This is a genomic window from Lysinibacillus capsici (assembly GCF_020217405.1).
Classification (GTDB): domain Bacteria; phylum Bacillota; class Bacilli; order Bacillales_A; family Planococcaceae; genus Lysinibacillus; species Lysinibacillus capsici.
Map to the genome: position 1 here is coordinate 4,613,720 of NZ_CP084108.1, position 57,671 is coordinate 4,671,390.

57 protein-coding genes (2 of these 57 running past the window's edge) are annotated in these 57,671 nt (G+C 36.0%); 22 read left to right on the top strand and 35 right to left on the bottom strand.

All coding sequences use genetic code 11. The annotated features are described in order from the left end of the window. Nucleotides 1-406, top strand: partial view of a DUF6904 family protein gene (locus tag LCP48_RS22910; protein ID WP_202342476.1) — the 3' portion only. The gene continues 314 nt to the left of window position 1, outside the view; 406 of the gene's 720 nt are visible here — the last part of the coding sequence; its start codon lies off the left edge, out of view; it ends in the stop codon at nucleotides 404-406. 41 nt (nucleotides 407-447) lie between these two features. Here the strand turns inward: LCP48_RS22910 and LCP48_RS22915 are convergent, their stop codons facing one another. The 12 genes from LCP48_RS22915 to LCP48_RS22970 all read right to left on the bottom strand — a co-directional run bounded on the left by LCP48_RS22915 (nucleotide 448) and on the right by LCP48_RS22970 (nucleotide 12,337). After that, nucleotides 448-945: a cupin domain-containing protein gene (locus tag LCP48_RS22915; RefSeq protein ID WP_202342475.1), complete on the bottom strand. Its 498-nt coding sequence runs from the start codon at nucleotides 943-945 to the stop codon at nucleotides 448-450. Between the two features lie 115 nt (nucleotides 946-1,060). Then, nucleotides 1,061-1,768 (bottom strand): ABC transporter ATP-binding protein, encoded by a 708-nt coding sequence (locus LCP48_RS22920; RefSeq protein ID WP_048395515.1) that lies wholly within the window; start codon nucleotides 1,766-1,768, stop codon nucleotides 1,061-1,063. Further along, a complete protein-coding gene (locus LCP48_RS22925) occupies nucleotides 1,768-2,547 on the bottom strand; it encodes an ABC transporter ATP-binding protein (protein ID WP_004233553.1) in 780 nt (259 codons plus the stop codon). Before LCP48_RS22925 ends, LCP48_RS22920 begins: the two co-directional genes overlap by 1 nt. Further along, complete coding sequence (locus LCP48_RS22930) at nucleotides 2,547-3,482, bottom strand: branched-chain amino acid ABC transporter permease (protein WP_004233545.1); 936 nt, start codon at nucleotides 3,480-3,482, stop codon at nucleotides 2,547-2,549. The genes LCP48_RS22925 and LCP48_RS22930 overlap by 1 nt, the downstream gene beginning before the upstream one ends. A 12-nt stretch (nucleotides 3,483-3,494) precedes the next feature. Then, on the bottom strand, nucleotides 3,495-4,370 hold the full coding sequence (locus LCP48_RS22935; protein WP_004233544.1) for a branched-chain amino acid ABC transporter permease: 876 nt from the start codon (nucleotides 4,368-4,370) through the stop codon (nucleotides 3,495-3,497). 146 nt (nucleotides 4,371-4,516) lie between these two features. Next, nucleotides 4,517-5,737 carry an ABC transporter substrate-binding protein gene (locus tag LCP48_RS22940; RefSeq protein ID WP_004233542.1) on the bottom strand — a complete coding sequence of 407 codons (1,221 nt, stop codon included), beginning with the start codon at nucleotides 5,735-5,737 and terminating at the stop codon, nucleotides 4,517-4,519. Between the two features lie 402 nt (nucleotides 5,738-6,139). After that, on the bottom strand, nucleotides 6,140-6,742 hold the full coding sequence (locus LCP48_RS22945) for a hypothetical protein (protein ID WP_004233541.1): 603 nt from the start codon (nucleotides 6,740-6,742) through the stop codon (nucleotides 6,140-6,142). 87 nt (nucleotides 6,743-6,829) lie between these two features. Then, entirely contained in the window at nucleotides 6,830-8,608 is a 1,779-nt protein-coding gene (locus LCP48_RS22950) for a CotH kinase family protein (RefSeq protein ID WP_225340535.1), read from the bottom strand. A 42-nt stretch (nucleotides 8,609-8,650) separates the two neighbouring features. Continuing rightward, nucleotides 8,651-9,334, bottom strand: a complete 684-nt coding sequence (locus tag LCP48_RS22955) for a DUF4956 domain-containing protein (RefSeq protein ID WP_216485454.1) — start codon at nucleotides 9,332-9,334, stop codon at nucleotides 8,651-8,653. 19 nt (nucleotides 9,335-9,353) lie between these two features. Beyond that, nucleotides 9,354-10,055, bottom strand: coding sequence for a polyphosphate polymerase domain-containing protein (locus tag LCP48_RS22960; protein ID WP_004233531.1), 702 nt, complete (start codon nucleotides 10,053-10,055; stop codon nucleotides 9,354-9,356). Nucleotides 10,056-10,263: 208 nt separating this feature from the next. Further along, complete coding sequence (locus tag LCP48_RS22965; protein WP_004233530.1) at nucleotides 10,264-11,667, bottom strand: sensor histidine kinase; 1,404 nt, start codon at nucleotides 11,665-11,667, stop codon at nucleotides 10,264-10,266. Next, nucleotides 11,651-12,337 (bottom strand): response regulator transcription factor, encoded by a 687-nt coding sequence (locus LCP48_RS22970; RefSeq protein WP_004233529.1) that lies wholly within the window; start codon nucleotides 12,335-12,337, stop codon nucleotides 11,651-11,653. Before LCP48_RS22970 ends, LCP48_RS22965 begins: the two co-directional genes overlap by 17 nt. Nucleotides 12,338-12,556: 219 nt before the next feature. On the opposite strand from LCP48_RS22970, the gene LCP48_RS22975 reads away from it, so the two are divergent. Next, a complete protein-coding gene (locus LCP48_RS22975) occupies nucleotides 12,557-12,889 on the top strand; it encodes a heme oxygenase (RefSeq protein ID WP_004233528.1) in 333 nt (110 codons plus the stop codon). A gap of 111 nt (nucleotides 12,890-13,000) precedes the next feature. Here the strand turns inward: LCP48_RS22975 and LCP48_RS22980 are convergent, their stop codons facing one another. Then, complete coding sequence (locus LCP48_RS22980) at nucleotides 13,001-14,020, bottom strand: YeiH family protein (RefSeq protein ID WP_004233527.1); 1,020 nt, start codon at nucleotides 14,018-14,020, stop codon at nucleotides 13,001-13,003. Between the two features lie 113 nt (nucleotides 14,021-14,133). Between LCP48_RS22980 and LCP48_RS22985 the strand changes: the two genes are divergently transcribed. Further along, entirely contained in the window at nucleotides 14,134-15,015 is an 882-nt protein-coding gene (locus tag LCP48_RS22985) for a LysR family transcriptional regulator (protein WP_225340536.1), read from the top strand. A gap of 16 nt (nucleotides 15,016-15,031) precedes the next feature. Here LCP48_RS22985 and LCP48_RS22990 read toward each other — a convergent pair whose 3' ends face one another. Continuing rightward, complete coding sequence (locus LCP48_RS22990; RefSeq protein ID WP_004233525.1) at nucleotides 15,032-15,949, bottom strand: LysR family transcriptional regulator; 918 nt, start codon at nucleotides 15,947-15,949, stop codon at nucleotides 15,032-15,034. 122 nt (nucleotides 15,950-16,071) lie between these two features. Between LCP48_RS22990 and LCP48_RS22995 the strand changes: the two genes are divergently transcribed. Then, entirely contained in the window at nucleotides 16,072-17,262 is a 1,191-nt protein-coding gene (locus LCP48_RS22995) for a coenzyme F420-0:L-glutamate ligase (RefSeq protein WP_004233524.1), read from the top strand. Between the two features lie 185 nt (nucleotides 17,263-17,447). Here LCP48_RS22995 and LCP48_RS23000 read toward each other — a convergent pair whose 3' ends face one another. Together LCP48_RS23000 and LCP48_RS23005 are read right to left on the bottom strand one after the other, a co-directional pair. Continuing rightward, complete coding sequence (locus tag LCP48_RS23000; RefSeq protein ID WP_004233523.1) at nucleotides 17,448-18,086, bottom strand: RNA ligase family protein; 639 nt, start codon at nucleotides 18,084-18,086, stop codon at nucleotides 17,448-17,450. 24 nt (nucleotides 18,087-18,110) lie between these two features. Then, complete coding sequence (locus tag LCP48_RS23005) at nucleotides 18,111-19,067, bottom strand: AAA family ATPase (protein ID WP_009373960.1); 957 nt, start codon at nucleotides 19,065-19,067, stop codon at nucleotides 18,111-18,113. Nucleotides 19,068-19,505: 438 nt separating this feature from the next. Here LCP48_RS23005 and helD point away from each other — a divergent pair, with 438 nt between their 5' ends. Then, nucleotides 19,506-21,809 carry an RNA polymerase recycling motor HelD gene (gene helD, locus LCP48_RS23010; protein WP_004233519.1) on the top strand — a complete coding sequence of 768 codons (2,304 nt, stop codon included), beginning with the start codon at nucleotides 19,506-19,508 and terminating at the stop codon, nucleotides 21,807-21,809. A 51-nt stretch (nucleotides 21,810-21,860) separates the two neighbouring features. Here the strand turns inward: helD and LCP48_RS23015 are convergent, their stop codons facing one another. From LCP48_RS23015 to LCP48_RS23035, 5 genes are all read right to left on the bottom strand, one after another. Further along, on the bottom strand, nucleotides 21,861-22,616 hold the full coding sequence (locus tag LCP48_RS23015; RefSeq protein WP_009373959.1) for an amino acid ABC transporter ATP-binding protein: 756 nt from the start codon (nucleotides 22,614-22,616) through the stop codon (nucleotides 21,861-21,863). Nucleotides 22,617-22,629: 13 nt separating this feature from the next. Next, nucleotides 22,630-23,331, bottom strand: a complete 702-nt coding sequence (locus LCP48_RS23020; RefSeq protein ID WP_004233514.1) for an amino acid ABC transporter permease — start codon at nucleotides 23,329-23,331, stop codon at nucleotides 22,630-22,632. A 12-nt stretch (nucleotides 23,332-23,343) separates the two neighbouring features. Further along, nucleotides 23,344-24,051: an amino acid ABC transporter permease gene (locus LCP48_RS23025; RefSeq protein ID WP_004233513.1), complete on the bottom strand. Its 708-nt coding sequence runs from the start codon at nucleotides 24,049-24,051 to the stop codon at nucleotides 23,344-23,346. Between the two features lie 82 nt (nucleotides 24,052-24,133). Beyond that, a complete protein-coding gene (locus LCP48_RS23030) occupies nucleotides 24,134-24,997 on the bottom strand; it encodes a transporter substrate-binding domain-containing protein (RefSeq protein WP_004233511.1) in 864 nt (287 codons plus the stop codon). A gap of 3 nt (nucleotides 24,998-25,000) precedes the next feature. Beyond that, nucleotides 25,001-26,200 (bottom strand): acyl-CoA dehydrogenase family protein, encoded by a 1,200-nt coding sequence (locus tag LCP48_RS23035; protein WP_004233509.1) that lies wholly within the window; start codon nucleotides 26,198-26,200, stop codon nucleotides 25,001-25,003. A gap of 282 nt (nucleotides 26,201-26,482) precedes the next feature. Between LCP48_RS23035 and LCP48_RS23040 the strand changes: the two genes are divergently transcribed. Then, nucleotides 26,483-27,229: a hypothetical protein gene (locus LCP48_RS23040; RefSeq protein ID WP_004233507.1), complete on the top strand. Its 747-nt coding sequence runs from the start codon at nucleotides 26,483-26,485 to the stop codon at nucleotides 27,227-27,229. Between the two features lie 86 nt (nucleotides 27,230-27,315). On the opposite strand, the gene LCP48_RS23045 is transcribed toward LCP48_RS23040, so the two are convergent. Next, complete coding sequence (locus tag LCP48_RS23045; RefSeq protein ID WP_004233502.1) at nucleotides 27,316-27,696, bottom strand: VOC family protein; 381 nt, start codon at nucleotides 27,694-27,696, stop codon at nucleotides 27,316-27,318. A 225-nt stretch (nucleotides 27,697-27,921) separates the two neighbouring features. On the opposite strand from LCP48_RS23045, the gene LCP48_RS23050 reads away from it, so the two are divergent. Together LCP48_RS23050 and LCP48_RS23055 are read left to right on the top strand one after the other, a co-directional pair. After that, nucleotides 27,922-29,871 (top strand): methyl-accepting chemotaxis protein, encoded by a 1,950-nt coding sequence (locus LCP48_RS23050; RefSeq protein WP_225340537.1) that lies wholly within the window; start codon nucleotides 27,922-27,924, stop codon nucleotides 29,869-29,871. 279 nt (nucleotides 29,872-30,150) lie between these two features. After that, nucleotides 30,151-32,100, top strand: a complete 1,950-nt coding sequence (locus tag LCP48_RS23055; RefSeq protein WP_009373958.1) for a methyl-accepting chemotaxis protein — start codon at nucleotides 30,151-30,153, stop codon at nucleotides 32,098-32,100. Nucleotides 32,101-32,161: 61 nt separating this feature from the next. On the opposite strand, the gene LCP48_RS23060 is transcribed toward LCP48_RS23055, so the two are convergent. Next, entirely contained in the window at nucleotides 32,162-32,581 is a 420-nt protein-coding gene (locus tag LCP48_RS23060; RefSeq protein ID WP_004233493.1) for a VOC family protein, read from the bottom strand. 235 nt (nucleotides 32,582-32,816) lie between these two features. Between LCP48_RS23060 and guaC the strand changes: the two genes are divergently transcribed. Next, nucleotides 32,817-33,800 carry a GMP reductase gene (gene guaC, locus LCP48_RS23065; RefSeq protein ID WP_004233490.1) on the top strand — a complete coding sequence of 328 codons (984 nt, stop codon included), beginning with the start codon at nucleotides 32,817-32,819 and terminating at the stop codon, nucleotides 33,798-33,800. 195 nt (nucleotides 33,801-33,995) lie between these two features. Then, nucleotides 33,996-35,726 (top strand): methyl-accepting chemotaxis protein, encoded by a 1,731-nt coding sequence (locus tag LCP48_RS23070; RefSeq protein ID WP_202342463.1) that lies wholly within the window; start codon nucleotides 33,996-33,998, stop codon nucleotides 35,724-35,726. Nucleotides 35,727-35,777: 51 nt separating this feature from the next. Here LCP48_RS23070 and LCP48_RS23075 read toward each other — a convergent pair whose 3' ends face one another. Continuing rightward, nucleotides 35,778-36,002, bottom strand: coding sequence for a hypothetical protein (locus tag LCP48_RS23075; RefSeq protein WP_004233486.1), 225 nt, complete (start codon nucleotides 36,000-36,002; stop codon nucleotides 35,778-35,780). A gap of 208 nt (nucleotides 36,003-36,210) precedes the next feature. On the opposite strand from LCP48_RS23075, the gene psiE reads away from it, so the two are divergent. Continuing rightward, on the top strand, nucleotides 36,211-36,663 hold the full coding sequence (gene psiE, locus LCP48_RS23080; RefSeq protein WP_004233484.1) for a phosphate-starvation-inducible protein PsiE: 453 nt from the start codon (nucleotides 36,211-36,213) through the stop codon (nucleotides 36,661-36,663). Between the two features lie 13 nt (nucleotides 36,664-36,676). Here the strand turns inward: psiE and LCP48_RS23085 are convergent, their stop codons facing one another. Next, on the bottom strand, nucleotides 36,677-37,936 hold the full coding sequence (locus tag LCP48_RS23085) for a GNAT family N-acetyltransferase (RefSeq protein ID WP_225340538.1): 1,260 nt from the start codon (nucleotides 37,934-37,936) through the stop codon (nucleotides 36,677-36,679). Between the two features lie 127 nt (nucleotides 37,937-38,063). Here LCP48_RS23085 and LCP48_RS23090 point away from each other — a divergent pair, with 127 nt between their 5' ends. Then, nucleotides 38,064-39,071 (top strand): hypothetical protein, encoded by a 1,008-nt coding sequence (locus LCP48_RS23090; RefSeq protein WP_225340539.1) that lies wholly within the window; start codon nucleotides 38,064-38,066, stop codon nucleotides 39,069-39,071. A gap of 150 nt (nucleotides 39,072-39,221) precedes the next feature. Next, nucleotides 39,222-40,370: a SpoIIE family protein phosphatase gene (locus tag LCP48_RS23095; protein ID WP_004233477.1), complete on the top strand. Its 1,149-nt coding sequence runs from the start codon at nucleotides 39,222-39,224 to the stop codon at nucleotides 40,368-40,370. A 40-nt stretch (nucleotides 40,371-40,410) separates the two neighbouring features. Here LCP48_RS23095 and LCP48_RS23100 read toward each other — a convergent pair whose 3' ends face one another. Both LCP48_RS23100 and LCP48_RS23105 read right to left on the bottom strand, forming a co-directional pair. Continuing rightward, nucleotides 40,411-41,265 carry a CheR family methyltransferase gene (locus LCP48_RS23100; RefSeq protein ID WP_004233474.1) on the bottom strand — a complete coding sequence of 285 codons (855 nt, stop codon included), beginning with the start codon at nucleotides 41,263-41,265 and terminating at the stop codon, nucleotides 40,411-40,413. Further along, nucleotides 41,222-44,011, bottom strand: a complete 2,790-nt coding sequence (locus LCP48_RS23105) for an ATP-binding protein (protein ID WP_004233472.1) — start codon at nucleotides 44,009-44,011, stop codon at nucleotides 41,222-41,224. The genes LCP48_RS23100 and LCP48_RS23105 overlap by 44 nt, the downstream gene beginning before the upstream one ends. A gap of 184 nt (nucleotides 44,012-44,195) precedes the next feature. Between LCP48_RS23105 and LCP48_RS23110 the strand changes: the two genes are divergently transcribed. From LCP48_RS23110 to LCP48_RS23140, 7 genes are all read left to right on the top strand, one after another. Next, a complete protein-coding gene (locus tag LCP48_RS23110) occupies nucleotides 44,196-45,386 on the top strand; it encodes a M14 family metallopeptidase (RefSeq protein WP_004233470.1) in 1,191 nt (396 codons plus the stop codon). Between the two features lie 179 nt (nucleotides 45,387-45,565). Continuing rightward, nucleotides 45,566-45,895, top strand: a complete 330-nt coding sequence (locus LCP48_RS23115; protein WP_004233468.1) for a PadR family transcriptional regulator — start codon at nucleotides 45,566-45,568, stop codon at nucleotides 45,893-45,895. Then, a complete protein-coding gene (locus tag LCP48_RS23120; protein ID WP_004233467.1) occupies nucleotides 45,892-46,299 on the top strand; it encodes a permease prefix domain 1-containing protein in 408 nt (135 codons plus the stop codon). Before LCP48_RS23115 ends, LCP48_RS23120 begins: the two co-directional genes overlap by 4 nt. A 41-nt stretch (nucleotides 46,300-46,340) precedes the next feature. Further along, nucleotides 46,341-46,958: a hypothetical protein gene (locus tag LCP48_RS23125; RefSeq protein ID WP_009373948.1), complete on the top strand. Its 618-nt coding sequence runs from the start codon at nucleotides 46,341-46,343 to the stop codon at nucleotides 46,956-46,958. Between the two features lie 12 nt (nucleotides 46,959-46,970). Next, nucleotides 46,971-48,002 carry an alpha/beta fold hydrolase gene (locus LCP48_RS23130; protein WP_004233463.1) on the top strand — a complete coding sequence of 344 codons (1,032 nt, stop codon included), beginning with the start codon at nucleotides 46,971-46,973 and terminating at the stop codon, nucleotides 48,000-48,002. Between the two features lie 87 nt (nucleotides 48,003-48,089). Beyond that, nucleotides 48,090-48,497 carry a MarR family transcriptional regulator gene (locus LCP48_RS23135; protein WP_004233459.1) on the top strand — a complete coding sequence of 136 codons (408 nt, stop codon included), beginning with the start codon at nucleotides 48,090-48,092 and terminating at the stop codon, nucleotides 48,495-48,497. A gap of 409 nt (nucleotides 48,498-48,906) precedes the next feature. Next, nucleotides 48,907-49,272, top strand: a complete 366-nt coding sequence (locus LCP48_RS23140) for a hypothetical protein (RefSeq protein ID WP_225340540.1) — start codon at nucleotides 48,907-48,909, stop codon at nucleotides 49,270-49,272. A gap of 377 nt (nucleotides 49,273-49,649) precedes the next feature. Here LCP48_RS23140 and LCP48_RS23145 read toward each other — a convergent pair whose 3' ends face one another. The 6 genes from LCP48_RS23145 to LCP48_RS23170 all read right to left on the bottom strand — a co-directional run bounded on the left by LCP48_RS23145 (nucleotide 49,650) and on the right by LCP48_RS23170 (nucleotide 55,471). Further along, entirely contained in the window at nucleotides 49,650-50,729 is a 1,080-nt protein-coding gene (locus tag LCP48_RS23145) for an ankyrin repeat domain-containing protein (RefSeq protein ID WP_225340541.1), read from the bottom strand. 247 nt (nucleotides 50,730-50,976) lie between these two features. Further along, entirely contained in the window at nucleotides 50,977-52,458 is a 1,482-nt protein-coding gene (locus LCP48_RS23150; RefSeq protein WP_004233452.1) for a malate:quinone oxidoreductase, read from the bottom strand. A 389-nt stretch (nucleotides 52,459-52,847) separates the two neighbouring features. Continuing rightward, the gene (locus LCP48_RS23155) at nucleotides 52,848-53,615 is read right to left on the bottom strand and encodes a nucleotidyltransferase domain-containing protein (RefSeq protein ID WP_202342454.1); all 768 of its coding nucleotides are present in this window, start codon (nucleotides 53,613-53,615) and stop codon (nucleotides 52,848-52,850) included. 92 nt (nucleotides 53,616-53,707) lie between these two features. Then, on the bottom strand, nucleotides 53,708-54,643 hold the full coding sequence (locus LCP48_RS23160) for a hypothetical protein (protein ID WP_225340542.1): 936 nt from the start codon (nucleotides 54,641-54,643) through the stop codon (nucleotides 53,708-53,710). Then, entirely contained in the window at nucleotides 54,640-55,197 is a 558-nt protein-coding gene (locus LCP48_RS23165; RefSeq protein WP_004233446.1) for an RNA polymerase sigma factor, read from the bottom strand. Before LCP48_RS23165 ends, LCP48_RS23160 begins: the two co-directional genes overlap by 4 nt. Before the next feature lie 124 nt (nucleotides 55,198-55,321). Further along, nucleotides 55,322-55,471: a hypothetical protein gene (locus tag LCP48_RS23170; protein ID WP_225340543.1), complete on the bottom strand. Its 150-nt coding sequence runs from the start codon at nucleotides 55,469-55,471 to the stop codon at nucleotides 55,322-55,324. Nucleotides 55,472-55,626: 155 nt separating this feature from the next. Between LCP48_RS23170 and LCP48_RS23175 the strand changes: the two genes are divergently transcribed. Next, the gene (locus LCP48_RS23175; RefSeq protein WP_048395293.1) at nucleotides 55,627-56,118 is read left to right on the top strand and encodes a hypothetical protein; all 492 of its coding nucleotides are present in this window, start codon (nucleotides 55,627-55,629) and stop codon (nucleotides 56,116-56,118) included. Nucleotides 56,119-56,186: 68 nt separating this feature from the next. On the opposite strand, the gene LCP48_RS23180 is transcribed toward LCP48_RS23175, so the two are convergent. Both LCP48_RS23180 and LCP48_RS23185 read right to left on the bottom strand, forming a co-directional pair. Then, nucleotides 56,187-56,459, bottom strand: coding sequence for a hypothetical protein (locus tag LCP48_RS23180; protein ID WP_004233441.1), 273 nt, complete (start codon nucleotides 56,457-56,459; stop codon nucleotides 56,187-56,189). Nucleotides 56,460-56,634: 175 nt separating this feature from the next. Beyond that, nucleotides 56,635-56,841: a hypothetical protein gene (locus tag LCP48_RS23185; RefSeq protein WP_048395291.1), complete on the bottom strand. Its 207-nt coding sequence runs from the start codon at nucleotides 56,839-56,841 to the stop codon at nucleotides 56,635-56,637. A gap of 236 nt (nucleotides 56,842-57,077) precedes the next feature. Here LCP48_RS23185 and LCP48_RS23190 point away from each other — a divergent pair, with 236 nt between their 5' ends. Next, nucleotides 57,078-57,671, top strand: the 5' portion of a protein-coding gene (locus LCP48_RS23190; protein WP_225340544.1) for a GntR family transcriptional regulator. 138 nt of this gene lie beyond the right edge of the window; 594 of the gene's 732 nt are visible here — the first part of the coding sequence; it begins with the start codon at nucleotides 57,078-57,080; the stop codon falls past the right edge of the window.

Below are 57,671 nucleotides of genomic sequence, written 5' to 3' on the forward strand. Positions count from 1 at the left end.
AATCGCATTAAATGATTTTATTGACCTACACCAAAAATTAAACAATGCTTCTATATGGAATCATGAGATAGCTATTATACGCAAATTTCAAGCGGCTATTGCTGAATGTTTAGAACAGGAGGTAAGTGATGAAGATTATGTTGTGTTTTTAAGAATGTTACATGCTAAAAATCCCTTAACTTTCCGTTTTGCAACACAGTACGTGGATGTTCTAAATCTAGAATATATTGATTTAAGTAAAGAGGAACGTCATGCACATTTAGCTGCATTTGCTGTGCGATTAATGGTAGAGGACCATGAATATGTTGCATTAAAATCCCACCTGATGGAAGCAGCTATTGCAACGAAACAAGCATTACATGATATTCAAATTCAACTTAATTATCCTGAAGAAATACTGTGGTGAACGAATCATGCCGTCTCAAAATAATTGAGACGGCTGTTTTTCTATTCAATTGTTTTGTAGGCCATTTTATGAATAACTTCCTTGTGCTGAGGATAATCTGCTAAAAGCTCTTCCTGTGTGAACAATTCAAAATCCTCAAAGTCAAAGCCTGGCGCCACCATACATCCGACTAAACTAAACGTATCCGATTCCTCCACCGACGAGCCAAAAATTGTATGCTTTGGTACTGCAAGTTGAGGGACTTCCCCAGCTTCTATATTCAATCCAAGCTTCTTCGCTTCATATGTCCCATCTGGGAAAATCATATGAACTGTTAGTGGGCTTCCTGCGTGATAATACCATAGCTCGTCCGATTGTAGACGATGTAAATGAGAAATATCCTGTGAGCGCAGGAGGAAATATATACTAGTATAAATCGGTCTCTGTACATCTCTCACTGCTATATCGTCCGATGCACGAAACGATGAAATGTAATAGCCCCCTTCAGGATGTTCGGCTAACTTTAAATGTTCAATAAAATATTGTGCTGAATACTTCAAAAAGCATCACTCCTTTTTTCAACCTTACCAAAAAGTAAAGTGGAAATGCTACCTTTGATTTCCCTTCATCATGCAAGCCGAAAAGGACATCTCAAAATGAGATGTCCTACCATTTTTATAATCCGCCTAAATAAGCTGCCTTTACTTGCTCGCTCTCTTGTAGCTCCTTTGCTGAACCAGATAAAACAATACGCCCTGTTTCAAGTACATATGCACGGTTAGCGACAGATAATGCCATATTAGCATTTTGCTCTACAAGTAATACGGTTGTTCCTTCTTTATTAACCTGCTCAATAATATTGAATATATTTTTCACCATCAACGGGGCAAGACCCATCGAAGGCTCATCCATTAATAACAGTTTTGGTTTTGCCATTAAGGCACGCCCCATCGCCAGCATCTGCTGTTCCCCACCAGACAATGTACCTGACTGCTGTTTTCGGCGCTCTAATAATCGTGGAAATAACTCGAAAACATGATCCATATCTTTCTTAATACCTGCTTTATCATTACGCAGATACGCACCAAGCTCTAAGTTTTCCTCAACTGACATATTAGCAAAAACACGGCGTCCTTCTGGAACGTGAGAAATCCCTGATTTAACAATAGTTTGTGCCGCTTTCCCAGCTATCGAAAAGCCTTCGTATTCAATAATGCCACCTTTTGGCTTTAATAAACCTGACAATGTCTTTAAGAGCGTACTTTTTCCAGCACCATTTGCACCGATTAATGTTACAATTTCACCCTCGTTTACTTCTAAAGAGAGGCCCTTTAATGCTTGGATGTTGCCATAAAAAACATCGATATTTTGTACTTTTAGCATTAGCCGATAACCTCCTCACCAAGGTACGCTTCTATTACCTTTGGATTGTTGCGAATTTCTTCTGGTGTCCCGTCAGCGATTAATTGTCCGTGATCAAGTACGTAAATACGCTCACAAATACCCATAACTAAGCTCATATCATGCTCAATCAGTAATATTGTTAAGCCGAACTCTTTACGAATAAATGCAATTAACTCCATTAAATCATGAGTTTCTTGTGGGTTCATCCCTGCTGCTGGTTCATCCAATAAGAGTAGTTTGGGATTTGCCGCTAACGCACGAGCAATCTCTAAACGACGTTGCATCCCGTATGGTAAATTCTTAGCTAGCTCATCTTTATAAACATCTAAGCCAAAGATTTTTAAGAACTCGATTGACTGTTGCTCCATTTCGGCTTCACCTTTGAAATGTGTAGGTAAACGAAATATAGAAGCCCACATAGAATGCTTTGCAAGTGAATGATTGGCTACCTTTACATTGTCAAGAACAGATAGTTCTTTAAATAATCGAATATTTTGGAACGTACGGCTGATCCCTTTCTGTGTAACCTGATAGGGTGCAAGTCCATTCAATTTCATACCATTAAAAGTAATTGTACCTTCCGTAGGTGTATATACCCCTGTTAACATATTAAAGCTAGTTGTTTTCCCAGCTCCGTTTGGCCCAATAAGTCCTACCAACTCGCCTTGGTTAAGGTACATATTAACGCCCTGTACTGCCTTTAAACCACCGAATTGAATACCCATATTTTCAACATTGATAAGAAGGTTTCCAGTCATTATTTCGTACCTCCCTTTTTACCAAACTTAAATAATTGTGTTATCTCTTTCGTTCCCATTAAGCCTGTTGGACGATAAAGCATCACGATAATTAATACTAGACTGTAAATAATCATACGCGTTTCTGGGAAGTTTGCTAGATAAGTAGACACGACTGTTAGGAAAATCGCAGCAATCACTGAACCAGAAAGACTTCCTAAACCACCAAGTACAACGTAAATTAAAATATCAAATGATTTTAAGAAACCGAATGTTGTCGGTTGGATAATGTAAAAGTTATGTGCAAAAATGGCCCCTGCTAGACCTGCGAAGAAAGAACCAATAGCGAATGCAACAACTTTATAGTAAGTTGTGTTAATACCCATCGCGTCTGCTGCTATTTCATCTTCTCGAATGGAAATACACGCACGCCCATGACGAGAATTTGTAAAGTTTGAGATAACTAGAATCGTTAACACTACGCCAAAGAATGCGTATGTCCAGTTCGATAAATATTTAACCTGCATCCCTGCTGCGCCACCAACATAATCCGTATTTAAAAAGATAATACGAATAATCTCTGCAAATCCTAGTGTAGCAATCGCTAAGTAATCCCCTTTTAAACGAAGCGTTGGAATCCCTACGATTAAACCAGCAACTGCTGCTGCTGTAGCCCCTAATAGGATGGCCAATGGGAATGGTAACATTAACTTTGTTGTAATAATAGCTGATACATATGCTCCCACTGCGAGGAATCCAGCATGCCCAATTGAAAACTGTCCAGTAACACCAATAACAATATGCAAGCTGACAGCCAACATGATGTTAATACACATTGTAATCAACATATTTTTATAGTACAAATCAATTACTTCTGTTGTAATCAACAATTGTACCACTGCATAGATGACTAGCGCTATTACGGCATAGCCCCAGAAAACTTTAGACTTTTTCATAAAACCGCTCACCTACACTTTCTCACGGGCGTTTTTACCAAAGATACCCGATGGTCTGAAGATTAAGATTAAAATTAAAATAACGAATGCCGCTGCATCACGCCATAACGAGAAGCCAAGTGCACTTACTAAGGACTCTACAACACCTAGTAACATACCACCAACCATAGCGCCAGGGATGATACCAATACCACCAAGAACAGCTGCGATAAATGCTTTAACCCCAGGAATAACACCCATTAACGGGTCAATTTTTGTATAATAAACCCCGAAGATAACACCTGCAGCACCAGCTAAAGCTGAACCAATCGCAAACGTTGCAGAGATTGTATTGTCAACGTTAATACCCATTAAGCGAGCTGCATCTGCATCGTGGGAAACGGCACGCATCGCTTTACCGATTTTTGTTTTATGTACGATGAATTGTAAAAGAATCATCAGTACAACTGCGACTGATAAAATTAAGATGGAAGTACTGCTGATTTGAACGCCAAAAACATCTAGTGATTTATTTTTGAAAACTTCAGGATATGCTGCTGGTTGAGCACCTCTGAAAAAAATCGTTGTATATTCAATTAATAGCGATACACCAATCGCTGTAATTAAAGCTGCGATACGTGTCGCATTTCGTAAACGTTTATAGGCGATACGTTCAATTAATACACCAAAAATCGCACAAACTAACATCGCCAATAATAATGCTGGGAAGAAACCAAGCTCCCATTTAGCAATAGCGTAAAAGCCAATAAATGACCCAATCATGAAGACATCACCATGAGCAAAGTTAATCAGCTTGATAATACCGTATACCATCGTATACCCTAACGCTATTAACGCGTAGATACTTCCAAGTGAAATACCGTTCACAAGTTGCTGTATCCATTCCATGCGCATTCACTCCTTTAAATTTTCTGAAAATTGAAAAATAAGTACATAGATCGATACTAAAAGTTATGTTTTGCTCTACGATTCTAGTTATCTAACACACAAAAAGGGAAGGCGTGTTTACCCGCCTCCCCCTTGCTTACAAAACATTAAGGATTAACTTTAGAGTTGAACACTTGTTTACCGTCTTTAAATTCAAGAACTGTTGCTGTTTTAATTGGGTTATGGTTTTCGTCAACTGAGAAAGTACCTGTTACTAAAGAAAGATCTTTTGTTGCAGCTAATTCATTTTTAATTGCTTCCCCATCTGTAGAGCCTGCACGTTTAATTGCATCAGCAATGTAGTAAATTGTGTCATAACCAAGTGCGTTGAATGCGTCTGGTGCTTTATCACCATTAGCCGCTTTAAAGGCCTTTACGAAATCTTGAATTTTTTGATCTGGGTCTTCAGCAGAGTAGTGGTTTGTGATGTATGTGTTATTCAATGCATCTGCGCCAGCTAATTCGATTAAAGTTGGAGAATCCCAACCATCAGCACCCATCAGAGGTACATCAATGCCCATTTCACGTGCTTGTTTAACAATCAAACCTACTTCTTCATAATATCCAGGGATAAAGATAAAGTCTGGATTTGCTGCTTTAATATTTGTTAATTGTGTACGGAAGTCTGTATCCTTCGCTACATAAGCTTCTTCTTTTACAACTTTTCCGCCACTCTTCGTAATCGTTTCTTTAAAGGATTTTGCTAAACCTTTTGCATAATCTGATGCATTATCTGCAAAAATAGCTACATTTTTCGCATCTAGCTCACCTGAAGCAAAATTAGCTGCTACAATCCCTTGGAATGGGTCAATAAAGCATGTACGGAAAGCATATTCATTAACACTGCCATCCTCATTTACTGTGATATTTGGTGCTGTACCAGAACCCGTAACAATCGGAATTTTATTATCATTTGCAATTTGAACAGTTGCTACTGTATTACCTGAAGTCGCAGGTGCTAGCATTGCTACTACTTTATCCTGCGTTGCTAGTTTAATAGCAGCTGAAGTTGCTTCAGAGTTCTCTGATTTATTATCTACTTTAATCAGTTCAATTTTCTTACCATCAATACCGCCAGCATCATTAATTTCTTTTACAGCCAGTTCTGCACCTAGCCCAATAGAGGAACCATAAGATGCTACATTCCCTGAAAGCTCTAAGTTGGCACCAATTTTAATTGTATCGCCATCAGATGAGCCTCCGCCTGATGATGAGCCTCCGCCAGAACTTGAATCGTCTCCGTTACCGCAACCAGCAAGAACACCAGCAAGTAATGAAGATGCTACTAAAAGTGAACCGAACTTCTTAAGCTTTTTGCTCTCTCTCATAATTAAATTCCCCCTGAAAATTTCTCAAATATTAGATATTTCTGATAATTATAAACAATTAAATTCATTTACTCAATAGCCAAAATAATTATTTATAACTATCTAAAAACAAAAGAAAATATTATTCATATAAGCCTTTTTCATTGTAAGACATTCTTTATATTTAGTCTAGAGTGATTTTTCAGTATAATTAGTTATTTGTGAATTATCTTTTAATTCAAACTATAGACTAGTACAAAACTATCAGATGAAATTATTTTTTCAAAATAAATTCTAGTTGATTGAAAGAACCCCTTCATCTATTACAATTATTTCCCTGAAAATAATCATAGGACTACGAGTAACTAATTGCTGATACCTGTACTGCAAATGGGAAAAGCTTAGAGTGGGCTTCCCCATACTCTAAGCTTTTTTTAGTTCAAACACACAAAGGCGCTCATTAATATTTGTTTCATTTTCTAAATGCACTTCATGAAGCAACTCAAATGGTGTTCCATGATGTAAAAATTGTAAATAATCGTAAGGCGGATAATATAAAATTATATGAATATCTCGCATGCGTTGCTCATAGGATTTCCAAATATTATGAATGACTGTGCGAAAAATATGGATGGAAAAGGGATTAAAAAAGAAAAACACATTATCACGTGACTTTATTTCATATGATTCGGCTATTGTATGAATAAACTTAATAGGGGCATGTGCTCTCACTTTTTGAAGATAACTACGTTTATTTTCTTCAGCCTCGGTATAAAAACCCGCATCCATTTCTATCCCAATGGTTGGTATATGAAACTTATGGTGCACAAAAATAGGAACTCTTCCTTTCCCGCACCCCATATCAATAAATACTGGATTGTCAGGCATCTGATACGTAGCGAATAATTGCTCCAATCCACTGTAGGGTGTTGGCTCATAACGATGATAGTGTGCAAGCTTAGGAAAGCCATATTGCTCTCCCACCGTGTTTATATGCAAATGTTTATCAAATTGCTGTTCATTCATATGAAAGGACTCCTCAGAAAAGAATGCTTTATTTTAACACGATAAAAAGCAAAAACCATACCCAAAGATATCGGATATGGTTATTTTCTAACGACCTCTACGTTTAAATTTAACAACAAAGAGAAGTGCGAGAAGGAGTAGCACTAGACATGTAATGGCTGTAAACACTGTATTTTTATCAATAACAGGCCCGTGATTTGCAGCTTCACTATTCGCACCAGGCATTCCCATTGGGACTCCATTTCCATCAGGAGGTTGCATTTGTTCTCCATTTTGTCCATCTCTCGGACCACCGCCCCCTCTATTAAAAGGTGGACTCTTTGATGGGTCAAAGTCCTCTGGTAGCTGACTTGGATCAAATTCATCTGGCATCGAATTCATTTCACCATTTTCACTTGGCATGGGCATACCCATATTGTCCTGAGAAGACGTAGATGCTTCCACTACAAGCTCCCCAGACAGTTGCTTTAATATAGATTCTGAGCGCCGTTTGGAAAATTCAGGCAAGCTATTTTCACCTTCAACTGCTTCTAAAAATTGCTCCGTAGTAGAGAACTTGGTTGGATCTGCCTCCACATAAGTAGTTAATAGTACAGCTAACTTTTTAGTAATAGTTTGCACATAATCTTCTGTTAAATAAGTTGTCGCTAGCTCTTCTAGATACTCTTCATATTTGGCACGGTATTCTTCATTAGCAAGCAATGCATTTAGGAGTGGCCGCTCCTCTAATGTTGTGCCAGAAACAGGGGTTGTTACACTAAAATTAATAGCACTATCATTTAATAAATTGCCTGACATGCCTATTCCCATGTCAAAGCCGCCACCTCGTTGTTGCTTATCCCCATCAACCGTTTGATCGGGTTGTCCATTGTTTTGTACCACTGGTTTTTCCGTAGTAGTAGCGTCAGCTTGATTTTCACCGTTTCCTCCTGCTATTCTACCGCCTCCAGCCCCAAAGCCACCAAAGGACATGTTGTAATCCCAAGGAATAATAGAAAATACACCGTTCTGTTCATATAAATAATAGTTATGTTTCATATTCCCTTGATAACTATCTAAATTCACAAGTGCTGTGTTGACAGCAAAATAACGTAACATTTCATCGACATCGATATACTTTTCTATGTTTCCGCCATTATTAATAGCATCTAGCATTTCAACAAGCTTTGATTGTTCAATATTACCTTCGTTAGTTTTTAATCCAATGCCTGTATAGTCTTCGATATCGTCGCTAATATATTTTAAATCGCTGCCTGTCCCATCTGGCTTATATAAAAAGCCATCATTAGAGCCGTAATTATTAGCCAGGAATGTCTCATCCACAGCTTCTACCCCTAAAAACAAACCCCGCTCCTCACCATTCACTGTGACATACATATAGGAGTGTGCTGGTGTTGGTAAACCCATTTGCTCCATCAGTTCATAGGAGATATACTCTCTCATTAATGTAGAGTCACTATAATTATTGTTTAAATTTAATTTTTTTAAGCCATACAAGCTTTGTGTATCATCATAATAATCAAAATCGATTTTTAAGCTATAGCGATCTGAGTCACTATTGACAACCGATCGTAATGATAGATTGCCCTTTGTCCGAATAGCAACATTCTCAACTTTCTTGCCGTTTACTGTAATATCTGCTTGTTTTAATTCTTCTGCAGAAGCATTTTCGAGCATGTCAGCCCAATCTTCCTCAGCAATTTCAATATCAACTGTTGTTACTTTATTTTTATTAAATACTATATTCTCATAGGAGAACTCAGAATTTTTCGTTTCAATGCCTACATTCGGAAGTACAGCATATATCACGACAAAGAGCAGGAGTAAAATCACCATGCATAGATAGACAATTCGTGTTTTAATCATAGCCGTCACCTCTCATCGTAGTTCTATTTGTTAATGAGGTCATTACGCTGTGAAATTCCCATCATAGCTCAGCATAATGGCTGATTTTACACCAGCTACCTTTGTTAGTTCATCCATCAATTTTGCATCATTTTGTTTTACACGAATTTCATAAGTTGTTTCGATTTCATTCTGTTGCATAATGGATTTTGATTTGAGAGCGAATTTTTTGGTTTGCGCAGCAATAATTCGCTCAATTTCAGCATTAACCAACTCTTCTTCAAACTTTACAATCAGTAAATACGGATTTTCTACCGTTATTTTATTAACGAATATGAGCAATACAAGTCCTATTAAAACAGCACCAATAATCACTAATGGAATAAAGCCAGCACCACATAAAATACCTGAAACAATTGCCCAGAAAATATAGACTAAATCCATTGGATCCTTAATAGGTGTTCGGAAACGTACAATAGATAAAGCACCAACCATACCAAGTGACAGCAAAACATTTGAACTGATTCCCATAATCACTAGTGCTGTTGCCATTGTCATTATAAGTAGTGAGATATTGAATGAATGGGAATAAATGACTCCATTAAAGGTCTTCTTATAAACAGCATAAATGAAAAGCCCAATAAAAAACGCGACTACTAAACCAATAATTGAATCGATTAATGAAAATGAGGTTGTTTTTTCTAAAAAGTTGGATTTAAAAATATCACTAAATTTAATTGTATCCATTGTACATGCTCCTTTATTATTAGCCGTACATACGACTAAGTTGATATTTTGAATAGGCCTCAGCACGAGTATCTACTGACTGTAGTAAATACTTGATGATGTCTGGTAGATACTCATCGTACTTTACCTCTAAAATTACAAGATTCGGCTCCAGCACATCGACCATCGGCAAGTTTTGATTAAACATATCAGTGTTGCGTAGACTCGATTGCACCTTACTATCAAATGTCACACGCACATTGCCAAACGGATAGATATAGGCTTCTCGCTCGTAATCCACTACCGTAGTAGGTCGCAACTGGCTGTAATTCATCTCATGATATAAATCTCGAATTAGCGCTCGATCATCATTCTCCATCCAGGCTATCTCGCCAATACGTAGGTTTTCATACTCAGCTTGAGATATTGAACATTTTGTTTTAAAGGTTACATTGTTACGCTTACTCTTCCGCTCAAGATTAATAACATCACTAGATTTGCCATATATGCGTACTCGATATTTATCTCGATTAATAAAGCCTTCCTTTTTCTCATTTAACACTTTATTGGCAAAATTATCGAAGTACGTACTACGAATCAAATATTTACCGTCTAAGCCAGCATGTTGATCTCGCTGCATAACGTGCTGAAGCTTGGTTTTTAATAATGCATAATCTGGATAGGAGATCGCTTGTTTTATTTCTTGGCGACCATTTGGATTAAATGAAGTAATTATTGGCATCTCATCACTCTCCCTACTTGTATTAGTGTCAGACTGACAAACCTTCAATGATGCTCGTCCCTTTGTTCATTTCCCGTCTACAACGTTTACTATAAAGGGCTTTTGTGTCAGGCAGATGTCAGCTTTACAAATTCTTCAACTCTCTTTTACAATACAAAGCTGATTTCTGGGAGACGGATTAAATCAACATAAAAAGGCTACTACACTCTTATAGCGCAGTAGCCTTTTGCAATACTAATTCAAAATGTGTTCCAGAGGGATTGCTTTCGATTAATCGCAAATCGCCCCCTACAGATTGGGCCATCATTTTACTAAGTGGTAATCCTAAACCCAAGCCGCGAACAGTATATTTTTTATTTTCTCCTCTATAAAAGCGCTCAAAAATAAATGCCTGATCCTCTAAAGGGATTCCTTGTCCTGTGTCCTTCACTAACACTGACAGAGTCTCCTCTTGATCTATCACCGTCAAGGTTATTGTTCCTTTGTCCATCGCCTGTTTAGCATTGGTTAATAGGTTTGTAATGATTTGTTGGATACGAACAATATCTACCTGTACCAACGCAGGGTGTTCCAGTAAATGTAAATGAACTTTTACATGTTCATCTTCCTGTATTACTTCCCACTGTGCCACCGCCTCTCGTAGTAGCTGATTAACCTCAACTGACTCTATCTGCACAGGGATAGCATCGACAGCAAAATGGTTAAAGGCAAGTAAGTCACCAACCATTGTTTTCATTTTTGTCGTTTCGACCATAGCCATTTCAATGAATTCCATAGCATCCTGTCCCGTTACAACACCATCTCTTACAGCCTGTAATAAACCACTTATAGAGGTGACAGGTGTTTTCAATTCATGGGTGACACCTGCTAGTAATTCCGTTCGAGTTTTCTCCAGCTGTTCTAATTTATTTGCCATATTTTTAAAGGAGGAAACAAGCTCATAGACCTCCTCTTCCTTACTATCTTGAGGCAAATCAATTGCATAATTGCCTTCTTGTACATGCTTGGCAGCCTCTGCTACTTGTTTAATGGGATGGGCCAAGCGCTTTGACAGAAAGTAAATAGCGATCCAGCCTAATAATGCTAATGCTCCAATTAATATGGCAAGCTGTCCATATGCTTGGTTAACTCTTGTTAAATTCTCCTTCTTCTCCATCACCAGGGCCCAGCCCAATAACTCATGATTATTTTCTATCTTTCTTTTCACTACATATTCAGGTTCAAGTCCATCCTTTATTTCCTTAGTACCTTCTTTTCCATCCAACAAGCCAGCTACATTTTTGGCACTATCAGGTGGTACTGGACGGTTGCTTGTCAGTATATTTCCCTCTGTATCTACAACATACAAAATCGGATCGATCTCTTTCATATTAAAACGCTGACGATCCCCTATGAAACCTGGAATACCATTTATAGGTCCATTTGTATCCGTTAAACGATAGACTGTCTCGTCTGCTAAAAACTCCATTAATTCTAATCGGTTTTCAAATGTTGTATGACGAATCCACGCTGCTGAGATCAAAGATATAATAGCTAAGCCTATAAAGAGTGTCAGTAAATATCGGCTCGTCCAATATTGAAGTAAGGATATTCGCTTATTTTTTTTGAACACTTAGCTGATACCCCAATCCACGTAGTGTCTTTATTTCTCCTTCCGCCTCATCCCATTCTTTTAAAGCCTTCCTAAGCCTCTTTATAGCTAAATCTACAGCACGATCACTACCCTCATACTCCCATCCCCAAACTTGATCTATAAGCTGATCACGGGTAAATGTTTGATTAGGGTGGTCAGCTAAAAACATGAGCACTGATAAATCTCTTGGCGTTAATACAATCTCTTCTCCATGCAAAAGCACTTTATGCGCTTTACAATCAATCACTAGAGATCCATACTGCTTACTAGTAGCTGAATCAGGACTACCTACAGCCCGTCTTAAAACAGCCCTCACTCTTGCAACAACTTCATCTGCGATAAAAGGCTTGCCAATATAATCATCTGCCCCATGATCAAACCCCTCTAGACGGTAATTAACCTCACCTAATGCTGTTAACATGATAACTGGGCAAGTACTTCGTTCTCTTATTTCTTTTAAAATGGTCCAACCATTTTTTTCTGGCAACATAATATCTAGCAACACTAGATCTGGCTGTGTTTCACGAAACATGACCAAGGCTTGACCACCATTGAAACATTGTGTCACACTATAACCCACTTTTTGTAAATACACCTTTAAAACCTGGCTTATTGGATATTCATCCTCTATTACTAGAATGTTTGCCAAAGTCAATCACCTCGCTACTCGTTCACTCTTATGTTCATTATAGCACTGGATTATGTCAGTTAAATGTCAGCCTATCCATTACCCATTAACTACTAGCACAGATAATATAGAGGACATCTATTGACAATGTCTTCCTCAGCCACTTATCATTGAGTGCGAATGATAATCAATGATAATTCATTCAAAAACCTAGTAAATGAAATTAAGGGGGGTAAAAGCATGATTATTGTAACTAATCGTATTCAAGTAAAACCCGGTTTTGCTGCGAGAATGGCACCAAATTTTACAAAGCCAGGTCCTCTGCAACAGTTTGAAGGCTTTCATAAAGTAGAGGTATTAATTTCAACTGATGATCCTACTTATGATGAAATGAGTGTTAATATGTATTGGGAATCTAAGGAGCATTTCCAAGCATGGCGTAATAGCGATGCATTTGCTGCAGCCCATCAACGCCCAGATTCGGGTTCTGAGGGAGAAAAGGCTGACAGTCCAATTATCGGCAGCAAAATAGTGGTGGCGGAATTAGCTTCTTCTATTGAAGCGTTAAATTAGTAAACGACGATTAAATTACTTATACATTATCTTCTGATTCTATCTAAAAAGCCCTGCATGTTGAACGATCATGCAGGGTCTTTTTTCTTGGTATAACAAACACTGATTAAATCAATATAAAAGAATGACTAGTATATAGCCCAGCACGGATAGACAGACTGAGCCAATTAAACCTGCAATAAATGCCTTTACACCTAGCTCCTTAAACGTTTTCATCTCAACATTTAGTCCTAGACCAGCCATTGCCATCGCAATTAAGATATAAGCAGTATCTACTAATACTTGCGATACATTCGCTGGTATAATCCCTAAGGAGTTGATAGCACTCATCGCTAAAAATCCTAAAATAAACCACGGTATGATGGATAAAGAAAACGCTTTTTTCTCTTCACGTTTGTCCATTCTTCGATAGAAAATACCAATAACAATCGCTACAGGTACGAGCAGGGCCACACGTGTTAATTTTACAATGACAGCTATATCAATTGCTTCATTTCCACCAGCAGATGCAGCTGCAATTACATGAGCAATTTCATGTAATGTCCCCCCTGCGAAAATACCATACGCAGTAGGTGTTAAATCGATGATGGAATAGAGTACCGTATAAATAAGTGTAAATATAGTCCCCAATAACGCAACAATCGCTGCCCCTACCGCCGTTTCCTTTTCATTTGCTTTAATTTGAGGTGCAATTGCCACTACTGCAGCAGCTCCGCAAATGGCAGTCCCGCAAGCTGTTAATATCCCTAGCTTTTGATCGACTTTAAATATTTTTGTTAGGCCGTACACAACAATTAATGCAAATAGCAAATTAATAACTGCAATAAAAAAAACGTTAGCTCCCGCATGATAAATATCTGCCAAATTTAAGCGCATACCCAATAAAATAATACCAAAGCGTAATAGCTTCTTGCTGGAAAATGAAATACCTACTTGCCAAGAATCTTGTACTTTAAATGCTGCTCGCCAGGTCATCCCTAATATAATGGCAATAACCAACTGTCCCAATATTGAAAGGAAAGGAAATGTGGCAATATATTTCGCTACTAAAGCAATAAGAAGCGTTAATAATATTCCCTTCAAGAAATTTGGACTAAGGGTGGATTTTAATTTATGTTGTCTATTAACCATGATGTTCACTTCTTTCTCCCTTGTTGATTATTACTTTAATAAAGAGTGCACTATTAGTAAAATACATATATATAATTATTATTATTAATATTTCTAATAATAGAGGTGAAGATATGCAATTGGATACTTTAAAAACATTTGTCACACTGGTTGAGGTCAATAATTTTACAAAGACCTCTGAAATACTTCATATTTCACAACCAAGTGTTAGCTTACACATTAAGAATCTAGAGCAAGAATTACAAACAACCTTATTTATTCGCTCCCCAAAATCGGTGCAAATTACAGCAACTGGTGAAATTCTTTATAAACGAGCAAAGCAAATCATGGCGATAGCTGAAGCTGCAAAAGAAGATATCGCTGCCTATCATCAAGAGGTACTGGGTACTCTAGTCATTGGGGCAAGCTTTACAATTGGCGAATATATATTACCTCCAATCATTGCAAGCTTACAGCAACAATTCCCACAACTTGAACTTCAAATTATTATTGGCAATACAAAAGAAATCATTCAATATACAAAATTACTGCAAGTCGATATTGGTCTAATTGAAGGACAGGCTCATGATAATGAACTAGTCATTAAGCCATTTATGCAAGATGAGTTATTTATTGTTAGTGACAGTAATCATCCTCTTACAAAGCAACAATCTCTGACTGCTGATAAACTCCAGCAACAAAGCTGGGTTGCGCGTGAAGAAGGCTCTGGAACACGTTATTATCTGGATCATTTATTCAGAGCAAATGGTTTACAGATTCAATCGCTTTTGACTATTAGCAGTAATCAGGGCGTGAAGGAGAGCGTTATGCAGGGACTTGGTCTTTCCTTATTGTCTGCCTGTGTGATAGAACGTGAATTAAAAAATGGAGATATGACTATTCTGCGCCTTGAAGGACAGCACTTTATGCGAACATTTTCTTATCTTTGCTCACCTACCATGAAAAATAAGCGCAATGTCGACATACTGATTAATATCTTATTAAAAAAAACTTAGCGGCCTTATCTCGTCGCTAAGCTCTTTTTATGGTTCTTCTCGTATTAAAATGTTTACTTTCAATAATTTCAACAAATTTCATGGCTGCTCTAGAAAGGGGTACTGACTTCAAATAACACATACCAATGCTTCTCGTAGGAATACTTTCCATTAAAGTTAATTCATAAAGAAGACCTCGTTGAAGATAGTCCTTTGAAAATTCCTTTGTTACACATGCAATGCCAAGGTTACTACGCGCAAACTCGAGTACCAAATCATGTGAGCCTAGCTCAAACTCTGGCTCTATGTGAACGCCTCTTGTAAAAAGATAATCTTCCACATACTTCCTTGAATTCGATTTTTTCTCTAGAAAGATAAGTGGAAATTTTAAAAGATCCTCATAGCTTAAACTTTTAGATGAAAGTGTTTTATATTTTTCCCCACAGACAAAAATATCCTGAATATCTGTACATACCGTTAACTGTAATGTTGAATCTTCTATTGGAAAATTACAAAATCCTATATCTACTTCACCTGATTTAATAAAATTACAAATTTCAGAGGTTGTTCCATTTAGCATTTGCAATTTAATATTCGGATACATTGTATGGAATGCTTCTAAATAAGGCATTAAAAAGAAACGTGAGATCGTATCTCCTACCCCTATTTTTAATTGCCCTGTTGTTAAATTTTTGAATTCAAGTAACTTTTCTTCACCAGCATCTAAAAGCCCTAAGGCAGAATTAGTATATTCAAAAAGCAGGCTACCTTCTGTTGTTAATGTCACACCTTTAGGGGTTCGATTAAAAAGACGTGTGCCAAGCTCATTTTCTAATTGCATCATTGCCTGACTAACAGCTGGCTGTGTCATATATAAATCTTTTGCTGCACTAGAAAAGCTATTATTTTTTGCTACAACACTAAAAACACGATATAAATCTAATTTCCCTATCACATAAGCACCTCTTATAGCTATTATACGAACTATTAATTTTACTTATATCATTAACGAGCCTTATAGTAAAATCATATGGATTTTATATCACTTTATGCTAGATAGAATGAGGAGAGATTAAATTGGAACGTGTAATCGGTACAGTTGTAAGAGGTCTTCGTGGTCCTATTATTAATGAAGGCGATAATATTGAACAAATTGTTGTAGATACAGTGTTAAATGCGGCACATATTGAAGGATATGCAATCGAGGATCGTGATATTGTGACAGTAACTGAATCTGTCGTGGCACGTGCACAAGGAAACTATGCTACGATTGATGATATTGCCATAGATGTAGCGGCTAAGTTTGGTGATGATACGGTAGGGGTTATTTTCCCCATCTTAAGTCGTAACCGCTTCGCCAATTGTTTAAGAGGCATCGCTAAAGGTGTAAAAAAGGTAGTATTAATGCTAAGCTACCCATCTGATGAAGTGGGTAATCACCTTGTAGATATTGATGAGCTCGATGTAAAAGGTATTAACCCATGGACGGATACACTCAATGAGGTTGAATTCCGCGAGCATTTTGGCTATAAAAAACACACATTTACTGGTGTAGATTATATTGAATACTATAAAGAGTTAATTGAAGCAGAAGGGGCTACGTGTGAGGTCATCTTCTCAAATAATCCAAAAACAATTTTAAATTACACAAAGAGTATCTTAACGTGTGATATTCATTCACGCTTCCGCACAAAACGTATTCTAACAGCGAACGGTGCTGAAAAGGTTTACAGCCTTGATAATATTTTAGCTGAATCAATTAATGGCTCTGGTTTCAATGCTGAGTATGGTCTACTTGGCTCGAACAAAGCAACAGAGGATAGTGTTAAATTATTCCCACATACTTGCCAACCAATTGTTGATGGAATCCAAGCAAAAATTAAAGAAGCTACAGGAAAAACAGTAGAAGTTATGATTTATGGTGACGGCGCATTCAAAGATCCTGTGGGTAAAATTTGGGAGCTTGCAGATCCTGTTGTATCCCCTGCATTTACCGCTGGATTACATGGAACACCGAACGAGGTTAAATTGAAATATTTAGCGGACAATGATTTTGCAGACCTTCGAGGTGAAGAACTAAAGGCTGCTATTTCTGAATACATTCAAAATAAAGATGAAGATTTAACAGGTCAAATGGCTGCACAAGGAACAACGCCTCGTCGATTAACAGACCTTATCGGTTCCTTATCTGACCTTACATCTGGTTCGGGTGACAAAGGAACACCAATGATTTACATTCAAGGCTACTTCGATAATTACACTAAATAAACAAACAAAAATGAACTCTCGTCCTCTTGAAGAGAGTTCATTTTTTTATGGCGAGGATAACAGGAATCGAACCCGTAGTCCCATTGGAAAGGGATATGCACTCCATGCACCTACCTCGTAATAGATGATTGTTGAATGCTTGCTATAGTATTACATTGTGCTCAGTCCCTTCTCTTCTTAATTGGTTAGGATTTTAATTTATTTGGAATAATTTCTTCTCGTAGCCAATGCTCACTTGTTTGAACATGTTGCGGTCTCACAAATTTCCCTAAATTATAGCGGAAATCTTCGTAATGGAATGGGCTAGTATTTCTAATGACATACCCCTCTTGTTCCCCTTCAAAGAATGATTTTCCAGTGAATGTACGTTTTATCTGTTCTTCGTCAAAAATTCCTCGGTATAGAACAGGCACTGTTTCTATACCTAACTCTGCTGCAAAGGCAACGGTTTCATCCCAGCTCAAACAAATATTTTCTGCATTCCAAATGCTAAACAAGTAGAAATAGCTTGTTAATCCTTGGTAATAAATAGAATGCTTGGCATAAACATTTTCACCACATAAGCGCCAGTCCTTTGGAATCCGATACGCAAAATTCGCGTGAAATGTTTTTACCCAATGTCTTGTAGGATGGTTGGCTGAATGAATACTTCTAGCATGCAGATAGTCTCTGTAAAGTGTTGTCCCTTCTCCATCTAACTTTTCAGTGACAACAACCTCTTTTCCAATAAAATGATTCACATTTCTAGCAACTTTATCATCATCGGTGTAGCCTCTGCTCCACGGTAAATGAAAACTTCTTGGGTATTTCATGAATTTCGTCATATTTTCACCTCCCTTTCCTAATGTCTATTTGGCAAATTGATCTGCCTCACGGAAAAAATAAAGCCTTGTTAATAAATCACCGTCTAATAAATGATAAATTTGGCTTCCCCCTCTATCTCCCGCATACTGGATTAACATATGATATTGCACTAAATGAACAACCTTTAATACAAGTTCCTTTTCAAAGCCCAACTCTAACAGAAAATGGCAAACCAGTTGAGCAGATACATTTTCATGTCCAAAATAACCATAACGCTGTTGCAAAGGTTTATATTTTTTACAAAATGGTTTACCGACATCATGAAACAATGCAGCTATTTGTAGAGCTAGTTTATCGCTCTCTAAGTAGTACTCATTGATATACGCGTACACAAAATACGTATGCTGACATAGCAAAAATTGATGGAATGGATTTTCTTGATCGAATTGATAAATTTCTTTGAAAAGTGGGACTGCTTGAAGTGTTTGAAAAAGCTCTTCATAGGTGGGGTGGCCTTGTATGAGTGAAATAAACTGTTGTCGAGAAAGATCATAGGGACTTGATTCATGAATAATATGCAATTCATTAAACCCTTCTCCTAGTGTTGGGAATTCTAAATGCTTTCTCATTTTTTCCATCACGATTAATGGTACATGCCTTTTCCTTTGCTGGTTTCTGGCTACACAGATTGAATAAGGTGTATCAAAGTAATAACATACCTTTTGCACTGTACTTGGTATTTTACGAAGTGCAAACATCCTGCGCTCTCGTTCAATATTGGTAGCATCCACAATGACAGAAAACCCTTTTGTCACTAAATCATTAAGACGTTCATATAACGTACGAAAGACTATACGTGATTTTTGCTTCGTTGAATCTCCAAATAACTCCTGACGTATAGCGTCGCTTGATAGGACAATTGCATTTTCATTTTTAGCTAACTGTTTCACAAATGTACTTTTTCCACTACCCGGCAACCCCACTGTAAAGATTACCTTCATTCTTTTCACCTCCCTTCAAGTTTCTATATCGTATGGCATGCCACATTCTTTAGTGTCTCGATAGCATTTCATCCACTTATTTTTAATAACAATTTATGATAATCAGTCATAATATGAAGCAATATTACATATAAAAAAGACGGCTCCACCTTTTTGTAGAGCAGTCTCTGTATATCAATATCTTATTACCTTACACATTTATTGTATCATAAATTTACAATAATTTCTAGACTATACTTCTTTCCGAAGTAGATGTATGATAAATTTCCTGCTTCAATCCCCCCATAACACCTGCATTTGGATACTTTCACTATATTCAAATTGGTGGTTGGACAAACAATTAAAAAAGCATCACAATTACGTTCTTCTCACCATCTATTGAGGTGAGGGTTACTGTCAAAGGAAGCAAATAACTATGGAGAGGAATGTGAGTAAACGTTGGAAAATCAAAAAGAATGGCTGGAAGAAAAGCATCACCTTGAGGATTCTTTAAACATTATTGTTCATAAAATAAAAGAGTTAGAGCATAAAGAAAAAGGATTTAAAGAAAATGCTGTTGCCTTAAAGAAATCCTTTTGGAACGATGTGAGAGTCAATCTAGATACCGCTGAGGATGTAGACGAAACCTTTTTTGCAATTAAGCAGCAGGCAGAGCTTTTATCTGACTCAGAGCTTGCACAGGAACGTGCAATTCGTAATGTAAAGTTATATGAACGTTTACAACAGTCACCCTATTTTGCTCGTATTGACTTTTTACAAGATGGTCAACAAGACCCTTTAAAAATTTATATCGGTGTAGCCACATTATTGGATAAACAGGATGAAAATATCGTCATTTTTGATTGGCGAGCGCCTATATCGAGTATGTATTATGATTACACACCTGGTGATGCATCCTACGAAACATTAGGTGAAGAAATTCATGGAGAAATGCTGTTAAAACGGCAATTTATCATTAAAAATGGTCAACTACAATCCATGTTTAATACAGGCCTTACAATTGGTGATGACCTATTGCTCGATATCCTTGCCCAAAATGCAAATGAGCATATTCGTAGTATTGTTGCGACAATCCAAGCAGAGCAAAATAAAATTATTCGCCATGTAAATTCACGCTATCTTATTGTTGAAGGTGTTGCAGGTAGTGGCAAAACAGCTGTAGCCTTACAGCGGGTAGCTTATCTTCTTTACCGTTATCGTGATGAAATGACAGCCGATCAAATATTGCTAATTACACCTAATCAACTTTTTAATCAATATGTTCATTCTGTCTTACCTGATTTAGGTGAAGATAATATGCAGCAGTTAACGTTTATAGAATATGCTGAAAAACGATTAGGTAAACAGTTTCAATTGGAATATCCTTATGAGCAACTTGAAGATCTGTTAACAGAAAAAGATGATGCTCAGTATCAAACAAAATTAAGCATCATTTCATTTAAAGCCAGCCTCACTTATAAACATTTGCTGGATCAGTATGTTCGTTATTTAGCTGATAAAGGCTTGTTATTTAAAAATATCGTTTTTCGCGGTGATCGTATTATTACTGCGCAGGAAATTTCCGAATACTTTTATTCTTTCCCTTCTACTATGTCGATACCAGATCGTCTACAATTAGTAAAAGAATGGTTATTGCAACGGCTAACGAAATTGGAAAAGGCTGAGCGTACAAAGGAGTGGGTAGAAGAAGCTACTGAGCTATTAGATAAAGAAGACTACTCCAAATCATATAGTGAACTTTTATATGAGGGGCGTTATACTGAAAACTCATTTGATGATTTTGATCAAGAACGCTATAAATTAGCGAGACAAATTGTCAAAAAACACTTTAAACCATTACGTAACTCCGTTCACCAGTTAAAGTTTGTCCATATGTTGGGTACATATCGACAGCTCTTTGATTTGAATAGTTCTATTAACAAGGTTTTACATCACCTTATGCCAGACAATTGGGAAGACATTTGTCTACAAACACTCCCTAATTTAGCAAAGCGTTTGATTGCCTATGAGGATGCCGCACCATTTTTATATTTACAGGACAAAATTGAAGGACAACAGACCAATAGGATGATCCGTCATGTATTAATTGATGAAGCACAGGATTATTCACCATTCCAACTTACTGTATTACAGCAGTTATTCCCAAAAGCACGTATGACCATTTTAGGTGATGGCCATCAAACGATTCATCCACATACCTTTAATAATCCTTCTCTACTCGACACTCAATTATATGGTGAGCAGGCAGAAAAAATGATATTAACAAAAAGCTATCGTTCGACAAAGCAAATCATACAACTCACTTCCAAAATTTTAAATGACGGTAGTGAAGTAGAAGCTTTTAATCGAACTGGCCCCGAACCATCGATTACTATTGTGCCAAATGAAGTGGAATTAATGGATCAAATTATTCAAAACATCAACCATTTATCTGTTGAATTCGAAACAATTGCTGTCATCTGTAAAACCGCAGCCGAGTGCTCTGCTGTATACAAGCAATTAAACAATCGAGTAGATATTCAATTGATCAATCATCATACAAAGCAGTTTAAAAAGGGTATTTTATTACTTCCAGCTTATATGGCGAAAGGCATCGAATTTGATGCGGTCATCATCTATAATGCCTCTGCCGCTAATTACACAAGAGAAAGCGAACGGTACTATTTCTATACGGCGTGTACGAGAGCTATGCATGAACTGCACATTTATTCCATTAATAAATTAACGCATTTCCTTCAATAATAGGTAACAGGAGAATCTGTAAATAACAGATTCTCCTGTTCGATTGCTGTTTTATATATAGAACGTATAGTCTTCTGGAATGACACGTTTTAAAAATTTCTTCGTTCGCTCCTCTTTTGGGCTGACGAAAATATCATGAGGGCTACCTTCCTCTACAACCACTCCTCCATCCATGAAAATTACGCGATTGGCAACATCTTTGGCAAAGCCCATTTCGTGTGTTACTACAAGCATTGTTGTACCCTCCGCTGCAATATTTTTCATGACCTGTAGAACCTCACCTACCAATTCAGGGTCAAGTGCGGACGTTGGTTCATCAAATAAAATAATATCAGGATTCAAAGCAACAGCTCGTGCAATACCAACACGTTGCTGTTGACCTCCTGACAACTGACTCGGATAGGCATCATATTTGTCTGATAAACCTACTTTATCAAGTGCCTTTTTACCAATTTCCACAGCCTGTGCTTTAGGAATTTTACGTCCAATGATTAACCCTTCCGTTACATTCTCTAATGCCGTTTTATTAGTGAATAGATTATAGTTTTGAAAGACAAATGCGACACGTTGGCGAATTGCATGCACGTCTTTTTTCTTTACATGTTGAAAATCAACTTGAATATCTCCAAATGTCGCACGGCCTTGATCAGCCTTCTCTAAAAAATTGATACAACGCAATAATGTTGTTTTTCCTGAACCACTGGGACCTAAAATAACAACAACGTCCCCTTTATCAATAGCTAAATCAACACCCTTTAAAATTTCATTGCCACCAAATGATTTATGAATATTTTTAATTTCTAACATGCTAATTCACCCCTTAGACATTTGCCATTTTGTATTTGCTTAAATATTTCTCATAGCGCTTAAACAGGTATTCAACCGTACTACATAAAATTAAGTACACAATAAAGATATCCAAATAGGCCTCTACATAATTGTAGCCAACGTTTGCCGCTACTTTTGCCTTCAGTGTAATTTCCGGAAGCGACATTGCGTAGCCTAGCGATGTAGCTTTAATGAGATTAACAGTAGCTGTGCAAATATTCGGCAATGCCACTACTAATGCCTGTGGAATGATGATTCGAGTATATGCTTGGAATGTTGACAAACCTACTGAGTGTGCAGCCTCTAGTTGCCCCTTTTCAATGGTACTTAACGCCGATCGAAAGACCTCAATTAAAATGGCTGTTGAACTGAATGCAAATACAATAAACGCATACCAAATTGGATTGATTTTATAAATATCATACGCAATATGATATTTTTCAAAAATAATTTTTAACATTAACGGTATACTGCTATAGATAATGAAAATTTGTATTATAATCGGCGTTCCTCGAACAAAAGAAACATAAATCTTCGCTAGGTGATGGATAACTGGAATTTTATTGATCCTAGTTAGTGCTAACAAAAACCCCAGTGGCAAAGCTATCACCAAAGCAACAACTGTCACTAGGAGCGCGATAGGAACACCAGACAAAGCTACGAAAAATGTTTCTAGTAAAAATTGATAATTCACCTTCACGCCTCCTTAAGTTGTTTCTAGGGTCTTCTTACCCTTACCAAATACCTTTTCTAATATAGTAAATATTTTTTCTATAATAATTGATAACACCCAATAAATAATAGCCAATGCAATATAAATTTCTAAGGCATGAGCATTGATGTTACTTGCTATAATTAGATTTGCCTTACCTACAATATCAATTAGACCAATAGTATAAGCGAGTGCACCTTCTTGTAATAAAGCAATCATACCATTTCCAAAGTTTGGTAAAGCAACAACCAGTGCCTGTGGAAAAATAATTCGACGATAGGCTTGGAATGGTGTTAGCCCTACACTAACGGCTGCTTCAAACTGCCCTTTTGGAATGGCTAAGTAGGCAGACCGTATCACCTCTGACATGATTGCCGCGAATTGTAAGGTGAACGTTACGACAACAAATATGGCCGTTTCAATTGAATGGAGATTAAGACCAACATTTTCTGCTAATGCTGGGACGCCATAATAAACAAGAAATAACAAAACAATGGAGGGTGTACAACGCATAATCGTTGTATACAGATTGGCGAATTTAGTTAGCCACTTGACTGAAGATAGCTTAGCTGCCGCCAGCAATAAGCCGAATAGGGTACCTAAGATAATGGAGGACCCTGCAACTAAGAACGTAATTTTTAAAAATGGCAATAACACTGGGATTGCGTTCCAAATGTAGGTTGCGTCAAAATATTTATCCATTTCCTCACCAACTTTTGTTTTTATGAATAAAGACTGCTGAGCATTACTGACTCAACAGCCTTACTATTCGTTCCGATTTAAACTAACGATTTACGTTTTCCAGTACTTCAAATAAATCACGGCCATAGAATTTTGTACTTAATTCATTTGTTTTCTTTTGTTCTTTAACCTGAGCTATTGCTTTATCATAAGCGTCAGCAAATTCCTGCTCTTTTTTATTGAACAGTGGCCATGTTTTTATAACAGCAAATTCGTTATAGACAACGTCATCTTTTAGGTTATAATATGGGCCATCTTCTGCAAGTACTTGTTGTTTAAATGGTCCTTCAATCATGACACCACCATCAACACGACCTTCATTTACCCACTGCACTACATCAACAGTAAATGCGTCACCAGCCTCAAGTTTTACTTTATTATCTGGATTTGCCGTATTATATTCATCGATAATTGTATATTGAGCATTATTTGCAGCAATTGGTGCTAAAGAATAGCCCTTTTTCGCAAAATCTGCTAATGTTTTCACGCCTTCATCTTCTTTACGCAAAACTAAACCTGCGCTACTTAAACCTAAGAATTCCTTCGGGAAAATAAATTTCTCTGTACGTTCCTGAGTAAAGAATGCGTTTTTAACCCCTACTTGATATTTCCCTTGCTCCACACCAATTAATAAATCATCACTTGTTGTACCCACATACTCAAATTGATAATCAGGTAACAATTCATCTACTAATTTCATTACTTCTACATCATAACCAGTTGGATTTCCATTATCGTCAATGTAACTAATAGGCTTTGACGCTTGATCGTAGGCTACTTTTACTGTACGTACCTTTTCGCCATCACCCGCATCTTTATCTGCAGACTCTCCTGAATTACAACCTGCTAATAATGCGATAGAAGCTAAACCAATTGCTGCAAATTGAAAAATCTTATTCTTCTTCATATGTCATTTCTCCTTATTTTTCATGTGATTTAATGATAGATTTTCACATATTTTCTGCTGTTCAATAGCGGCAGTCGCTAATTTAATAATCGTCATATCATCCATCGGTGGATTATGAAGCCCTGCACGAACATTGCGGTAATAACGTTGTAATGGATTGGATAGTTGCAAGCTTTTCGCCCCCACTACACGCATCGCTTTATCGACTATATCTATTGCCATGTTCGTTACTGTATGTTTAGCAATGGCCATTTCATTTGTTATTAGTCCACGTCTAGCAGGATCATCGTAAGCCTCAGCCACTCCGTATAAGACAAAACGTGCTTGATGGAGCTTTAATTCAATATCTCCTAAAAGCTGTTGTACGTTTGGCAACGTACTAATTGGCGCATTCAGGCTATTCGGTTGATGGTGATTAGCAAAATGAATAGCATAATCACGAGCTGCTTGTGCAATGCCTAAGTAAGTTGCTGGGATATGGAGTATCCAGCCATTTATCTTGCCACCACTCGGATGACTTGGTAACTCTACTAAATGCTCTGTTGCAATAAGCACATCTTTTAACACAAGGTCGTGGCTGCTTGTGCCTCGCATTGCAGACATCTCCCAATTCTCCTCAATGGATAGACCTGCTGAATCCTTATGAATGAGGAAGAAACCAACTTGCTGCTTTTCTTCAATCCAAGCGGAGGTAAGGAAATAATCGAGCACCGGAGATGCAGTCGTAAAAATCTTACGCCCATTTATTAGCCAGCCACCTTTAGTAGAAATGGCATTTGTCCCTGGCCGCCCTCCTCGCGTTGGGCTACCTGTTGCCGCCTCACTAACAGCTCTATTAATCATGGCACCTCTCTTTATTTCTTCAGCAAAAGCTATTAATAGATCATCAGTCCATAGTTTAGTTTCATAAATTTCACCAACAACACCTAATGTCCACCCAAGGGAAAGAGAGGCATTTTCGTCATAGCTTGCTAGCGTCTCTTGTACAAGGACCATATCATAGACAGATAACCCTTCTCCGCCATATTGTTTCGGTAAAGTAAGTTGAGGATAGCCAATTTGTAAAAGTAACCGATGTGCTTCGAACGGAAAACGAGATTGCTCATCCACCTCAACAGCCTCTGCCTTGATTGGCTCAGCTATAGCAGCTAGCTGATCTAACCAATATCGTTGTCGCTCTGTTTTTACAAATAAATTCTTCAAATGAATCTCCTTCTTCCCAATATATATAAATCGTATAAATTTACTAAGGATTGATAATGAAAAAAAATCTCTTGCTACATGAATGTAGTGAGATACTATTTGGTACTGAATTTTCTGATTCGTTGACACTTATAATACTTTTCGCTTTAGAAAATGTCAATGGGTGAAATTCAAGTTTTTTCGTAAGTTTAATATGTATTACAAAGTTTCAATTTTTACCTTTGATTTATGCACCAAGCTTTTCTTACAACATATGCTAAGACTAATGAAAGAGGTGCATATATGACCAATAATTTAAATTCACCACTAAACGGTGGTATCATAACCCATTCGGCTCCACAAGTTATTCAAACTAAGTTTGGAGATATTAACGGGGATGGTTTTTTTGAAACCATTTTTTTAATGGGCACTAAACAGCCTGATAGTCCTTTATGGAGAAATCTAACACTGTCTATTTTTTATGGTCAAACACGACAAATGGAGCAAATTCCATTGAAACAGAATATGGGCTATAATCCGACTATTTTTTTGGGCGATTTTACTGGTAATCATATTGAGGATATTCTTGTTGTGTCTGATACAGGAGGTAGCGGTGGAATTGTTAATGGTGAGATTTTTTCCTCCATCAACAATCAAGTTCGTTCCATCTTTGATGCAGAGTCTTTTAATAATAAACTTAAATATAAGGTCAATTATGTAGATCATTATAAGGCTGTTGTTCAGAGTTTTAATCCTGCTATTAAATACACAATTGATTTACAGTATAAAGGAGCTGACTACTTAGCTGAAATTTATAATCCAGATGGCACCTTGAAGCAACCGATTGAAGGCTGGGTAGATCCTTTTGGAGGACTATATCCTGTTGATTACGACCGAGATGGAACGTATGAAATTTTAGGATATCAAGAAATTGCAGGTAGATATCATGCTGATGGATTAGGCTATGTAGAAAATATTTTAAAATGGAGTGGTCATGAATTTACAATAGATCGACAAACAGTTGGTATTTTTGGTGAGGATTTATCATAGACGACAAATCTAGCTATTAAATAAGCTAAAACAGGAATCTGCTCATTTTTACTTAACTCTAACAAAAAACAAGCAGATTCCGTTATTTACTTTTTCTTTTCAACCAAGGCAAAGTAATTATTTTCAGGGTCAGCAAAGTTAAAAACCCTACCCATTGGCATGATGACTAGATCTCCTACTTTAACGCCCTTTGCCTGAAAATCTTGGTACATCTCTTCAATTTTATCAGCGTAAAACATAATAGAAGGTGTTCCTAAATTTAGATCAGGTTGCATTTTAGCAATAATTTCTTTGTTGTGAAGCACAAAGGATGTTTGAGCTTCCTTAGTTGGTGCAATTTCAATCCAGCGCATGCCTGCCTCTTCCTGTTCAGAAATGACGACAAACCCTACTTTTTCTGTCCAAAACTTTACAATTGCATCTTGATCATTAACATATAACATTACTTGTCCAATTTGATGAATCATGACTTCATTCCCTCCTCTTTTGAGCATTAGTATACATCAAAAAGCGGCTTTATATAGCTTCTAACGCCATCAATTTAGGGAAATTTCGAACAATTGATAATGATATATATTACTAGGAAATAATTAATTCAAAGTACTTAACTTTTCTTTTATTTCTGATAGAATGAGTATTATTTACCTTTAAGGGAAAAGTATAGAATAAAACATTATGTGAGGATAATACAATTGAAACAACTAAGTTTAAGAAAAAAGCTTATTTTTTCGTTTTTAGCCATGCTTCTCATCCCAACACTATTGATTGGAATAGTATCTTACCAAAGTGCTGAACAACAAATTTCAGAGGAACAACGCGCAAGTGCGACTGAAAGTGTACGCATTCTAAATTCCAATATTACAAACATGATTGAACCCAAATTGAAAGATGTACAATATTTTTCACAAAAATTTAGGGAAACCTACTTTCAAGATGATAGCATTTTAGAACTCAAGTCATTATTAAGTGAGTATGTCAACATGCACCCTGAAGTAGATTTGATATATATTGGGACTGCTGAAGGCAAACTATTTGATCAGCCTGTTCAAGAGTATCCTGATGGCTTCGATCCTCGGACAAGACCTTGGTATAAGCAGGCTTTAGCTAATAATGGAAAGACCTCAATTACTGCACCATATGTTACACAATCTACAGGTGACATTGTCATTACAATTACTCAGGCATTACCAGATGGTTCTGGCGTATTAGGATTAGATCTAAATATTTCTACATTAAGTGACATTACGAATAATATACGTATTGGAGAAACGGGCTTCGCTTCTCTTTTAGATAACAATAAAATTTACATTGCTCAGCCAGATAAAGAAAGTGGTACAGAGGCAACGGAAAGCTACATAACAAAAATTTATGAGCAGGAAAGCGGTACTATCATTGAAAAAGACCGTCACTTACAATTTGTTACGAATGAGTTAACGGGTTGGAAAGTAATTGGTACAATGTTTACTGCGGAAGCTGCAAAAGCTGCAGCATCCACATTGAATATAAATTTAATTATCATTATTGTTTCCATTCTCGTTGGCGTTATTTTCATGCTCTTTATGATAAAGTCTATTGTTAACCCAATTAATCAATTGAAGCAAAGCGCATTAAAAATTAGTGACGGTAATTTAACGGAGTTTATTGAAATCCATTCTAAAGATGAAATTGGTCAGCTTGGAGAAGCCTTTATCTCTATGAAGGTGAGCTTAAAAAAATTAATTCGAAATGTTGATCAAAGCTCACAACATGTCCAAACAGCCGCTCAAAATTTATCTGCTAATGCAGAACAAAACATCGCTGCCTCAGAGCAAGTGGCTGATGCCATGCACCAAATGGCAAGTAATACAGAAAAACAAACAACAGGTATTGATCAGAATGCCATTTCAGTTGAAGAAATTGCTAAAGGCGTTGTTGAAGTGGCAGACAGTTCCATGCAGGTTTCTGACCTCTCTAGCCATGCTATCCAATTGGCAGAAGAAGGTGGACAATCTGTCAAACAAACTGTACATCAAATGAATTCTATCCATAATTCTGTAACACAATCAGATACAATGATTAAAGCACTCTATGATCGCACGAAAGAGATCGGCTCCATTTTAGAAATGATTAGTGCTATTTCAGATCAAACAAATTTACTAGCACTAAATGCTGCTATAGAAGCAGCTAGAGCAGGAGAACATGGCAAAGGCTTCGCAGTAGTGGCGGATGAAGTACGCAAATTAGCAGAGCAATCACATCAGTCAGCAGAGCAAATTTCTGCGCTCATTACTACTATTCAGCAGGATACGGCAAAATCTGTAGAGACAATGGTCAAAGCGTCGACAGATGTTCAAGAAGGCTTACAATTGACAGAAGAAACAAGTAGAAAATTCGAGAGCATTATTGAAAGTCTTCGGAACATCGCGCCGAAAATGGAGGATATTTCAGCATCTGCTCAAGAAATGTCTGCTGTTGTAGAAGAAGTGTCAGCGACCGCTATTGAACTTTCCGATCACGCAAAATTAAATGCTGCTGCTACGGAAGAAGTTGCCGCTTCCACGGAACAAACTTTATCTTCTATGCAAGATATGGCTTCGTCTGCCAAAACCCTACTTGATATGGCGGATGAATTGCAGGGTTATGTCAATCGTTTTAAATATTAATTATTTAACTGCTAGATCTGAGTTCAAGAAAGTATTGAACTCAGATTTTTTCTATTCCAAAAAGATAGGAAATTACAAAATAAGATATTTTTCTACAAATAATAGCGTTACATAACTTTATTTTCCAGATTTTTCAGAAAATTGTGTTGATTATTATTCATTTTCCTCTTAGAATCAGATTAAACATTTGAACGACTTAGGAGACTACTAGTGTAATAAAACCAATCACGTAGTTAATTGTATTACACTTCAATAATGTCGTTTAAGGAGGAATACTATATGAAACGAATTAGTTTAAGAAAGAAACTCATCTTTGCATTTTTAGTCATACTTCTCATTCCCGCACTTTTAATCGGGTATACCTCCTTTAAAAGTACCAAAAATCAAATACTAAAAGAGCAGCAAGCAAGCGCCAAGGAAAGTGTGCGTATGCTTAATAGTAATATTACCAATACAATTGCTCCTAGAGTTCATGATATCGAATATTTTGCCAAGAAAATAAATCAGTCTTATTTACAAGATGATAAAAAAACTGAATTAAAAGGTCTTTTTCAGGAATATATAAATACACACCCTGAAGTGGAACTAGTATATATAGGGACTGCTGATGGGCGAATCATTGATGAACCTGTCCATGACTATGCAAGTGATTATGATCCTCGGAAACGTCCTTGGTATATAGAAGCCATTGATAATAAAGGACATGTATCCATCACTTCTCCATACATCTCAAAATCAACAAATAACATCGTTGTGACAGTTATGCAAGCTCTTCCTGATGATTCTGGCGTAATTGCCTTAGATTTAAATATCTCTCTTCTAAGTGCACTGACAGATCAAACACGTATTGGAGAAACAGGCTTTGCCTCTCTGCTAGATAATAATAAGTTATATATTGCTCAAAAGGATAAGGAAAGTGGCACAGAGGCAACAGAAGAATATGTTTCAAAAGTTTACGAAAAACCGGAAGGTATGATTACTGAAGGTGATCGTCATTTACGCTTTGAAACAAATGAAATCACAGGTTGGAAGATAATCGGTACAATGTTCATTGCAGAGGCTACTAACGCTGCTACCTCAACCTTTACTATTACATTACTCATTATTGGTATTTCTATTATTGTTGGTATTATCTTTATGCTCTCAATGATTAAATCTATTGTTAATCCGATTAAACAACTACAGCAAAGTGCTCTGAAAATTAGTGAAGGTGATTTGACAGAGTATATTGACATTCATACGAAAGATGAAATAGGACAGCTTGCTGAGGCATTTGTATCAATGAAAGTTAGCTTAAAAAGACTGATCCGCAATGTTGATCAAAGCTCTCAACACGTTCAAACCTCGGCACAAGGTCTTTCAGCAAATGCTGAGCAAAATATCGCCGCATCTGAGCAAGTGACAGTGGCTATGCAACAGGTAGCGATTAGTACGGAAAAGCAAACAACAGGAATCGATCAAAATGCTGTTTCTATTGAGGAGATTGCAAAGGGTGTTGTAGAGGTAGCAGATAGTGCCCTACAAGTGTCAGACCTATCCAGCCAGGCCATCCAATTAGCGGAAGAAGGTAGTCAATCTGTTGAGCACACTGTTAATCAAATGGTATCCATTCATGATTCTGTGGCTCAATCCGATACGATGATTAAATCCCTATTTGATCGTACAAAAGAAATTGGCTCCATTATAGAAATTATTAGCGCTATTTCAGACCAAACAAACCTTCTTGCTCTTAATGCCGCTATTGAAGCCGCACGAGCAGGTGAACACGGTAAAGGCTTTGCAGTTGTAGCAGATGAAGTACGTAAATTAGCGGAGCAATCTCATCAATCAGCAGAGCAAATTTCTACCCTGATTACAGGCATACAACAAGATACAGCTAAATCTGTACAAACGATGACGAAAGCTTCTGCAGACGTTCAAGAAGGTTTACAGTTATCCGAGGATACGAAAAAGAAATTTACAAGTATCGTTGGAAGTCTTCGAGAAATTGCTCCTAAAATGGAGGATATATCAGCTTCAGCACAAGAAATGTCTGCCGTTGTAGAAGAGGTATCCGCAACAGCTATTGAACTGTCAGATCATGCAAAACTAAACGCAGCTGCATCTGAAGAGGTTGCCGCTTCAACGGAACAAACATTATCTTCCATGCAGGAAATAGCCTCTTCTGCTAAAACATTGCTTGATATGGCTGATGAATTACAAGGCTATGTAGATCGTTTTAATTACTAAATAAGAAAGCACGATGATATTTGGTTTAGCCCTATCATCGTGCTTTTATCTTGTTATTTAATTATTCTTTTACCTCATGGCTAAATTGCCATTCAACGCCAAATTTGTCTGTAAGTGAGCCGTAACATTTGCTCCAAAATGTTTCTTGAAGCTCCATTCTCACGTTACCACCTTCTTTAAGCTTATCAAATGCTTGACGCATTTGCTCTTCATCATCGGAGACAACAGCTAATGTGACATTATTCCCTGTGGAAAATGGCATGCCTGGAAATGTATCTGAGAACATAATTCTGCTACCGAATACAATAAGTCGTGTATGCATGACAAGATCTTTTGCTTCTTCTGGTAATGGATAGTCTGGATTTTGTGGTGTCTCTCCAAACGTCATAATTTCAGCCTTGTCCGTATTAAAAACGTCTTCGTAAAACGCAACTGCCTCTCGACAATTTCCATTAAAATTCAAATAAACCTCTACTGCCATTTTCAACACTCCTTTGTCATTTATTGAAACAATTCTATTGTACATGGATTACAAAACTTAACACAAATTATAACTAGAATATTTCATCTTCAAAGTAAGTTTGCTCCTTTCTTTTTAAATTTTTTATTTATTTTCACAAAAGCTTTGACATTTACTCAAAAATCATGTAAATTACCAAATGGCGAACAATTTAAATTAAATCTTAAAAAATATTCGTATTTTAGGAGTGTATATAATGGATAACGTATTTGACTATGAGGATATTCAACTAATTCCCGCAAAATGTATTGTAGAAAGTCGTTCAGAATGTGATACTTCTGTTACTTTAGGTGGTCACACTTTTAAACTTCCAGTAGTACCTGCAAATATGCAAACAATTATCGATGAAAATCTTGCTAAGAAACTTGCTGAAAACGGTTACTTTTACATCATGCACCGTTTCCAACCAGAAACTCGTCGAAACTTTATTCTAGAAATGCAAGGAAATGGCTTAATTGCTTCTATTAGCGTTGGTGTAAAAGAAGAGGAATATACATTTATCGAAGAATTAGCAGCTGCTAATTTGGTACCTGATTTTATTACAATTGATATTGCACATGGTCATTCAAATGCTGTTATTCGTATGATTCAGCATATTAAAAAGCATTTACCAAAAAGCTTTGTCATTGCAGGTAATGTAGGGACACCTGAAGCGGTGCGTGAGCTTGAAAATGCTGGTGCAGATGCAACAAAAGTTGGGATTGGACCAGGTAAAGTATGTATTACTAAAATCAAAACAGGTTTTGGTACTGGCGGCTGGCAACTAGCTGCACTACGTTGGTGTGCAAAGGCTGCTACAAAACCAATTATTGCTGATGGTGGCATTCGCACACATGGAGATATCGCTAAATCTGTACGTTTTGGTGCTTCAATGGTAATGATCGGTTCATTATTCGCTGGTCATGAAGAGTCACCTGGTGAAACAATCGAAATCGAAGGTAGAACAGTGAAGGAATACTTCGGTTCTGCTTCTGAATTCCAAAAAGGCGAACGTAAAAACGTCGAAGGTAAGAAAATGTACGTTGAACATAAAGGTAGCATCAAAGATACATTAATCGAGATGCAACAAGATTTACAGTCATCTATTTCATATGCTGGTGGCACAAAGCTAGAGGCTATTCGCAATGTTGATTATGTAATCGTGAAGAACTCTATTTTTAATGGAGACAAAGTGTACTAATTGATGTAAACCCGCTATATTAAGCTTCAACATCCCCCCAATTAAGAGCTGTTTTTCTCTTGGTTGGGGGGATTTTTTTGGGGACATATTTCACTTAAAATACGGTATTTATTTTCAGAATTTTCTATTTTATTAAAAAATTATATATTATAATAGAACTATATTGAAGGAATGAAGGAACGGGGGTTGTATCTTATGAAATCAGTACGTAATAAACTTGTTAGCCTTGCTATTATAGTTATTCTACTATCAACAGGACTAGTTGGAACAGTCAATTATATGGTGGTGAAAGGAGAACTCGATCAGGTAGGTCGAGATAGTCTTAAAAATGGCACACTTGGCATACTTGAACTAATTGCCCAGTTAGATACTCAAGTTCAAAATGGGAAATTAACGTTAGAAGAAGCTCAGGAAAGTGCTAGAACACAGATCGTTGGTAATAAAATTGAAGATAACAAAAGATCTATTGATAATCCGGTTAAATATGGAGATAATTTTTATTTCTACGCTTTCCAAGATAGTGGTATCGTTGAAACTCATCCATCTCTAGAAGGACAAAATATTTCAGATTTACAAACAGAGGATGGGCGCTATTTTGTACGAGAAATGATTGAAGCAGCAAATGCTGGAGGAGGATATGTACGTTATGATTGGGCCCTTCCCTCAAATCCTGATATCGTTGCGCCTAAGATTACTTATGTAGAAAAGGACAAGCATTGGGGCTGGATTATAGCAGCTGGTACATACGAAATGGACTTTAATGCAGGTACGAATAATGTTTTATACTACACACTAGGCATGACCATCCTTGCAACGATTATTGGTGTATCACTCTTCTGGTTCTTCTCTGGACGAATGACAACCTATATACGAAAAATTATGGTCATTACATCTGATATTGCTAAAGGCAAGCTAACTGGTGATGACATACCTGTTACTACAGAAGATGAACTAGGTATACTAGCTAGTAACGTGAATAATATGAAACATAGCTTACACGAAATGGTCAACAATACAAAGGATAGTGCGTCCCAAATGCGCGTTTCTTCAGAAATGCTGAGTGCAATTACTGAGGAGACAACTGCTTCTGCTGATGAAATTCATCAAGCCATCAATGATATATCTAAGGGAGCTGTAGTACAAGCTGAGGAAGCAGAAATGGCCATTAGTAAAGTAGAAACACTATCCTCACTTATCTCAAATGCTACAGATAAATATAGTGAGATTACAGAAAATATGAATATCATTAATCAATCTCAAGAAAACGGTAGACAAAAAGTAGATGTATTACTTCAAAATTCAAGTGAGTTTACGCAAGTGATTGAGGAATTAAGAACAACTTTCTCAAGTTTGACGAGCCAAATGAAAGAAATTCATCAAGTCGTACAAACAATTACATCCATTTCTGAACAAACAAATCTATTAGCACTAAATGCAAGTATTGAAGCAGCCCGTGCAGGTGAACATGGCAAAGGATTTGCTGTCGTAGCTGAGGAAGTCCGCCATTTATCCGAGGATACGAATGAAGCCACTAATCGGGTTAGAAACCTATTACAGCGTATTGAGGTCGATACCGCTAATTCAGATTCAAAAATGATACACACGCTCCAACTGTCACAAAATCAGGCATTGTCGATTACGGAAGTAATGGGAGCCTTTACTTTCCTAACAGACTCCATTCATGACATTACAAAGCACCTTGTTTCTTTAGACAAAGGAATGAATGACATGGCAGAAAATCGAATAGTCGTGATGAACGCCATCAATGAAATAGCAAGTGTAGCTACACAATCTGCCGCAGCTACCGAACAAATTAACGCTTCTATTGACGAACAAAAGTCAGCAGTGACATCTATCATGCACTCCTCTATGGAGCTTCATACAGAGGCAGAGCGTATGTACGACTTGGTAGAACGCTTTACATGATAAATACTATAAAAAAGAATGCTACGCATATCCGTAGCATTCCTCTTTACATTATAGTTTGTTAATTACTGCGTGGATTGTTTCCTTAAGCTCTGCATCGTGATCAGCAAGATCTACAAGGTTTCCTAGACGTTCACGTAATACAGGACGCTCAATTACTAGCTTTTCATCAAGTACTTGTACCAGTAGCTCGATAATAAGTCGATCACGAACATTTAACGCTTCTTCTAAACGTTCTGGTGTAATTTTCGCATCAGTTTTTGCAGCTTTTGCCATTTTAAAAACCCCTTTTATATTTTTATATTCATGCACATCTATTTTAGCATACCACTAAATTATTTTGAAAACTTTCTTTCGTAAAAATATACCAAATCTTTACAAAAAACAAAGAAAAGATTTACGACAAATTGTTATATTTATATCATAATACACTACTACTCAACCATATGATGATGTATTTACAAAACGCGATTGGAGGAATTGGATGAATCAAAAAAATACAACTTATTTACAGCTCATTAAAGCTGTGCCAAAATCTCTACAGCTATTTCTCAATGTTTGCCTTGTACTATTAGCACTGATTCTCTGTTTTTTGTTATTTAAGGAGCTAATTGAGTTTCTTAAAATATTACTATTTGCTAAAGAAGATGGCGATTATAAACTATTCCTTGCCAATATACTTATTTTCTTTTTATATTTCGAATTCATCACAATGATCATTAAATATTTTAAGGAGGATTACCATTTTCCACTTCGATATTTTATCTATATAGGTATCACAGCGATGATTCGATTAATTATTGTGGAGCATGATCATCCTCTAAATACGTTAATTTATTCATTAATTATCCTCATACTAATCATAAGCTACTTTATTATTAATATAACGCCACTTGAAAGGCCAACACGTTCTTCCATTCTCATCAAAAAAGATTAAAAACACGCCCATTCTAAAATGCCGATATACATGTGGGCTTTTCATACACATAGAAGAATTGCTGTAAAGCCTGTAAATACTGATTATCGCTAATCTGTATTCGACTAAGCATAAATAGCTCTTGGACCGTTACTACGCCCATTACTAGTGATGAAAGCTCAGCTACATCTATCGTTACTTCAACATCATAGCTATCACTTTCTATCATTTTAATTGTACCGTTAACAGCCTCAACTATAAGTTGCTGATTGTTTTTTGCCAGTAACGAATCCATAACATTCATTTTAAATGTCAAAGTAACACCGTTAAAATTGCGTGTTATTAGCTCATCAAAAAAGCCCTTCACATTAATTATACGGTACATTAGACCAACTCCTGACACGGAACTTGCGTGGTAGACACTTGGAATTAAATGATTTGTGCCATTTCTTACATCCTCTAAAAAGAAATGAACATTTTCTTCTTGTGTATTCCATTCGATTCGGTTTACTTGATCTGCTTGACTGTTTAAAAATGTACTAAGCTCTAGCAAAGCTTCCGGAGTTTCATAGATCCACTCTTTAATCACCAAATTATTTAGCATAAAATTACTCTCGCTTTGCTTATTAAAAGAAAAGGCAATATAGCCCTGTACTGTACCTTCCTGTTCCATTGCAATCACATAGTTATCTTGATTATTAAAAATAAAGGATAGTTCCGATTGTGTTTTAAGCAACATCCCATGTTTTTTTGCTACTACCCTGTTGTAGCAATCTACTAGCTGTTGTTGATCTTCAACTGTCAAATATTTAAGGTGCTTTTTAGTTGGTCCTTTAGGGAAGCTAGAGGGCTCTACCATGTATTGATAGATTTTCGATCCATAGCCAAAACCCATTTTCTTATAAAAATCCGGTCTAAATGGATACAAAGCCACGAAATGAATATTTTTTTCTAAAAAGATAGTAAAGAAATGTTGGATTAATTCTTTTGCAGCCTTTTCTTTTTTATGTAATAAATCAACTGCAACAAGTCCTACCCCACCAATTGGTAGCATTTTAGAGAACAGATTCATTTGAAAGTCATGTAGTCGCATACCACCAATGAGTTTGTCATTTTCCCAAAGACCATAATAATGAAGAGATTCATCATTGCTCTGATTTTGCATAAAATGCTTTTTCAGCTCTTCTTTTGTTGTATGTGTTCCATTCAATCTCCCTGGATACGCCCCTACAACGATATTCACAAAGGCTACAAAATCTTGCTCTTTTAATAATTTCTCTACAACCCTCATCATGTCCCCTCCATTTTTAAATTGTTGCATGTTGTTCACAAATTTTTCATATTAATTTTTATACCCCATAATAACATATATTACCACGAACAAATAATGAGTACCGAAAATAATTAAAGGAGGAAAATGTATGACTTTAATTGATTCATATATTCACGAAGTGATAAAAAGGCTACATAAAAATAAACGTGAGAAAATCAAGGTTGAACTAAAGGCTACTATTGAGGATATGCTGCCAGAGCAATATTCTGAATCCGAAGTGAAGGGAGTACTCAGGAAGCTTGGAAGCCCAGTAGAAGTTGCAGCAAGCTATCGGGATACTCCCCACTTTTTAATTGGTCCAGAGAATTTTGAACAATATACAAGAACCATCAAGCTAATTATTCCTTGGTCAATTCTTATTACGATCATTGTACAAATAATAGAGAAAATTGTTCTCTATTCTGGAGAAGAAGCACTTCTCGTAACCATTATTACAGCATTTGGAGGGATTATTGCTGCAATTATTGCTGTGTTATTTCACGTTTTGTTTTGGGTTACGGTTATTTTTATCATTAAGGACCGTTCTGGGGCTGAAAAGTTTTCGATCCCTTTTCTGAGAGATACCAAGCCATGGTCACCTGATGATTTAATACAAATTAAAAAGATTCCCAAAGATAAAATCATTCCTATAAGTGATACGATTTTTAGCCTTTTAGGAATACTTATTTTTTCATTTGTTTACTGGAATGCCTATCGTCTTTTAGGTATTTATACAACGAATGACAACGGCAGCTTGAAATTTGTTATGCCTATCTTTAATCAAAATATTTTACAAGCGTTTGTTCCCATGGTCTTACTATGTATTATCCTAAGTCTAACTTTAACCTTATTAAAATGGCGTGCAGGACAGTGGACAATGCCTATCGCCATCACGAATGCACTACTTCAAAGTGTAGGAACGATTGTGTTTATTTTAATAGCGGTACACCAAGATTTTATTCACAGCGCCTCTATCCCTTATATTGCAGCTATTACAGAAACAACCTCAGCTAAAGTTGCCTTCACTATTGATAAAATCCTACTTGTCAGTATGAGTATTGCTGTTTTAGCAAATGCATTTGATATCTACCAAGGATTTAAAAAAGCTAAAATATAACGCCCTTCTACTTCATATACCTAGTAAACCTTACATTAAAATCGCCAAAATACCTTTATTCTCTGATGTTTTGTATAATGATAAAGTTGAAAGTATTTTATATATGTGAAAATAATCTGCACAATTCAATCAGAGTAAGGGGAAAGTACTATGACCATTCTTCTAGTAGATGACAATCAAGTCAATTTATTTGTCATTGAGAAAATACTAAAAAATGCAGGTTATGATAACTGTGTTTCTCTTTCATCTGCTTATGAGCTATTTGATTATTTACAATTAGATGCACCCAATCCGACAGGAAATTCAGTAGATTTAATTTTGTTAGATATTATGATGCCGGAAGTAGATGGTATTGAGGCCTGCAAACGCATTAAGCAAAATGAGAGATTGAAAGATATTCAAATCATTTTTGTTACAGCACTCGAGGATAAAAACAAACTGGCAGAAGCCCTAGACATTGGTGGTGTAGATTATATTACTAAACCAATTAATAAAACAGAGCTGCTTGCCAGAATGCGTGTTGCCTTACGTTTAAAGGCAGAATTAGACTGGCACACACAACATGAAAAGAAAATACAATATGAGCTAGATTTAGCAACCCATGTACAACGGAGTCTTCTTAGTCCACCGTTAAATGAGAAGGACATCCGTATTGAAGTTTCTTATTTACCATCCTCTAATTTGGCAGGAGATATGTATTATTGGTACAAAATAGACGATCATCGTTATGCCATAATATTATTGGATATGATGGGTCATGGTATATCTGCAGCGTTGGTTTGTATGTTCATCTCCTCTGTTCTAAGAGAAGCGGTTAAACAATTGGTGGAGCCTGAACTTGTCATCCAAGAACTGAATCGTTATATGACGCTATTGCAAGATGGGAAAGAGAATAATCTTTATTATTTTACAGCGATTTATTTAATCATTGATACAGAGCAAAAAACAGTCGAGTACATAAATGCTGGCCATCCTCCTGGATATGCACTAATCGATGAAAAAACATGTATTCCATTAGATCAGGGTAGCTGTGCAGTCGGTTTCTTCGATGAAATAAAAGTGAAAAAGCAATCTATTCAATATGAGCATGATATTCAAATCGTGTTATTTACAGACGGTGTATTAGAGGCAATGGGTCCCTGTGAATTAGAATCAGAAAAGCATTTGCAAACGCTAACATCCTCCAAATGGGATTATTCGCAATGCCTAATCGATAACCTTTTGCCTAAGGATAAACAAGAGAATCAGCCTGATGACATGTGTGTTTTAATGATTCAAGCTAGCTCTAATACTCTATAAAAAAAAAAGAGGCTATCGGTTAAAGATAGCCTCTTACTCACTAAAACATTTTTTGATAAATTCTTTCGCTTCCAGAAATCTCCTTATACTTTGAAATAACCTCTTCAAATCGCAATGTTTCTTTATCCCCTAAGCATAAAAAACCTTTGTCACTTAGACTTTCATAAAATAATTGATGTACCTGGCTCTGCAGCTTAGGTGAAAAATAAATAAGCACATTTCTACACAGAACAACATGAAATTCATTAAATGAATGATCTGTTACTAAATTATGTTGAGCAAAAATAATATTTTTCAATAATGTTGGATGAAAGTATGCATATTGATAATCTGTTTGATAGTATTCTGAAAAAGCATGAGCACCTCCAGCAAGCATATAGTTTTTTGTATATGCCTGCATTTTATGAATTGGAAAGGCTCCCTTCTTTGCTTTTTCTAATACTTGCTCATTCATATCTGTTGCATAAATGATAGATCTCTCTATTAGCCCCTCTTCCTGTAGCAAGATAGCCATAGAATATACTTCTTCACCTGTTGCACACCCTGCATGCCAAATACGGATTTCTGGATATTCTCGTAAAACAGGGATGACCGTTTCACGAAAGGCCTTAAAAAAGCTAGGGTTGCGGAACATCTCCGTTACATTTATCGAAAAATCATTTAATATCTGCTCTAAAAATTCTTTATCATGAATGACCTTTTCTTGTACACGTGAAATCGTTGGGATGTTATTTATCCCCATCCTATTGTAGATTCTGCGTGAAATGGATGAACGATTATATTGCCGAAAATCAAAACCCGATAAACGATAAATAGCCTCTAGTAACAAATCAATTTCTAAATTTGTATGCTTATTTAATTGTATATTTTGCTCCAAAGGCTGAAATTGTTCCATGTTTATTACTCCCCTTAGAAACTAACCATACTCTTAAAACTGATATTAATTGATCTAAATTTAATGGCTTACTAATATAATCAGATGCACCTGCCTGCAATGATTTATCACGGTCATTTTTCATCGCTTTAGCAGTCAATGCAATGATTGGCAAATCGATACGTTTCATTTGCTGACGAATAATAGTCATTGCTTCATAGCCATCCATATTAGGCATCATTATATCCATCAGAACAAGATCGATATCTGGATTAGCCTGCAAGACCTCTAAACATTCTAGCCCGTCTTTGGCAACTAGAATGTGCATGCCTCTTTTTTCTAATGCCGTTTTCAACGCATAAATATTACGGTTATCATCATCAACTATTAAAATATTTTTCCCTTGAAACACCTCAACCTCATGTTGAAGGGCTTCTTCCGTTGCTACTGGCTGCTCTTTGATTTGTTCCTCTTCCACCGTCGTCACAGCCACTTCGTTCATGGCAAGCTTTTGGCAATGCTCCTCTTCAATTCCATTTGGTAGACTCGGAATCGTTAACGTAAAGCTACTCCCTTGTCCTTCAGTACTTTGTAATGTAATCCAGCCACCAAGTAATTTGGCAAACTCCTTACAAATAGAAAGACCCAGACCCGTTCCACCATATTTTCGGACCGTAGCTCCATCTGCTTGCTGGAATGATTCAAAAATCAGCTGATGTTTGTCTTTTGGAATACCTATTCCTGTATCTGAAACAGTAATTTCTAACCAATCCTTGCTTATATCCTGCATATTATTGGTTAGTTGTTGTGGTGTAAGCTGGTTAATGTCTAATGTGACAGATCCCTGCTCAGTAAATTTAAAGGCATTCGATAATAAATTCTTTAAGATTTGCTGGAATCGCTTTTCATCCGTATAGAATACATCCACTACATGATCAGCCTTAGATATATGGAATGCTAAGTTTTTCTTCATTGCAACTGGTGCAAAGGTGTGTTCTATTTGCACAGGTACTTCGCTCATATTCACCTCATTAAAAATAATATCAAGCTTCCCTGCCTCAACTTTAGATAAATCTAATATGTCATTGATTAGAGCAAGCAAGTCCTCTCCTGAAGAATGAATAACTTTAGCAAACTCTGCTTCCTCGTCTGTTAGGTTGTGTTGGCTATTTTCTGCTAGCATTTCCGATAATATTAATATGCTGTTTAAAGGTGTTCTTAATTCATGTGACATATTGGCTAAAAATTCGGATTTGTAATTAGAGTTAAGGATAAGCTGCTCTGCACTTTCTTCTAATTCCTTCTTCGCCTTCTCTAGCTCTCTTGATTTAGACTCGGCCTCTTTCGTGCGTTCTTCAAGCTGTTCATTAATCATTGTCAGCTCTTCTGTCTGCATTTGCAATTCCTCTGATTGTGTTTGAAGCTCCTCTGATTGGACCTGTAATTCCTCTGTCATTGCTCTAGATTCATTCAATAGACGTACAATTTCCATACGCCCTAAAACACTATTAACTGTTAGTCCAAAGGTTTCAGTAACCTGTCTCACTAATTCTTGCTGTAACTTACTGAATTTAGCCATTGTTGCTATTTCAACAACCGCTATAACTTCATTTTCAAAAATGACAGGAATCAATAAAATATTTTGTGGTCTAATTTCACCTAATCCAGTTTTGATTAAACGATAGTCTCTCGGAATATTATCATAGAATAGTACTCTCTTTTCTAATGCACATTGACCGATTAACCCTTGTCCTATTTTAAAACTCTCCATACCAACACAATCATCCGTGTCAGCAAAAGCAGCCTTTTTCACAAACTGTACTTGGTTCTCTGTTACTTCCCGAACATAAAATGCTCCAAGAGATGCTTTGGTTTTCTGTGCTACTTCTGATAGGAAGGTCTCCGCTAATTTTGTAATTGCTGAAATACCTTGATAATTTGTCACGATTTCAGCTACATTGCTTTGTAGCCATTCTCTCTTTTCGACTGACTCTAAAAGTGTATTCGTTGCATTAGCAAGTTCATTCACTTCATCATTTGTATTCACATGGATTCTTCTTGTGAAATCACCTTTTGTAGCTGCTATTTCTTGAATGGTTTGTGTTACTTCCGTAATCGTTTTTACAATTGAACGGGAGATGCCACTAGCGATGACAATAGCTATTGTAGAAACTAAAATTAAGATCCCAAATAAAGCACTAGTTAATTTACTATTTTGCTTGTCTAACTGACTTGCCTTTGCCTGTGTATAAGCATTTTCAGTGGCACGGAATGAATCGAATAATTTGCGCATTTTTTCCATATCCTGACGACCATTATCCACTTTAAAAAAATCATTTAATGCTTCTACATTATTATCCTTTTTATATTGAATAGTTGGTTCGCCTGACGTTGCAATCCAATATTCAATTGTTTCCTCTATCTCTTTAAGTTTGTCCTGCTGAGTTGGTTTATCTTTCATTTGTTGATAGAGTTCATTAAAATCTATTTTCCAATTTTCAGCTGCATTATCATAGGGTTCCAGATAACTTTGCCTACCCGTAATGATGAAAGCACGCTGACTTGATTCCATATCCAATATATATTTTTCAATTTCATTCGTTAAAGTTAGAACATTGGAATCGTACTTAATAATAAAATTTCTTTCCTTCTGCAAAGATGTAATTTGATTATTTAATATGACAACCGTGGCAAGTAAGCAAAGAATGATTACGATATAACCTAATGTAATCTTTGAGCGTATACCCATTTTTAATCTATTTAACATTTGGTTTTCCTACCCTTACCTTTCTTTTACTTTATTATGATTATTAGTATACATGTAAAAATAACTCATTTTCTCCTATTTTAGATTCTTAATAAAGAAATTTTGCTGATTTTGTATTAATAAGTCTATGCATTTTTCATATACATTTTATATTGAACCATTTCTAATTAAGGAGAGAAAACATGTGGATATTATCGTAAGGCCAGGAGATTCACTTTGGCATTTCAGTGAGGTATTTAAAATTCCTCTTCAACTCATTTTAGATTCCAATAAAGACATAAATCCTCAATTTTTAAGAGTTGGACAACGGGTTCGTATTCCTGGTTTTGTAACCAACAACTATCAAATTAAACAAGGAGATTCTTTTTGGCAGATTGCCCAAAGCCGAAATCTTCCCCTAGTCGCCCTATTGCTTGTTAATCCTGATCTCAATCCAAATCGCTTACAAATCGGTCAAATGATTCGCATACCCCAACGTATCACATGGCGTTTAGTTGATGGTAAGCAAAATTACACGTATACCCATATGATGAACGATCTCAGAAAGCTCCTTGACGCATATCCTTTTCTTCATCGCTCAAACATTGGCAGCTCCGTTTTAGGGAAAGAGCTACCTGAGCTGACAATTGGCCATGGTGCAAAACGTGTACACTATAATGGCTCCTTCCATGCAAACGAATGGATTACTACACCTATTATTCTAACATTTTTGAATGACTATTTGCTCGCCCTCACTAATCATAGTAGTATTCGTGGAATTTCTCCATCTTCTCTTTATCAGCAAACATTCCTTTCTATCGTTCCTATGGTAAATCCTGATGGCGTAGATTTAGTAATACAGGGCCCTCCAAATGATGAAGCATTAAGAAATCAACTAATTGCATGGAATAATGATAACGCTGATTTTTCTGGCTGGAAAGCAAATATTCATGGAATTGATTTGAATGACCAATTCCCTGCCAAATGGGAGCTTGAAAGTGCCCGTAATCCAAAAACACCAGGGCCAAGAGATTATGGTGGTGAAAGACCACTATCTGAACCTGAAGCCATTGCAATGGCTGATTTGACCAAGCAAGGTGATTTTTCAAGAGTATTAGCCTTTCATACACAGGGACGTGTTATATATTGGGGCTTTGAAAATCTAGAGCCCCCCGAATCAGAGGTGCTTGTAAATGAATTTAGTAGAGTAAGTGGCTATGAGCCCGTTCAATCTGCTGGAAGCTATGCTGGTTATAAGGATTGGTTTATTCAAGATTGGCGTAGACCAGGCTTCACTGTTGAATTAGGAAGTGGTACAAATCCTTTACCAATCAGCCAGTTCGATGACATTTACGAGGAGTCTTTAGGGATTTTCCTTGCTGCATTGTATATGTAAAAAGAGTACTCCAACTCCATTCGCTATGAAATAGTCCTTTTGGGCTTTTCAGCGAATGGTTTTTTTATTGTAAATCTCATCATCATTGTAAAAAAAGGGGAATAAATTACTTTGACAGACAGAGTAATGTTTGCTACTATTACTCTGTCAGATAGAGCAATAAAAAAAGTAGGTGACTTATGGTTCGCAGTGATATTATCAGAGGACATTTGGATTCGATTATTTTACGGTTAATTTCAGAAAAAGACCGATATGGCTACGAAATTTCTCAGGAAATAAGTCTCCGTACAAACAATCGGTTTCAAATCAAGGAAGCAACTTTGTATGCAGTTTTTCAACGTCTCGAAAAAAAGGAAATTATTGAAGCCTATTATGGAGATGTCTCGCATGGAGGCAAACGAAAGTATTACCGTATTACATCATTAGGTAAGGCCTATTTAAATGAGCTAGTGAAAGAATGGTCGGAAGTAAAGGAAATAATCGATTTATTTATGGAGGGCTTAGAATGAAAAGAATAAAAAACCATATTGATGAGCTTTTTAAAGACATTCCTCGAAATAACGAAACGGAAATGGTTAAACAAGAAATCATTGAAAATCTTGAAGAAAAAGTATTTTACTTGATAGACCAGGGTAAAGAACAAGAGGATGCCATTAATAAAGCCATTGTAGAATTTGGAGATATCGAAGACTTAAAGCAAGAGTTAGGTGTTAAAGAGCCAGCAAAGAAAAACATGGCCAAATTAAACTTAGAGTTCTCAATTTGGGGTAGTGGCTTAATTATTGCATTTTTTATTTTTATTAATCTTTATTACACACCACATATTATTTGGGCAATCTATCCGATTTTCGCCATTCTTTGGTGGCCTTTATCGATGTACTTCGTGTGGTCTCGTAAGAAATGGGGTGAATAAACATGAGGAACTTTATAAATTTTTCTATAGTGGGAAGCTTGATGACAATGATTTTTTTAGGGATTGTTAATTATACGACATCTCCTCAAACAATGTGGTTTGTATATCCATGCTTATTGCTACTACTTTGGCCCATTACGTTATTCTTTATGGCTAAAAAATTGTATAAACAATACTCAATTGTTTGTAGTGCCTTCATTATTACATTTTTAATAGTTGAAAATTATATTTACGCACCAGATCATTTATGGTTTGTCTATGCGATTTATCCAATTATCTGGTGGCCAATCCTCATGTACTTAGATGAAAAGGCAAAAACGTTGAAAACAGCTCTAATTGGATGTGCTTCTACCATCATCTATTACACTATATTGAATATGATTGTATCTCCACACTACCCTTGGGCAATTTATCCTGCTTTTTTAGTGATTTGGTGGCCTCTAGCTTTATATCATGCGCAACGAAAAACCTTTGTAGCATTCTCCGTTACAGCTACGATACTAATAAGTATCTTTTTCATTACTGTAAATGTTGTTTCTTCACCAAGCGTTATATGGGCGATTTACCCTATTTTTGTTACCCTGTGGTGGCCTCTGAGTATGTATTTTTATGTATATAAAAGAAAAATGTTTCATGCTAGCTTTGTGAAACGCTTGTAAAGAAGGTATTGTATGAAAAGGATTAAAAAGTTCATTAAATATCTTGTCTTGATGATGACCTCCTTACTTTTATTAGGAATTGTATTTCCAACATGGACATCATCTATAAAAGACATGAACAGCATCAGTACGCTAAAACAGGTAGAAATTAACGGCAGTGACCATGAAATCATGATACGGGGCCATAACAAAAATAATCCTGTAATCCTCTTTGTCCATGGCGGACCAGGTTGCTCTGAAATACCCTACGCTAAAAAATATCAAGATTTATTGGAAACTGAATTTACAGTGGTAAATTATGATCAAAGGGCTAGTGGGAAGTCTTATCATTTTTTTGAGGACTACTCCAATCTTTCATCTGATTTGCTTGTGGAGGATTTACTAGCACTGACTGACTATATTGCTAATGATCTAGATAAAGAAAAAATTATCTTAATTGGTCATTCCTACGGTACCTATATTGCCACACAAGCAGCTGCTAAAGCTCCTGATAAATATGAGGCCTATGTAGGGATTGGTCAAATGAGTAATACCGTTGAAAGTGAGATGGACAGTTTATACTTTACGATCAAACAGGCTCAACTTAAGAGTAACACAGAGGATGTTGCACATTTACAAAGGTTAATGGAGGAAATTAGTAGTGGTAAAGCATTTACGCCTCGTCAATTAGTGAGCAAATACGGTGGCGCTACAAGACTCATTACTAACCCTGATGGAAATATGTTAGGGATGCTTTTTAGTACCGAATATAATTTGTTAGATATTATTCGCTATAGCAAGGGGATATCCCTATCCCAAGAAGTTTTAGTAAACGAAGTCTTACAGTCCCCACTTCCTGCGAAAGTCAATTCATTGACTCTTCCCTTCTATTTTGTAATGGGAGATTATGATTATCAAACATCATCGAATAGCGCTAAAAAGTACTTCGACCAAATTATCGCGAAGAAAAAAGAATTCATAGCATATGAACAATCTGCTCACTACCCCCAGTTTGAAGAAAAAGAGAGATTTTTCGAATGGATGCGTACGACTTTTAAAAAATAAATATTTCTTAAAATAATTCTACACTTGGTACTATTTATTTAATTGCTATATAATTTAATTATTAAATATTTTAACGGACGTGATTATATGCCAGAAAATCTAAACAATGTAGAAATTATTATGAAAGAAATGCTGGAAATACAGCAGAAGTCGAAAATGTTTGTAGATCTTTTATCTGAAGGAGAAGCGTTATCACAAAACCAATTAATATTGCTCCTACAGCTAAAAATAAATAATGGGATGAAGGCAACAGAAATTGCTGAATTCTTTAGTGTAACACCTGGAGCTGTAACTTCCATGTGCGATAAACTGGAAAAACTCGAACTCATACAAAGAATTAGAGAAAATAATGATCGACGTGTAGTCAAAATGGCTTTAACCAATATCGGTGACATGAAGGTTCAAGAAATCTTTTTAAAGTTTTCTCAGGATAAACTCATAGACATGGCCAACATCTTACGCGAAGTAAACCTATTAATGAATAAAATTTTTTAGGATTTCAACAAATTGAAATCCTTTTTTTATTGTTTAATTTAAGCAATGCTTTTGTTCTTGACAAATGGGAGTAGCATATAATTTAATTAATATATATTTTAATTATTAAAATATATATTAATTAAATTATAATGAGGTGACTTTATGTTTCAAAAACTCCGTACCCTTACACAAACGAACGGCACAATTAAACATTCGAGGAGCCGTATCTTTACATCAAGAAGTACACTTAATAAAAGTGTCCACTCATGGTCATAGCTCCTTCTATTATCCAGTTACAGCGCAGATATTTAATAGCTCTGGCTCGTGTAAGCTAAAGGATAATTGCAAAATTGAAGAACTGACAAATGCCGGTAATATTAAAATATGTAATGGTTTCATCCAAAAAGTCAATAGTTCTGGAAAGCTAATGGTTGAAGAGAAATTACAGAGCGAGCAATTTGATGCCATTGGAATAGTCAAGGCTGTGGAAATAATCGCAAATCACTTTCATTTGAAGTTATCGGGAGAAAGCGAAATTAACAGGTTAAGGGCTGAAAATGTGATAATAGAAAAGGATAGGATTACCCTTCTTCCGTTATTTAAGAAAATATTACGTTGTCACACAGTTAGTGGAAAACACCTACAATTATCTAATACAAATGCAGAGTTTGTGGAAGGGGAAGTCGTCCATGTTGGGGAAAATAGTGTGATCGGGACACTTTACTATACGGATGATTATTCGATAGCTTCGAGTTCAAAGGTGCACCACATTATACGGAGGAAAAAAGAATGATACTTCTAAAAATGCTAAAGACTTTTTTTTGCTCATTAGCTTTAGTGGTAGTATCTGTACTTTACGTTGGATTACTTTTAAGCGCTGGCTTATCCATACTCGCTGGTTTTTTACGAACATTCGGAGTCGATCAAATTAAAATGGGCCTTTGGTATGGCGTAGAACTTCCAGTTATGTTCAGCATCCCCTTCGCCCTGTTAATAGCTCTTCTATTGTTCTTTTGTGCCACATATATTAAACGTTGTATTATTTTTTGTTTGTCAAACCTTCGAATATAAAGCAATAAAAAAGTAAGCATATTTTTTAGATCGAATATGCTTACTCTCAATGACTTTAAATAAGTTGATGCCCAATTTTATCAGCAGTTTTAAGCATTGCTAAAGCTCTCCTTCAAGAAAACGGATAAGGTATATTTCAGGTCTACCAATAAATTCTTTAAAACTACATAAATTAGCGTACTCCTCATGCTCCACATCATAACACCCTATTTGGCCCTCTCCTTTTGGGTTCCAGACTATTTGCAAATCAGAGTAATTGTCGATATTTGCGGAAAGAAGGAGGAGCTTTCTATGACCTAGTTTCATCTCAATCGTATCAGTTAGTTTGAAAAAATCGATAAAGTGAATGTCATAATCATTTGGTGCAAGCTCAAGATGCAGTCGATCTCCTGTCAGGAAATGAATCAATTCATCTGGTAACTTGTATTTTTTCAATGTCTCTTTTTTGTTTTCAATAGTATGGAGTTCTATTGGTTCTAGAGCTTTTAAGTAATTTGCTAGTTCCATATTTTTCATACGTACAGCAATTGTATAAGCTCTCTCCCCATCTTTCTCCGCTAAAGTGACGTTTGCACCTCGTTCAATCAAGTATTTCACCATAGCTATATTACCCATACGTGTTGCTACTGTTAATGGAGTTGCTTCATACGGATAGACCATATCAGGCTTTTGATAATTAATATCTACTCCTTGTTCAAGTAAATAAGTGACTGTTTTCTTATCAAAATTCGACACAGCCTGACGCAATACAGGACCCCCATGCTGCTTTATATCAAGTCCAAGTTCATGAATAAGTGGGATATTTATTTTATTGCCGTAGTAGGCCTGAGAATAGGCTCCAGATCCAACTTGATTATAGCCATCTAATTTTGCTCCTTGTTCAACAAGGTAACGTACTATATTTTCTTTACAATATCGAACAGCTCTTAAAAAAGAAGGATTTTTTTCCACATTTAAATTAACCCCATATTCAACTAATAATTTTACTACATCCAATCTTTGTGCAATCGATGCTAAGTCCAATGGGCTTAATGATGTATGCTGACTTAAACATACCTCTTCTTCAATATTCCAGCCTTTATCCCTCGCAACTTGCAAAGCCGTAATATTGCCAGTATAGATATACATTGCAAGGTCCGGTAGTTCTGGAAATGTTCCAATATCTTGTAGCTTAATCATCTATAGATTGGCTCCCTTCTTAATGCATATACAAAGTATAGAAAACTACCATCTATATCACAATGGGACATAGAGCTATAGTGTCATAAAATACAGGGCAAGATTTTTAGCAAATTTGATGGTTCCTTTATTAAAAAGATGGCAATTGGATTCAAAATTTCCCAGGAAAGAATTTATTCAAATTAAAAACAGCTCTCAATCAGAATAGATTGAGAGCTATTTCTTAAACGCTTACCATGACTTACTTTTATTTTAAGCCAAGTGCTTTATCTGTTGTTGCATTTATTTCTTTTAGAAGCTCAGGGTTTTCTGCTAATGATAGACCATAAGATGGAATCATTTCTTTAATTTTTGGTTCCCACTCCTTGATATGTTGAGGGAAACATTTATTAAGAACCTCAAGCATAACATGTACAGCCGTAGATGCACCTGGTGAAGCTCCTAGTAAAGCTGCAATCGAGCCATCAGAAGCACTTACAACTTCTGTACCGAATTGAAGTGTTCCTTTACCGCCAGCTTCTGTATCTTTAATTACTTGTACACGTTGTCCAGCTACGATAATATCCCAATCATCACTTTTTGCATTTGGAATGAACTCACGTAACTCTTCCATACGTTGTTCTTTTGAAAGCATAAGCTGTTGGATTAAATACTTTGTTAAGCCCATCTCTTTCACGCCCGCAGCTAATAAAGTTGTGATATTATGCGGTTTTACAGAAGCAAATAAATCCATATTTGAACCTGTTTTTAAGAACTTAGGAGAGAAACCTGCGAATGGTCCAAATAGTAATGATTTCTTGTTATCAATATAACGTGTGTCAAGATGCGGAACCGACATTGGTGGAGCACCAACTTTTGCTTTTCCGTATACTTTTGCATGATGTTGTTCAGCTATTTCTGGATTATTACATGCTAAGAATAGACCGCTAATTGGGAATCCACCAATATGTTTCCCTTCAGGAATACCTGATTTTTGTAGTAATTCTAGGCTTCCTCCACCAGCTCCAAGGAAGACAAATTTTGCTGAATGATATTCCATTTTACAGCCGTCTAAATCGTGCACACGTACTTCCCATGTACCATCACTAGCTTGTTTCAAACTTTCAACACTATGATTATAGTTAACATCTACATCTTTTGCTTTTAAGTGATCAATTAACATACGTGTTAAAGCACCAAAGTTAACATCTGTACCAGTGTCAATTTTCGTTGCAGCAATGTCTTCACCAGCAGGACGATTTTCCATAATAAGTGGAATCCATTTTTTTAGTGTTTCAGGGTCATTAGAAAATTCCATCCCTTCAAATAAAGGATTTTTTGTCATCGTTTCATGACGTTTCTTTAGAAACTCAACATTTTCTTTCCCTTGTACTAAACTCATATGTGGTAAAGGCATAATGAAGTCTTGTGGATTATTGATCAGCTTATTGTTTACAAGATACGACCAAAACTGTCTTGAAACATGGAACTGTTCATTAACATTAATCGCTTTTTTGATATCGATTGATCCGTCTTTTTTCTCTGATGTGTAGTTCAGCTCACATAATGCAGCATGTCCAGTTCCCGCATTGTTTAATTCGTGAGAACTTTCCTCGCCTGCTTTTTCAAGCTTTTCAAACACTGTAATTTTCCAATCTGGTGCTAATTCTTTGAGTAATGTTCCCAAAGTTGCACTCATGATTCCGGCACCAATTAAGATAACATCTGATTTAATTTGTCTGTTACTCATTTTTACCTTCCTTATATGTTAAGATTTGCAGAAAGGATGTAAGCACTCCCACTTTAGAAGTACTGTAGCCATGGAGCAACCTCGGAGCACACCATTTCTGTATCAATTATTACCTTATTGCAGTTTATCACAATTAGTTCAAGAATAAAATATCAACTATTTATATGAGAGTTATCAGCTTTTTTCGAGACTTTCCGATCATAATTCAAGCAAAAAAATCACTTTTTGTTCTAGATAAAAATTGAATTATTTAAGCTTATTGGAATAATCGACCTAAAAATGGTTGACATTTTCATAAAAAATAGGTTCTTTTTATTATTATATCTGTATAATAACATATAAATATGGAGTTCGTCTTGTATCTGAACTAACTTTCCTTTACCCAAAGATTAACTTTCGATTGGGCTTTTTATATGCCAGCCATCTATATGAAAACCGCCCATTTGTCTGAACACATACTCCACTACTGCTTCATATAACGCCATCATCTTTTCAACATTGTCCTCATGCATTGCTCTCATAAAAATTTCTCTAAAGTCCTCATCTGGAAATGCTGACTTACTATATTTTTGCAGGTAAATTGGATCTTCAAGATAGGCATAGATTTGATAAAAGGGTATCGTTTCTAGATTTAAATACTGACAGTACAACAAAAATAAATTGGCTAATGAGTTATGGTAGGTAAAGGAAAAGTTCATTTTATCTTGCTCATAACAATCCTTTAAATTATCTAGTGCATCCCATAGTTCATATTTTTTTATTTCTAAGACCGTTTTATTCATTGTTTTATATTTTTCTTTGAGCCATTCTTCTGCTTCAAATTTTAAATCATTTATTATTCCAGTATAATCAAATAAAATTCTCCCTGTTTTAAATTGGACCATCGACATGGTTCTTCTTTTTTTAAAATCATCTTGGAAATACCCACGAATTTGACTTGGTGGATTCGCAAAGTATTCAATTAAAAAACCATCAATAACACGATTCCCTCTTTCCCTCCACCCCACATAATCCGCCAAAATAATATGAACATCGATATCAGAGCGCTTAGAGGGATTTCCAGTAATATAGCTCCCACATACGAGCGCTCCTATAACTTCCTCTTTATCTTGCCATTCTTTCAGGAACGTTTCTAAGGCTATTTTCCATTTTGCCATTGATCATTCACTCCCTTTTTAATTGATTTATTTCTACAATACTATTGAAAAAACAGAAAACCTTTAATACGTTTTCTGTTTTTATCTGCTTCTTATTTAATTTCTTCAACAGTTAATTTCTTTTGGCTAACTTCATAAGTGACTACCACGTTTTTAATAATCGCCGTATCCTCATAGGAGAGACTAGCTTCAAATTCTATTGTAGCATCTCCCTTCCATCTAAGATGATCCACATAGCTATAGTTTTCATGATCTGTTCGTATCCACGTATCTAACCCTTGCTCAGCACCATATTTAACTCTTGAAGATTCTACTAACTCTGGGCTTACCATTCGCTCTTCCACATTGATGACTTCAACAAATTCACTTTTATTAGAGTTCGTGACAATAGCAATTAATTTCTGATCAGGTGAAGGGATTATTTCTTTAATATACATTGATGGACTGGAGAAGCTAGAATATGCCTCTAGCACATCATCTTTTATACGCCAAAGAACATTTTGGCTTCCGTAATCTGAATAATTATTGAATAAAGTAAAGAAGACGCTCCCATCTGCTAATTTATATACCTGCTGACTTTTAAAGCTTCCTGATAAAATATCGACAGCAAAAATAGCCGCATTTGCAATTTTTTTGTTATCACTTTGTATAAATGGCTGAATGGCCTTTAATGCCTTATTCCTCAACTTTTCATCATTATAGCTCTCTACTAGTCTATTTATTGCAATATAGATATACTCCTCTTTGTCACTATCTAGAGCTTTTAGAAATTTATCTGCATCATATTTTGTAGCTGGCATTAGTTCCATATCCTCTGCTGATAAATAACGAATATAAAGCTCATTATTTTGGTGTTTATAGTAAGCTGCTGCTATTGTGGCAGTAAAAACTGAGCTTACGATCATCATACTTATTACCACAGCGAGCCATTTTTTAGAAAAACTTTTCTTCTTTACTCCATAGTTGGCTGCTTCAATTAACTCTTCCTCTATAAATCCAATTTCACGATATAACTCCTCTTTTTTCATATAGATAACCCCTCGCCTTCCAAATAAAATCTTAGTTTATTACGTGTCCTAAATAAGTTGGACTTAACTTTACTACTACTCATTTGAAAGTGTAAGGAAATATCTTTTATAGAATAGGAATACCAATATCGCTGAATAAATATATTTCTAGATTGTTCATCTAAGGTATATAAAAATTGGCTAATGTATTGAGCAAGTTCACCCGCTTCATAGGATGTTTCTACCGTATGAGAAGAAGCTAGACATTCTTCCAGCTCTGTGAGAATGACCTCAAACTCATTATTTCTCTTTTTGGCTGTATTATAGCTATGCTTATCAAGTGCAATATTACGTATGATTCTTCCTAAAAAAATAGATAGTTTTCTTGGTATCTGTGGAGGAATTGTATTCCATGCAGCTAGGTAGGCATCATTCTCACATTCTTCAACATCCCTCAAATTTGCCAAGATTCTTCTTGCTATTACTCTACAGTATGCTCCATATTTTTTCCTTGTTTCCAAAATAGCCTGCTGTGAGCGTTGTATGTATAAAGCAACTATTTTTTCATCGTCCATTTGCATTTTCTCCTTTTATGTACTCTTACTTATAAAGTAGATAATCCAAACAATTGGTTGCATGTTGTGACAAAAATTCTGCTAATGAAAAAACCGCACTCTTTTAGGTACGGTTCTCCACATTTCAAAATAAATTAGTTAAAAATGTTTGTATTGATGTAGGTAATAGCTGAAAGAATAATCCCTCATATTTAATATCCAGTATACCAGCGACGACAATAACAACGAAAATTAACAATAGAAAGATTTTCTTATTTTTAGAAATCCAATTCAATAGATGCCACTCCTCTGTCCTAATAGTAAGCATGTTTAGTATAAGTTGATTGCTATCAAATAGCATCCTATTCATTGTCTGTCACCTAATTTTACAATGCTACATAAATTAAAATGATACGCTAAAAATGAGAAATATGTAAGAAGGGAATGGGTATGGTCAATTTTAAATCTTTTCGGGGTGTTATCACTCAAATCAGTGATTTTTCTGTTGGGCAAAACGGAGATAAGAACGGTTGTTATAAAATAATGACCTTAGAAGATGGTGCTGGTGGGGTCGTCAATTTTATTATTTCTCCCTCCACCTATTTTGTTAATCGTGAAATTGTTACTACTGGTGAATGGGTAACAGGATATTATGATGGAGATGCACCTGTACCGATGATTTACCCGCCACAATACCGTGCTTTAATTATTGTAAAAGAAAGCAATTATCATAATGTAAAGGTAGATTTCTTTAATCAACAATTACTGAGTAGTGATGGACAATTACAATTAAACCTTTCTCCTACTACGATTATTTCACTTAAAAATGGGCAGCCTTTTACCAATAGTCCTGCCAATCGAAACCTCATTGTTGTTTATGGTCCTACCACTAGGAGTATTCCTGCTCAAACCACTCCCTATGAAATCATTGTTTGGTGTTAATTTAATCACATTTAAACAACGGCTTAAACCTCACTGCGTGAATTTAAGCCGTTGTATATTGTTATTTTTTATTCAGTATCATTTTTCATTTCATGTAATTGTTGTTTAATCTGCTCTAGATATTCTTTATTTTGCTGAACCGTATCCAAATGCTCACCATATTGTTCTGCATTGAAACGTGCATTTTCAGCATGCTTAATCTGATTAAATGCATGTTCTATTGCTATTTCCTCTGGATGTGATTTTGCATGCTTTAATAGACGATCCGCCTTTTGCACGGAGTTACTAAACAATGTGCTAGGATGATCCTGCTTCCAACTTGTATCGGAGTGCTTAGCCAATGTATATATCTTCCCTTCTTAAAAATGTTTTCATTGTTCTAGATGTAGTATTATGAAATGCTCTGATAATATGTATGGAAGAAAATAAACACAATATTTCCCAGGCTATAATCAAAGGACTAAGGCATATGCCTTAGTCCTTCTCTCAATGTCATGAATAGTTGTCAAATATAAATTAGTGCCATGCAGTCCTCTCACTGACTGGTTGCTTGATATCTGTTTTTCCTTGTGTTTCAGCAAAGTTATTGATTTGTGCTGAAGCTGAATCAAGCTCAAATTCAGCACCAAACTCCTCACGATGAAGTGTCTGACGCTGTTGATTTGTTTTATTTGCACTTTTCGTACCATTTGATTTGTTACGATTTGTATCCATATTTGACATAACCATCCTTCATCGATTATTTGAAAAGTTTTAAAACCTTATATATGGTTTACGAACTTTTCATTCTAAAGTTTGTCCAAGGAGGAAAAAAGAATGTGCATTAATTATTTTTTTTAGCTAAGTATAGAGTTGAGGATTTTTCAATTTTTGATTGTTAGTAAGTCGCTTGCAATCTTATTTTCTTTCTGACTATAATACTTGTATACAAGTATACTCAAAATAAAAAAGGTGATAGTATGAGCGAATATAATGATTATTTATATCCACAAAAATGGCTTTCTAAGGCTTCTACAGGTGATCGCGTAGCATATGAACTTAGAATGCGTATTATTTCAGGTTTAATTGAAAGCGGTACCATTCTTTCAGAAAACAAACTGGCAGCTGATTTTGAAGTAAGCCGTTCACCCATTCGTGAAGCCTTAAGAATATTAGCTTCTGAAAATATCATTCGATTAGAGAAAATGGGTGCTGTTGTCATTGGTTTATCTGAAAAAGAGATTGAAGAAATTTATGATGTTCGATTGCTGATTGAAACATTTGTGTTTGAACGTCTCATAAAAATGGATACAACTAACTTAGCACTAGAACTTAGCAAAACATTAGAAATGATGAAGGTTGCCATTAAGTATAACGATGCAGACGAATTTTCTTATCAGGATGTTATGTTCCATGAGACAATTATTCGTTCCATCGGACATTCCTATATCACCATGATTTGGAATAATTTAAAGCCAGTAATGGAAGGCTTGATTTTACTATCTATGCGCATGCGCTTTAAAGAGAAATATGAGGATTTTACTCGTATTGTGAAAAATCATGAGCTCTATATT

What these genes read in the sequence shown, in the direction of transcription:
- LCP48_RS22920 (WP_048395515.1), bottom strand. Translation starts at nt 1,768, where the DNA reads ATGCTAAAAGTACAAAATATCGATGTTTTTTATGGCAACATCCAAGCA.
- LCP48_RS22925 (WP_004233553.1), bottom strand. Translation starts at nt 2,547, where the DNA reads ATGACTGGAAACCTTCTTATCAATGTTGAAAATATGGGTATTCAATTC.
- LCP48_RS22930 (WP_004233545.1), bottom strand. Translation starts at nt 3,482, where the DNA reads ATGAAAAAGTCTAAAGTTTTCTGGGGCTATGCCGTAATAGCGCTAGTC.
- LCP48_RS22935 (WP_004233544.1), bottom strand. Translation starts at nt 4,370, where the DNA reads ATGGAATGGATACAGCAACTTGTGAACGGTATTTCACTTGGAAGTATC.
- LCP48_RS22940 (WP_004233542.1), bottom strand. Translation starts at nt 5,737, where the DNA reads ATGAGAGAGAGCAAAAAGCTTAAGAAGTTCGGTTCACTTTTAGTAGCA.
- LCP48_RS22945 (WP_004233541.1), bottom strand. Translation starts at nt 6,742, where the DNA reads ATGAATGAACAGCAATTTGATAAACATTTGCATATAAACACGGTGGGA.
- LCP48_RS22950 (WP_225340535.1), bottom strand. Translation starts at nt 8,608, where the DNA reads ATGATTAAAACACGAATTGTCTATCTATGCATGGTGATTTTACTCCTG.
- LCP48_RS22955 (WP_216485454.1), bottom strand. Translation starts at nt 9,334, where the DNA reads ATGGATACAATTAAATTTAGTGATATTTTTAAATCCAACTTTTTAGAA.
- LCP48_RS22960 (WP_004233531.1), bottom strand. Translation starts at nt 10,055, where the DNA reads ATGCCAATAATTACTTCATTTAATCCAAATGGTCGCCAAGAAATAAAA.
- LCP48_RS22975 (WP_004233528.1), top strand. Translation starts at nt 12,557, where the DNA reads ATGATTATTGTAACTAATCGTATTCAAGTAAAACCCGGTTTTGCTGCG.
- LCP48_RS22980 (WP_004233527.1), bottom strand. Translation starts at nt 14,020, where the DNA reads ATGGTTAATAGACAACATAAATTAAAATCCACCCTTAGTCCAAATTTC.
- LCP48_RS22985 (WP_225340536.1), top strand. Translation starts at nt 14,134, where the DNA reads ATGCAATTGGATACTTTAAAAACATTTGTCACACTGGTTGAGGTCAAT.
- LCP48_RS23000 (WP_004233523.1), bottom strand. Translation starts at nt 18,086, where the DNA reads ATGACGAAATTCATGAAATACCCAAGAAGTTTTCATTTACCGTGGAGC.
- LCP48_RS23005 (WP_009373960.1), bottom strand. Translation starts at nt 19,067, where the DNA reads ATGAAGGTAATCTTTACAGTGGGGTTGCCGGGTAGTGGAAAAAGTACA.
- LCP48_RS23015 (WP_009373959.1), bottom strand. Translation starts at nt 22,616, where the DNA reads ATGTTAGAAATTAAAAATATTCATAAATCATTTGGTGGCAATGAAATT.
- LCP48_RS23025 (WP_004233513.1), bottom strand. Translation starts at nt 24,051, where the DNA reads ATGGATAAATATTTTGACGCAACCTACATTTGGAACGCAATCCCAGTG.
- LCP48_RS23030 (WP_004233511.1), bottom strand. Translation starts at nt 24,997, where the DNA reads ATGAAGAAGAATAAGATTTTTCAATTTGCAGCAATTGGTTTAGCTTCT.
- LCP48_RS23040 (WP_004233507.1), top strand. Translation starts at nt 26,483, where the DNA reads ATGACCAATAATTTAAATTCACCACTAAACGGTGGTATCATAACCCAT.
- LCP48_RS23045 (WP_004233502.1), bottom strand. Translation starts at nt 27,696, where the DNA reads ATGATTCATCAAATTGGACAAGTAATGTTATATGTTAATGATCAAGAT.
- LCP48_RS23055 (WP_009373958.1), top strand. Translation starts at nt 30,151, where the DNA reads ATGAAACGAATTAGTTTAAGAAAGAAACTCATCTTTGCATTTTTAGTC.
- LCP48_RS23060 (WP_004233493.1), bottom strand. Translation starts at nt 32,581, where the DNA reads ATGGCAGTAGAGGTTTATTTGAATTTTAATGGAAATTGTCGAGAGGCA.
- guaC (WP_004233490.1), top strand. Translation starts at nt 32,817, where the DNA reads ATGGATAACGTATTTGACTATGAGGATATTCAACTAATTCCCGCAAAA.
- LCP48_RS23070 (WP_202342463.1), top strand. Translation starts at nt 33,996, where the DNA reads ATGAAATCAGTACGTAATAAACTTGTTAGCCTTGCTATTATAGTTATT.
- LCP48_RS23075 (WP_004233486.1), bottom strand. Translation starts at nt 36,002, where the DNA reads ATGGCAAAAGCTGCAAAAACTGATGCGAAAATTACACCAGAACGTTTA.
- psiE (WP_004233484.1), top strand. Translation starts at nt 36,211, where the DNA reads ATGAATCAAAAAAATACAACTTATTTACAGCTCATTAAAGCTGTGCCA.
- LCP48_RS23085 (WP_225340538.1), bottom strand. Translation starts at nt 37,936, where the DNA reads ATGATGAGGGTTGTAGAGAAATTATTAAAAGAGCAAGATTTTGTAGCC.
- LCP48_RS23090 (WP_225340539.1), top strand. Translation starts at nt 38,064, where the DNA reads ATGACTTTAATTGATTCATATATTCACGAAGTGATAAAAAGGCTACAT.
- LCP48_RS23095 (WP_004233477.1), top strand. Translation starts at nt 39,222, where the DNA reads ATGACCATTCTTCTAGTAGATGACAATCAAGTCAATTTATTTGTCATT.
- LCP48_RS23100 (WP_004233474.1), bottom strand. Translation starts at nt 41,265, where the DNA reads ATGGAACAATTTCAGCCTTTGGAGCAAAATATACAATTAAATAAGCAT.
- LCP48_RS23105 (WP_004233472.1), bottom strand. Translation starts at nt 44,011, where the DNA reads ATGTTAAATAGATTAAAAATGGGTATACGCTCAAAGATTACATTAGGT.
- LCP48_RS23115 (WP_004233468.1), top strand. Translation starts at nt 45,566, where the DNA reads ATGGTTCGCAGTGATATTATCAGAGGACATTTGGATTCGATTATTTTA.
- LCP48_RS23120 (WP_004233467.1), top strand. Translation starts at nt 45,892, where the DNA reads ATGAAAAGAATAAAAAACCATATTGATGAGCTTTTTAAAGACATTCCT.
- LCP48_RS23125 (WP_009373948.1), top strand. Translation starts at nt 46,341, where the DNA reads ATGACAATGATTTTTTTAGGGATTGTTAATTATACGACATCTCCTCAA.
- LCP48_RS23130 (WP_004233463.1), top strand. Translation starts at nt 46,971, where the DNA reads ATGAAAAGGATTAAAAAGTTCATTAAATATCTTGTCTTGATGATGACC.
- LCP48_RS23135 (WP_004233459.1), top strand. Translation starts at nt 48,090, where the DNA reads ATGCCAGAAAATCTAAACAATGTAGAAATTATTATGAAAGAAATGCTG.
- LCP48_RS23140 (WP_225340540.1), top strand. Translation starts at nt 48,907, where the DNA reads ATGGTTGAAGAGAAATTACAGAGCGAGCAATTTGATGCCATTGGAATA.
- LCP48_RS23145 (WP_225340541.1), bottom strand. Translation starts at nt 50,729, where the DNA reads ATGATTAAGCTACAAGATATTGGAACATTTCCAGAACTACCGGACCTT.
- LCP48_RS23150 (WP_004233452.1), bottom strand. Translation starts at nt 52,458, where the DNA reads ATGAGTAACAGACAAATTAAATCAGATGTTATCTTAATTGGTGCCGGA.
- LCP48_RS23155 (WP_202342454.1), bottom strand. Translation starts at nt 53,615, where the DNA reads ATGGCAAAATGGAAAATAGCCTTAGAAACGTTCCTGAAAGAATGGCAA.
- LCP48_RS23160 (WP_225340542.1), bottom strand. Translation starts at nt 54,643, where the DNA reads ATGAAAAAAGAGGAGTTATATCGTGAAATTGGATTTATAGAGGAAGAG.
- LCP48_RS23165 (WP_004233446.1), bottom strand. Translation starts at nt 55,197, where the DNA reads ATGGACGATGAAAAAATAGTTGCTTTATACATACAACGCTCACAGCAG.
- LCP48_RS23175 (WP_048395293.1), top strand. Translation starts at nt 55,627, where the DNA reads ATGGTCAATTTTAAATCTTTTCGGGGTGTTATCACTCAAATCAGTGAT.
- LCP48_RS23185 (WP_048395291.1), bottom strand. Translation starts at nt 56,841, where the DNA reads ATGTCAAATATGGATACAAATCGTAACAAATCAAATGGTACGAAAAGT.